General features: G+C 66.9%; 57 protein-coding genes (2 of these 57 running past the window's edge). 31 read left to right on the forward strand and 26 right to left on the reverse strand.

From position 1 onward, the window contains the following. Positions 1–313, reverse strand: partial view of a VOC family protein gene (locus tag QFZ83_RS16520; protein ID WP_307512734.1) — the 5' portion only. It extends 116 nt beyond the left edge of the window; 313 of the gene's 429 nt are visible here — the first part of the coding sequence; its start codon is at positions 311–313; its stop codon lies beyond the left edge, outside the window. 92 nt (positions 314–405) lie between these two features. Between QFZ83_RS16520 and QFZ83_RS16525 the strand changes: the two genes are divergently transcribed. After that, complete coding sequence (locus QFZ83_RS16525; protein ID WP_307508145.1) at positions 406–987, forward strand: TetR/AcrR family transcriptional regulator; 582 nt, start codon at positions 406–408, stop codon at positions 985–987. Positions 988–994: 7 nt separating this feature from the next. Here the strand turns inward: QFZ83_RS16525 and tssF are convergent, their stop codons facing one another. Both tssF and tssE read right to left on the reverse strand, forming a co-directional pair. After that, the gene (gene tssF / locus QFZ83_RS16530; RefSeq protein WP_307508147.1) at positions 995–2875 is read right to left on the reverse strand and encodes a type VI secretion system baseplate subunit TssF; all 1881 of its coding nucleotides are present in this window, start codon (positions 2873–2875) and stop codon (positions 995–997) included. A 58-nt stretch (positions 2876–2933) separates the two neighbouring features. Next, positions 2934–3524 (reverse strand): type VI secretion system baseplate subunit TssE, encoded by a 591-nt coding sequence (gene tssE / locus QFZ83_RS16535; protein ID WP_307508149.1) that lies wholly within the window; start codon positions 3522–3524, stop codon positions 2934–2936. A gap of 440 nt (positions 3525–3964) precedes the next feature. Here tssE and QFZ83_RS16540 point away from each other — a divergent pair, with 440 nt between their 5' ends. The 6 genes from QFZ83_RS16540 (at position 3965) to QFZ83_RS16565 (ending at position 9226) form a co-directional block, all read left to right on the forward strand. Continuing rightward, positions 3965–5362, forward strand: coding sequence for a DUF2868 domain-containing protein (locus tag QFZ83_RS16540; protein ID WP_307508151.1), 1398 nt, complete (start codon positions 3965–3967; stop codon positions 5360–5362). After that, complete coding sequence (locus QFZ83_RS16545; protein WP_307508153.1) at positions 5359–6768, forward strand: GTPase/DUF3482 domain-containing protein; 1410 nt, start codon at positions 5359–5361, stop codon at positions 6766–6768. Before QFZ83_RS16540 ends, QFZ83_RS16545 begins: the two co-directional genes overlap by 4 nt. A 105-nt stretch (positions 6769–6873) precedes the next feature. Then, complete coding sequence (locus tag QFZ83_RS16550) at positions 6874–7233, forward strand: hypothetical protein (RefSeq protein WP_307508154.1); 360 nt, start codon at positions 6874–6876, stop codon at positions 7231–7233. Between the two features lie 169 nt (positions 7234–7402). Beyond that, positions 7403–7834: a VOC family protein gene (locus QFZ83_RS16555; RefSeq protein WP_013540859.1), complete on the forward strand. Its 432-nt coding sequence runs from the start codon at positions 7403–7405 to the stop codon at positions 7832–7834. A gap of 8 nt (positions 7835–7842) precedes the next feature. Continuing rightward, positions 7843–8742: an amino acid ABC transporter substrate-binding protein gene (locus QFZ83_RS16560; protein ID WP_307508156.1), complete on the forward strand. Its 900-nt coding sequence runs from the start codon at positions 7843–7845 to the stop codon at positions 8740–8742. 100 nt (positions 8743–8842) lie between these two features. Continuing rightward, positions 8843–9226 (forward strand): nuclear transport factor 2 family protein, encoded by a 384-nt coding sequence (locus QFZ83_RS16565; protein WP_013540857.1) that lies wholly within the window; start codon positions 8843–8845, stop codon positions 9224–9226. Between the two features lie 164 nt (positions 9227–9390). Here QFZ83_RS16565 and QFZ83_RS16570 read toward each other — a convergent pair whose 3' ends face one another. Continuing rightward, positions 9391–10392 (reverse strand): sialic acid TRAP transporter substrate-binding protein SiaP, encoded by a 1002-nt coding sequence (locus tag QFZ83_RS16570; protein WP_307508159.1) that lies wholly within the window; start codon positions 10390–10392, stop codon positions 9391–9393. Positions 10393–10650: 258 nt separating this feature from the next. Here QFZ83_RS16570 and QFZ83_RS16575 point away from each other — a divergent pair, with 258 nt between their 5' ends. Then, a complete protein-coding gene (locus tag QFZ83_RS16575; protein WP_307508161.1) occupies positions 10651–12405 on the forward strand; it encodes an IlvD/Edd family dehydratase in 1755 nt (584 codons plus the stop codon). On the opposite strand, the gene QFZ83_RS16580 is transcribed toward QFZ83_RS16575, so the two are convergent. Then, a complete protein-coding gene (locus QFZ83_RS16580; RefSeq protein ID WP_307508162.1) occupies positions 12402–13016 on the reverse strand; it encodes a DJ-1/PfpI family protein in 615 nt (204 codons plus the stop codon). The genes QFZ83_RS16575 and QFZ83_RS16580 overlap by 4 nt on opposite strands. A gap of 61 nt (positions 13017–13077) precedes the next feature. Here QFZ83_RS16580 and QFZ83_RS16585 point away from each other — a divergent pair, with 61 nt between their 5' ends. From QFZ83_RS16585 to QFZ83_RS16595, 3 genes are all read left to right on the forward strand, one after another. Next, a complete protein-coding gene (locus QFZ83_RS16585; RefSeq protein WP_307508164.1) occupies positions 13078–14412 on the forward strand; it encodes a PLP-dependent aminotransferase family protein in 1335 nt (444 codons plus the stop codon). Between the two features lie 89 nt (positions 14413–14501). Beyond that, entirely contained in the window at positions 14502–15941 is a 1440-nt protein-coding gene (locus QFZ83_RS16590; RefSeq protein ID WP_307508166.1) for a glycerophosphodiester phosphodiesterase family protein, read from the forward strand. A 26-nt stretch (positions 15942–15967) separates the two neighbouring features. Further along, positions 15968–16600: a hemolysin III family protein gene (locus QFZ83_RS16595; protein ID WP_307508168.1), complete on the forward strand. Its 633-nt coding sequence runs from the start codon at positions 15968–15970 to the stop codon at positions 16598–16600. Between the two features lie 12 nt (positions 16601–16612). On the opposite strand, the gene bla is transcribed toward QFZ83_RS16595, so the two are convergent. Continuing rightward, the gene (gene bla, locus QFZ83_RS16600; protein ID WP_307508170.1) at positions 16613–17497 is read right to left on the reverse strand and encodes a class A beta-lactamase; all 885 of its coding nucleotides are present in this window, start codon (positions 17495–17497) and stop codon (positions 16613–16615) included. Positions 17498–17679: 182 nt separating this feature from the next. On the opposite strand from bla, the gene QFZ83_RS16605 reads away from it, so the two are divergent. Both QFZ83_RS16605 and QFZ83_RS16610 read left to right on the forward strand, forming a co-directional pair. Further along, a complete protein-coding gene (locus QFZ83_RS16605; protein ID WP_307508173.1) occupies positions 17680–18018 on the forward strand; it encodes a helix-turn-helix transcriptional regulator in 339 nt (112 codons plus the stop codon). A gap of 33 nt (positions 18019–18051) precedes the next feature. Then, positions 18052–18588 carry an SRPBCC family protein gene (locus QFZ83_RS16610; RefSeq protein ID WP_307508175.1) on the forward strand — a complete coding sequence of 179 codons (537 nt, stop codon included), beginning with the start codon at positions 18052–18054 and terminating at the stop codon, positions 18586–18588. A 14-nt stretch (positions 18589–18602) separates the two neighbouring features. Here the strand turns inward: QFZ83_RS16610 and QFZ83_RS16615 are convergent, their stop codons facing one another. Further along, a complete protein-coding gene (locus tag QFZ83_RS16615; protein WP_307508176.1) occupies positions 18603–18836 on the reverse strand; it encodes a DUF3606 domain-containing protein in 234 nt (77 codons plus the stop codon). Positions 18837–18998: 162 nt separating this feature from the next. Between QFZ83_RS16615 and QFZ83_RS16620 the strand changes: the two genes are divergently transcribed. From QFZ83_RS16620 to QFZ83_RS16655, 8 genes are all read left to right on the forward strand, one after another. Further along, on the forward strand, positions 18999–19739 hold the full coding sequence (locus tag QFZ83_RS16620; RefSeq protein WP_307508178.1) for a glutamine amidotransferase: 741 nt from the start codon (positions 18999–19001) through the stop codon (positions 19737–19739). Between the two features lie 199 nt (positions 19740–19938). Beyond that, complete coding sequence (locus QFZ83_RS16625) at positions 19939–20577, forward strand: phosphatidylcholine/phosphatidylserine synthase (protein WP_306877175.1); 639 nt, start codon at positions 19939–19941, stop codon at positions 20575–20577. Between the two features lie 26 nt (positions 20578–20603). Continuing rightward, positions 20604–21185 carry a glutathione S-transferase family protein gene (locus QFZ83_RS16630; protein ID WP_307508180.1) on the forward strand — a complete coding sequence of 194 codons (582 nt, stop codon included), beginning with the start codon at positions 20604–20606 and terminating at the stop codon, positions 21183–21185. Positions 21186–21282: 97 nt separating this feature from the next. Then, positions 21283–23697, forward strand: a complete 2415-nt coding sequence (locus QFZ83_RS16635) for a penicillin acylase family protein (protein ID WP_307508181.1) — start codon at positions 21283–21285, stop codon at positions 23695–23697. A gap of 22 nt (positions 23698–23719) precedes the next feature. After that, a complete protein-coding gene (locus QFZ83_RS16640) occupies positions 23720–24361 on the forward strand; it encodes a histidine phosphatase family protein (protein ID WP_306877181.1) in 642 nt (213 codons plus the stop codon). 44 nt (positions 24362–24405) lie between these two features. Then, on the forward strand, positions 24406–25368 hold the full coding sequence (locus QFZ83_RS16645) for a DnaJ C-terminal domain-containing protein (protein ID WP_307508183.1): 963 nt from the start codon (positions 24406–24408) through the stop codon (positions 25366–25368). Positions 25369–25370: 2 nt separating this feature from the next. Next, positions 25371–25688, forward strand: coding sequence for a chaperone modulator CbpM (locus tag QFZ83_RS16650; RefSeq protein WP_307508185.1), 318 nt, complete (start codon positions 25371–25373; stop codon positions 25686–25688). 118 nt (positions 25689–25806) lie between these two features. Further along, positions 25807–26328 carry a MerR family DNA-binding protein gene (locus tag QFZ83_RS16655; RefSeq protein ID WP_307508187.1) on the forward strand — a complete coding sequence of 174 codons (522 nt, stop codon included), beginning with the start codon at positions 25807–25809 and terminating at the stop codon, positions 26326–26328. Here QFZ83_RS16655 and QFZ83_RS16660 read toward each other — a convergent pair. Both QFZ83_RS16660 and QFZ83_RS16665 read right to left on the reverse strand, forming a co-directional pair. Continuing rightward, positions 26282–28018 (reverse strand): dipeptidase, encoded by a 1737-nt coding sequence (locus QFZ83_RS16660; protein ID WP_307508189.1) that lies wholly within the window; start codon positions 28016–28018, stop codon positions 26282–26284. The two genes, QFZ83_RS16655 and QFZ83_RS16660, sit on opposite strands and share 47 nt — an antisense overlap. Positions 28019–28156: 138 nt before the next feature. Continuing rightward, positions 28157–29905 (reverse strand): dipeptidase, encoded by a 1749-nt coding sequence (locus QFZ83_RS16665; protein ID WP_307508191.1) that lies wholly within the window; start codon positions 29903–29905, stop codon positions 28157–28159. Positions 29906–29965: 60 nt separating this feature from the next. Here QFZ83_RS16665 and QFZ83_RS16670 point away from each other — a divergent pair, with 60 nt between their 5' ends. After that, complete coding sequence (locus tag QFZ83_RS16670; protein ID WP_307508193.1) at positions 29966–30550, forward strand: DNA-3-methyladenine glycosylase I; 585 nt, start codon at positions 29966–29968, stop codon at positions 30548–30550. A gap of 95 nt (positions 30551–30645) precedes the next feature. Here QFZ83_RS16670 and QFZ83_RS16675 read toward each other — a convergent pair whose 3' ends face one another. Further along, on the reverse strand, positions 30646–30996 hold the full coding sequence (locus QFZ83_RS16675) for a hypothetical protein (protein WP_013540837.1): 351 nt from the start codon (positions 30994–30996) through the stop codon (positions 30646–30648). 164 nt (positions 30997–31160) lie between these two features. Continuing rightward, positions 31161–31436 carry a hypothetical protein gene (locus QFZ83_RS32770; protein ID WP_373457506.1) on the reverse strand — a complete coding sequence of 92 codons (276 nt, stop codon included), beginning with the start codon at positions 31434–31436 and terminating at the stop codon, positions 31161–31163. A 179-nt stretch (positions 31437–31615) separates the two neighbouring features. On the opposite strand from QFZ83_RS32770, the gene QFZ83_RS16685 reads away from it, so the two are divergent. Next, positions 31616–33127 (forward strand): short-chain fatty acyl-CoA regulator family protein, encoded by a 1512-nt coding sequence (locus QFZ83_RS16685; protein ID WP_307508196.1) that lies wholly within the window; start codon positions 31616–31618, stop codon positions 33125–33127. Here QFZ83_RS16685 and QFZ83_RS16690 read toward each other — a convergent pair. Beyond that, positions 33069–33920: a hypothetical protein gene (locus QFZ83_RS16690; RefSeq protein WP_307508198.1), complete on the reverse strand. Its 852-nt coding sequence runs from the start codon at positions 33918–33920 to the stop codon at positions 33069–33071. The two genes, QFZ83_RS16685 and QFZ83_RS16690, sit on opposite strands and share 59 nt — an antisense overlap. Positions 33921–33957: 37 nt before the next feature. Further along, entirely contained in the window at positions 33958–36312 is a 2355-nt protein-coding gene (gene metE, locus QFZ83_RS16695) for a 5-methyltetrahydropteroyltriglutamate--homocysteine S-methyltransferase (protein WP_307508200.1), read from the reverse strand. A gap of 102 nt (positions 36313–36414) precedes the next feature. Here metE and QFZ83_RS16700 point away from each other — a divergent pair, with 102 nt between their 5' ends. Beyond that, positions 36415–37341, forward strand: coding sequence for a LysR family transcriptional regulator (locus QFZ83_RS16700; protein WP_013540832.1), 927 nt, complete (start codon positions 36415–36417; stop codon positions 37339–37341). Here QFZ83_RS16700 and gcvA read toward each other — a convergent pair. Next, positions 37310–38257, reverse strand: a complete 948-nt coding sequence (gene gcvA, locus QFZ83_RS16705) for a transcriptional regulator GcvA (RefSeq protein ID WP_307508202.1) — start codon at positions 38255–38257, stop codon at positions 37310–37312. The two genes, QFZ83_RS16700 and gcvA, sit on opposite strands and share 32 nt — an antisense overlap. 97 nt (positions 38258–38354) lie before the next feature. Between gcvA and QFZ83_RS16710 the strand changes: the two genes are divergently transcribed. After that, complete coding sequence (locus QFZ83_RS16710; protein WP_307508203.1) at positions 38355–39794, forward strand: amidase; 1440 nt, start codon at positions 38355–38357, stop codon at positions 39792–39794. 8 nt (positions 39795–39802) lie between these two features. After that, positions 39803–41119 carry an MFS transporter gene (locus QFZ83_RS16715; protein ID WP_307508205.1) on the forward strand — a complete coding sequence of 439 codons (1317 nt, stop codon included), beginning with the start codon at positions 39803–39805 and terminating at the stop codon, positions 41117–41119. 151 nt (positions 41120–41270) lie between these two features. Here QFZ83_RS16715 and mmsB read toward each other — a convergent pair whose 3' ends face one another. Genes mmsB through QFZ83_RS16740 form a run of 5 tightly spaced genes read right to left on the reverse strand, consistent with a single transcriptional unit; the run spans position 41271 to position 46412 of the window. Further along, positions 41271–42167: a 3-hydroxyisobutyrate dehydrogenase gene (mmsB, locus tag QFZ83_RS16720; protein WP_013540827.1), complete on the reverse strand. Its 897-nt coding sequence runs from the start codon at positions 42165–42167 to the stop codon at positions 41271–41273. Between the two features lie 37 nt (positions 42168–42204). Next, entirely contained in the window at positions 42205–43320 is a 1116-nt protein-coding gene (locus tag QFZ83_RS16725) for an enoyl-CoA hydratase/isomerase family protein (protein ID WP_307508208.1), read from the reverse strand. Positions 43321–43348: 28 nt separating this feature from the next. Continuing rightward, the gene (locus tag QFZ83_RS16730; protein WP_307508210.1) at positions 43349–44503 is read right to left on the reverse strand and encodes an acyl-CoA dehydrogenase family protein; all 1155 of its coding nucleotides are present in this window, start codon (positions 44501–44503) and stop codon (positions 43349–43351) included. Beyond that, positions 44500–44856: a lysozyme inhibitor LprI family protein gene (locus tag QFZ83_RS16735; protein ID WP_307508212.1), complete on the reverse strand. Its 357-nt coding sequence runs from the start codon at positions 44854–44856 to the stop codon at positions 44500–44502. The genes QFZ83_RS16730 and QFZ83_RS16735 overlap by 4 nt, the downstream gene beginning before the upstream one ends. A 32-nt stretch (positions 44857–44888) precedes the next feature. Further along, positions 44889–46412, reverse strand: a complete 1524-nt coding sequence (locus QFZ83_RS16740) for a CoA-acylating methylmalonate-semialdehyde dehydrogenase (RefSeq protein WP_307508215.1) — start codon at positions 46410–46412, stop codon at positions 44889–44891. 171 nt (positions 46413–46583) lie between these two features. Between QFZ83_RS16740 and QFZ83_RS16745 the strand changes: the two genes are divergently transcribed. Continuing rightward, positions 46584–47543, forward strand: a complete 960-nt coding sequence (locus QFZ83_RS16745) for a LysR family transcriptional regulator (RefSeq protein ID WP_307508217.1) — start codon at positions 46584–46586, stop codon at positions 47541–47543. 20 nt (positions 47544–47563) lie between these two features. Then, a complete protein-coding gene (locus QFZ83_RS16750; protein ID WP_307508218.1) occupies positions 47564–48730 on the forward strand; it encodes a pyridoxal phosphate-dependent aminotransferase in 1167 nt (388 codons plus the stop codon). A gap of 12 nt (positions 48731–48742) precedes the next feature. Here the strand turns inward: QFZ83_RS16750 and QFZ83_RS16755 are convergent, their stop codons facing one another. The 3 genes from QFZ83_RS16755 to QFZ83_RS16765 all read right to left on the reverse strand — a co-directional run bounded on the left by QFZ83_RS16755 (position 48743) and on the right by QFZ83_RS16765 (position 51324). After that, a complete protein-coding gene (locus QFZ83_RS16755) occupies positions 48743–49798 on the reverse strand; it encodes a DUF4241 domain-containing protein (RefSeq protein WP_307508220.1) in 1056 nt (351 codons plus the stop codon). 73 nt (positions 49799–49871) lie between these two features. Beyond that, positions 49872–50510, reverse strand: coding sequence for a 3-oxoacid CoA-transferase subunit B (locus QFZ83_RS16760; RefSeq protein WP_280808151.1), 639 nt, complete (start codon positions 50508–50510; stop codon positions 49872–49874). Position 50511: 1 nt separating this feature from the next. Next, complete coding sequence (locus tag QFZ83_RS16765; RefSeq protein ID WP_013540816.1) at positions 50512–51324, reverse strand: CoA transferase subunit A; 813 nt, start codon at positions 51322–51324, stop codon at positions 50512–50514. Between the two features lie 104 nt (positions 51325–51428). Between QFZ83_RS16765 and QFZ83_RS16770 the strand changes: the two genes are divergently transcribed. The 3 genes from QFZ83_RS16770 (at position 51429) to QFZ83_RS16780 (ending at position 53209) form a co-directional block, all read left to right on the forward strand. Next, positions 51429–51995 (forward strand): LuxR C-terminal-related transcriptional regulator, encoded by a 567-nt coding sequence (locus tag QFZ83_RS16770; RefSeq protein WP_307508223.1) that lies wholly within the window; start codon positions 51429–51431, stop codon positions 51993–51995. 170 nt (positions 51996–52165) lie between these two features. Then, positions 52166–52939: an alpha/beta fold hydrolase gene (locus tag QFZ83_RS16775; protein WP_307508225.1), complete on the forward strand. Its 774-nt coding sequence runs from the start codon at positions 52166–52168 to the stop codon at positions 52937–52939. 123 nt (positions 52940–53062) lie between these two features. Then, on the forward strand, positions 53063–53209 hold the full coding sequence (locus QFZ83_RS16780) for a hypothetical protein (RefSeq protein WP_176658197.1): 147 nt from the start codon (positions 53063–53065) through the stop codon (positions 53207–53209). 29 nt (positions 53210–53238) lie between these two features. Here the strand turns inward: QFZ83_RS16780 and QFZ83_RS16785 are convergent, their stop codons facing one another. The 4 genes from QFZ83_RS16785 to QFZ83_RS16800 form a co-directional block, all read right to left on the reverse strand. Beyond that, positions 53239–53619 carry a VOC family protein gene (locus tag QFZ83_RS16785; RefSeq protein ID WP_307508227.1) on the reverse strand — a complete coding sequence of 127 codons (381 nt, stop codon included), beginning with the start codon at positions 53617–53619 and terminating at the stop codon, positions 53239–53241. Between the two features lie 115 nt (positions 53620–53734). Next, complete coding sequence (locus QFZ83_RS16790) at positions 53735–54508, reverse strand: hypothetical protein (protein ID WP_307508229.1); 774 nt, start codon at positions 54506–54508, stop codon at positions 53735–53737. Further along, complete coding sequence (locus QFZ83_RS16795) at positions 54508–55206, reverse strand: phospholipase D-like domain-containing protein (protein ID WP_307508231.1); 699 nt, start codon at positions 55204–55206, stop codon at positions 54508–54510. Before QFZ83_RS16795 ends, QFZ83_RS16790 begins: the two co-directional genes overlap by 1 nt. Beyond that, positions 55206–55499: the 3' end of a DNA repair ATPase gene (locus QFZ83_RS16800; RefSeq protein ID WP_307508233.1), read on the reverse strand. It continues 4968 nt past the right edge of the window; only the last 294 of its 5262 coding nucleotides appear in the window; the start codon falls outside the window, past its right edge; it ends in the stop codon at positions 55206–55208. Before QFZ83_RS16800 ends, QFZ83_RS16795 begins: the two co-directional genes overlap by 1 nt.

Consider the following 55499-nt stretch of genomic DNA (forward strand, 5'->3'; position numbering starts at 1 on the left):
CGAAGGCCTCGTCGCGCAGCGGCAGAAGGATCGGCAGACCTGCCGCCTTCAGCCGGTCGTGTACAGCGTCGGGGTCGTCCACCTCGAAGTTCAGCAGCAGCCCGCCCACCACCTGGCCGCGCGCCGGCGCGGGAATGGTCTCGTGGTGGCCGTCGAGCACGGCGAGGTTCACCGAGGGCTCGCCTTCCAGTTGCAAATGAACGTACCAGTCGCTGGTGAAGAGCGGCACGAAACCGAAGTGCGATCGGTAGAAGGCGGCGGTGCCGGCCACGTCCCCGGTCATGACGACGGGGTAGTAGCTCGTGACTTTCATGGGAAGCATGGGACAGGTCCTTTCATAAAACATACAGACTGTACGTACGTTAAATGCTAACCTACAGACAGCCTGTATGTAAATTACCTTCCATGGCCACCAACCGCGAACGCACCGAAAGCACCCAGCTCGCACTGATCGAAGCCGCCCGCGCGCTCTTCGTCAGCAAGGGCTACGGCGACACCTCCACCCCCGAAATCGCATCGGCCGCGGGCATCACGCGCGGCGCGCTGTACCACCACTTCGCGGACAAGCGCGACCTGTTCCGGCAGGTGCTGGCGCGCGAGGCGATGGCGGTCGCCGCCGACATCGAAGCCGCCGCCCCCGAGCAACTGGGCCCGCGCGAGGCGCTGATCCAGGGCAGCGAGGCTTACCTGAACGCCATGACCGTGCCGGGTCGCACACGGCTCTTGCTGGTCGACGGCCCGGCTGTGCTGGGCATGGCCGAGGCCATGGCGATCGACGATGCCAACGCCGCGCAGTCGCTGCGCGAGGGGCTGAAGCGCGCCGGCATGGGGCGCGGCGAGGTCTCGGTCGACGCGCTGTCGCAGTTGCTGTCGGCCGCCTTCGACCGCGCGGCGCTGGAGATCGACGCAGGCGCGGACGCCAAAGAGGTTCGCGCCGCCATGCGCTGGCTGGTCGAGCAGGCGTTGGGGCCTGTCAAGAAACGCTGACCAGCCCTCAGACGATCCCGCGCCCACCCATGCGCACAGGCCACTTGGCCACCGTTCCGCGCTGCATCGACTCGAGCGTCGTCTGCGTGAACACGTTGATGCTCACATGCCGCGCGAGGTAATGCTCCAGCACCAGCCCCAGCAGATACGGGCTCGTGCCTGAGAAGCCTTCTTCATCCACGCTCAGCGTGCACTGCACGCCGCGCCCGTAGATCAACGGCCCCGAGCCCGGCAGGCGCCGCGTCACCGGCTCGATGCGCGAGCCCACGAGGCTGTCGATCTGCCGGCGCAGCACGTCGCTGTCGGCCGACACGAACAGCCGCAGCATGTCGCGCAGCGCCTGCGCGCCTTCGCGGTGCGGCATGTCGGCCAGCGGCAGGTGGTTGAAGCCCAATTGGCGAATCAGCCGCCATGCAATTTCGCGCTGCGCGAAAGGCGACTTCGGAATGCTCGGCGGGCGGATCAGGCCCACCGCAGACACCGGGATCGAATCGGACACCGCGAGATCCGAATGCCCGTTGCGCGGCACCAGGCACGGCAGGTCGCGGTTCGTGAGCATCGCCTTCACCGACAGGTAGCGAAGGCTCTCCGGATACGGCGCCTCGTGCTGGTCGACCAGCGACAGAAACACCTCGGTGCCGATGTAGGGCGTGCGCGTGCCGTACTTGCGCGATGTGTCGGAGGCAAGCCGCTGTTCGCGGCGCACCGAGAAGTAGCGGCCGTGGTTGCCTTCGTCTTCATTGAGCGTCTGGTAGAGCGGGCGGAATTCCAGTTCGGCCGTGGTCTGCGCCTGCTGCCCTGCGATGCGCTGGACCGAATAGACCTCGAAATCGAGCGGCCGCGAGCGGTCGGGCACCAGGTGGAACTCAGGCTGCGCCGCGTTGAGCTCGACGCGGTCGGTGCGCCGCTCGAAGAGGTTGACGACCGGCGTGCTGAAGAGCGCGAACTGCCCGGCGTCGACCAGGGCACCCAGCGGCCCCGGCGGCTTGCTCAGCAGCACGAGAATTTCGACCTCCTTGCCTTGCGCCCGCGCAAGCCCCGGCGCCAGTTGGGTCAGCGTGAAGAAGTAGAAGCGCTCGGGGCACGCGAAGTATTCGTGCAGCAGGTTGTGGCCGTGAAAGGTGTTCCACGCGAGCGGCAGCAGCCCCTGCCCCGGCGCCAGTCCTTCGTGCACCAGCGCCCCTTCGGTCACCACGTGCGGCCGCTCCATCAGCTTGCCCGGTTCGCCGACGAAGGTGGCGACCGCCGAGGTGTGCAGCAGCTCGAACAGATGCGAGGCCACGTGCTCGTTGCCACGCAGGTAAATCGGAAGGCGGTCGAGTCCGACCAGCGCGCCGAAGCCCATCTCGCCCACTGTGCGCAGACGCAAACGCAGCGCGCCCGTCACCTGCACATGCGGCGGCAGGTAGCGCTCCAGCGCGGGGATGTCGGGCGGCGCGCCGGTGAGCTTGGCATCGACGATCTCGATGGGCCACAGCGTCACGTCCTGGCTGGAGCGGAACTCGCACGGCGTTTCCTCGCCCGCCGGCACGCGCGCATGAAAGGCCGTGCCGCGCGGCACCACGAAGCCGCGCGTGAAGTCGCCCTCCTTCACGCTCGGGTGCAGTTGTGCCACCGCCATCGACGGCGTGGGGCTCAGGTAGTTGGGGTACAGCACTTCGAGCAGCCGCTGCGTGAAGCGCGGGAACTCCGCGTCCAGCTTGATCTGCATGCGCGCCGAGAGAAAGCTGAACGACTCGATCAGCCGTTCCACATACGGGTCGGCCACCTCGATGCCGTGCATGCCCAGGCGCTTCGCGATCTTGGGGTGTGAGGCAGCGAACTCGCTAGCGGCCTCGCGCATGTAGACCAGTTCCTTGTTGTAGTAGTCGAGCAGTTGAGGGTCCATGGTGGTGTGATTTCCCTGAATGAAGTTGTTGGTGGTGATGTGGCGTGGTGATGAGGGCTCACCGCGCCGAAGAGATCACGCGCATGCGGTTGGTCTCCAGATCGACCGCGCTCTGCACGGTGAAGGCCAGCGGATAAGGCCGAAGGTGAATCAGCGCCCGAATCTCGAACAGCAGCACGTTGTATTCACCCGCCGCGCCGCCCTCCTTCATGAGCGGCACGACCGTCACCGTCTCGGGAATCAGGCGCGGCTCGTAGTCCTGGATGGCGCGGCGGATGATGCGTTCGATGTCCGCCCACCGGCGCTCCGACAGGTAGCTGCCCGCGAGCGGCGGCACGCCGAAGTTGATGGTCGAGGACGCCGCTTCGGCATGCCGGGTGCGGTCGATCAGGTCTTCGGCGTTGGTGGTGTTGAGCAGATAGGCCAGGTCGCGCTGCACGATGTCGCGCATCTGCGCAGGCGTTACCGCGTACTCGGAAGGCAGCTCGCTCGCGCGGCTCGGGGCCTCGTCGCGCAGGCGGTCGAACAGCGTGGGGAGCAATTGCGCATTGGGGTGCGTTGCCGGGGCATCGGCCGGCCGGAGCGAACGGGCCCCGGGGTGTGCGGGATGAGAGCCGGTGAAGGGAGAAGACTGCTCGGCAGGTCGCATGGCTGGGCCTTTCTGGAAGGGCCAGAGTCTTGCGTGGATGCGGATGGCGCATTGCAAACAATGGTCACATCTGCCCGCACGCGCTGACAAAGCCGCGCAAAGCGGGGATTTGTCGTCAGCGGCGCGCTTTGCGAGTCCTACAGGACAGGCCGCCCCTCGCCGACATCACCCATCGCGCCGAAGTCCCATCCTTGATTCATCCCAATCAACGAGGAGCCCTCGCGTGAATTCCATCATCTACATCGTCGGTCTGGTCGTGGTCGTTGTTGCCGTGCTGTCGTTCTTCGGCTTGCGCTGAGAACGCACCGCGCTTTTTCGACCTGACAACCCGTGGAGAACGGGGCCGCATGCGGCCCCGTTTCTCATGGGCGCTCACAGGGCGGCGGGCATAATTCCCGCGCCCCGGCACTCCGCAGGGCGTGACCAGCAAAGGGCCCCTGTTGACCAACACCGCATTGCGCGAACCTGCCTTTCCTGATGCGGTGATCACCGAGGCGATCCGATGGACCGAAGAGACCGGTCCGCTCGACGACGCGCAGGCCCTGCGCATCGCTGCCTCGCGTGCAAGCGACGGCCACGCCCGCATCACGGAACGCGCCCTGCACCTGGGCGAACGCATCGGACTTCCATCTGAAATGGCACGCGCCCGCCATTGGGCGCCCTGGGTGCTGCTCGGGCTCGTGGCGCTGATCGTCGTCGCGGGGCTGGGCCTCGCGGGCAACGTGGTCGGCGGTGGCGAGCGCCACATCAACGTGATCGTCGCGCTCGTGAGCTTGCTGGGCCTGCATGCGCTCACGCTGCTGATCTGGCTCGTCGGCCTGTGGCTGCCGGCGGGATCGTTCGGCACCGCCTCGCTCGGCTGGCTCTGGCTCTGGCTCTCGCTCACCGCGCGCGTGGCGGGCGGCAAGCGCGGACAAGCGCCGCTGCTGCTGCGCGCCACCACGGGGCTGCTGACTCGCGCCCGGCTGCTGCCGTGGGCCTTCGGGCTCGTGAGCCATGGCATCTGGTCGCTGTCGTTCGCGGTGGTGCTGGCCGCAATGCTGTTCGCGCTGGCCTTTCGCAGCTACACGCTGAGCTGGGAGACGACGATCCTCGATCCGGCCTTCTTCGTCCGCGCGGTACAGATGCTCGGCTGGGCGCCTTCGCAGCTCGGTTTTCCGGTGCCCGATGCGACCACGGTTCTCTCGGCCGAGCCGGGTGCCGCGGGCCAGCGCACCTGGGCGATGTGGCTGACCGGCTGCATCGTGGTCTACGGCTTGCTGCCGCGCCTCGCGCTGGTGCTGCTGAGCGCCGCTGTCTGGCGCAGCCGCCGCAAGGCGTTGCAGCCCGACTGGAGCGAGCCGTACTACCGCAAGCTGCTCGCGCGCTTCGCCGCGCTGGCGCCGGCCGCCATCGTCGATGCCGATCCGGGGCGCACGCGCGGCGCCGCGCCCGCCCGGCTGGCGCCTTCCGAACTACAGAACGCGCTCTTCATCATCGGCTTCGAACTGCCGCCCGACATGCCGTGGCCGCCTACCGCACTGCCCGCTGACGCCGCGCAGGTGCTGCGCATCGATGGCAGCGCCCCCGCCCGCCGCATGCTGCTCGACCAACTCGCGCAAGCCCGGCCGCGCGCCGTGCTGCTGGTGTGCCACGCCGCATCGAGCCCAGACCGCGGCACCGAACGGTTTTTGCGCGAAGTGCTCGCGCATTGCGGCGAATGCCGGCTCTGGCTGGCGGACGCAAACGGCGCAGGTGCGGCCGGCCGTTGGATCGACTGGCTGCGCGACACGGGTCTCGAACGCATCACCGCCAGCGACAGTCTCGACGCCGCCTTGCAAGGACTCAGCGCCCCATGACGCAAGAAGCCATCCGCATCGCCGTCGTCGGCCACACCAACGCGGGCAAGACCTCGCTGCTGCGCACGCTCACGCGGCGCATCAGCTTCGGCGAGGTGTCGCAGCGCCCCGGCACCACGCGCCATGTCGAATCGGTCGACCTCGATGTGAACGGCGAGGCGGCGGTGCGCTTCTTCGACACGCCCGGCCTCGAAGACGCGGTGGCCCTGCGCGAGCACCTCGCGGGCTTCGATGCAGGAGCCACGCCGCCCGAACGCATCCGCCAGTTCCTGCAGGGTCCCGAAGCCCACGGCGTGTTCGAGCAGGAGGCCAAGGTGCTGCGCACCATGCTCGACATCGACGCGGCCTTTCTGGTCATCGACGTGCGCGAGCCGGTGCTGCCGAAGTTCCGCGACGAGATCGAGCTGCTCAATTCCTGCGCGCGGCCCGTGTTGCCGGTGCTGAACTTCGTGCGTGATGCGGCCAGCCGCGAACCGGCGTGGAAAGAACTGCTCTCGGCCTACGGCCTGCATGTGCAGGTGCGTTTCGATGCCGCCGCGCCTTTCGTCGGTGCCGAGCGCGACCTCTACAACGACCTCGCCACGCTGCTGCGCGACCGCCGCGACCAGTTGCGCGGCGTAGCCGATTTCCTCGACACCGAAGCCGCCGAGCGCCGCCGCTCCGCCTGCACGCGCATCGCTGCGCTGCTGGTCGATGCGGCCGCGATCCGTCGCACCGTGTCGGCCACCGAGTTCGCCGACACGGCGCGGCGCGAAGCGCTCGTCGCGGCCCTTCGCAAGACCGTGTTCGACAAGGCCCAGCGCTGCACCGACGACCTGCTCGCGCTCTACGGTTTTCGCCAGGGCGATGCCGACGAAGCGCCGCTGCAGGCCATCGAGGGCCGCTGGACGCTCGACTTCTTCAGCCCCGAAGCGATGAAGGACGCGGGCCTGCGCCTCGGCAAGGGCGCTGTCATCGGCGCCGCCGTGGGCGTGGTGGCCGACCTCGCCGTGGCGGGCCTCTCGCTCGGTGCGGGCGCGGCATTGGGCGGCGCCATCGGCGGCGCCGTGTCGCAAGGCTGGGGCCCGCTCGGCCGCAAGCTCGCCAACAAGTTGCGCGACGTGCACGAGGTCACCGTAGAAGACGGTGTGCTCTTCACCCTGGTCGCCTGGCAGCTCAAGCTCACGCAGGCGCTGGAGCAGCGTGGCCATGCGGCAACGCAACGCATCGCCACCGAGACGCCTGAAGACGGCGATGCACCCACGCGCGCCGCAGCCGCCGCAGTGCGCGGCGCGCAACCCGCGCGCAACCACCCCGAGTGGGAATCGACCGGCATTGCGACGCGCAGCTTCTGGCGCCCTTCGCCGCAGCGCGAAGCGCTGGTTTCCGACCTTTCCCGCGCCCTGCTGCCTGCCTTCGAAGCCTGACGCCGGGCTTCGCTTGCAGCCGGCGTTGGCCGGCTCCTACGCACGGACCACTGCAAACGGCCGAGCTTTCCAACGATGTTCACCGGCACATCGAAAGGAGACCCCATGGCCGTCGAATGCAAGCTCCTGTCCACCCCGCTGATCGGGCGCATCTGGGAGGGCCGCACCCCCATCGCGCGGGCGGACGAATACCTGCGCTACAGCGTCGAGCACGGCATCGCCGAGATCGCGAAGAAGCCCGACTGCCTCGGCGTGCAGTATTTCCGCAAGCTGAACGGCAACGTGGCGGAGTTCCGCACCGTGTCGTTCTGGCGCTCGATCGATGAGATGCAGGCGATGCACGCCACGCGCGGCGATCCGCTGCGCGTAGCGCCCCTGGCGCGCGACCCCGAGTTCCTGCTGGAGCTGCCCGAATTTATCGACATCGTCGAGGTGCACGTCAATTCGTTGGGCGGCAACCGCTGAGGAAGCCCGCCGCTGCGGGCACGAGGTCGTCGTCCCATGAGTTGCGCAGCTCTGAGCTGGCTGTCGAAACATCACGAATGGTGGGGCTCAGCGAAGATATATATCGCTTTCGGTTATGCATCTTCGTTCTTAAAGTTGCGTCATTCCAACTTCAGCCCCACGACGCACCATGATCGAAGCAGCGCAACGCATTCCATTCCATCTCGCTTTCCCGGTGCGGGACATTGCCGAGGCCAGAGCCTTTTACGGCGACCTGCTGGAGTGTCCCGAAGGCCGGAGCGCTCCGGAGTGGGTCGATTTCGATTTCTATGGCCACCAGATCGTTGCGCATCTGGCGCCTGACGAGTGCGGTCACAAAAGCAGCAGTGCCGTCGACGGCCATCAGGTGCCGGTTCGTCATTTCGGCGCAATCGTGCCCATGGACAAATGGCAGGCCATGGCTGACAAGTTGGTCGCACAAAAGACCGCATTCGTGATCGAGCCCTACATCCGGTTCAAGGGCGAGCCTGGAGAGCAGGCCACGATGTTTTTCCTGGACCCCTCGGGCAATGCCATCGAGATGAAGTCCTTCGCGGACCTGAGCTCGCTCTTTGCGAAATAAGGATCCCCATGAAAACTCAAAGTCTGCTCAGCGCGGCGGTAGCCAGTGCCTTGGTACTGTTCAGCGCCTCGGCTGCCGCCGAGACGGATACCTTGAAGAAGCTCAAGGACACCGGTGTGATCACGATGGGTGTGCGCGATGGTTCCGGCGCGATTTCGTTCACCACGGGCCCCGGCAAATACACCGGCTTCCATGTCGAAATCTGCGAACGCGTCATTGCCGACATCAAGAAGTCGGCGCAACTCGACAAGCTGGAAGTGCGATACCAGTTGGTGACTCCGCAGAACCGCATACCGCTTGTCCAGAACGGAACAGTCGATATCGAATGCGGCACGACGACCAACAACGCCACACGGCAAAAAGAAGTTGCCTTCGCGCCGACCCTTTATGTCGAGGGGGTTCGCATTGCGGTCAAAGCCAATTCGCCCATCAAGTCGACGACCCAGCTTGCCGGCAAGACAGTCGCCGCCACGTCCGGAAGCACATCGGTCCAGTTGCTGCGAAAGCTCAAGAGCGACGCGACCGAGTTGATGGCCAAGGACAACAGCGAGGGATTTCTGTTGTTGGAGACCGGCCGGGCCGACGCGTTTGTCGCGGATGGGCAGATCCTCGCGACGCTGATATCCAAGAGCAAAGAACCCGCTCAGTACAGGTTGCTCGACCAGGTCCTGAGCACCGAGCCCATTGCAATCATGTTGCCCAAGGGCGATAGCGCTTTCAAGAAAGCCGTCGATCAAAGCATCGTGGCGATGGCCAGAAGCGGCGAGGTCGCGCGCATCTATGACAAATGGTTCATGAAGCCGATCCCGCCTCAGAACGCCATCGTCGGATTGCCTGCGACGGAAATAACCAAAGCAGCCTGGGCGAATCCGACCGACAAGCCGATGGAAGCGTACGAAGTGCGGTAGTGAGCAGCACCGCTCGCTTCGTGCGTCAGGCGATTCATCCATCCATCCCGGCTTTTTTCAGCTTTTCCAAAAACTCCTTTCAACGACCGGAAGTGACCCCATGAGCAAACCCACCTACGTACCGGAATACCAATCCATTGTCGAAGTGCTGAACAAGTACAACGAAGGCTGCAAGCAGGCCAAGAGCAGCATCATGAAGCCGGCCTTCAGTGACAAGGCGACGATGTTCAGCGTCGATGGCGACGGCAAGCTGGCCGGCGGCGCGATCCAAGCCTTGTTCGACGGCATCGACAGCGGATTTCGCCCATCGCCCGAAGCCCAAGGTGCCATCGTCAGGGTCGACATCGTCGGCACCGCTGCCAGCGCGCGCATCGATACCAACGACGTCTCGGGCTTTTGCTTTACCGACTTCTTTCATCTTCTGAAAGTCGAAGGCAAATGGACGGTGGTCAGCAAGATCTTTCACACCCACGTGGCGCCTTGACCCGTGGCTTGGGCGGGCCCGGCCCGCATGGTTGGTAAGCCGTTCAAACCTTTCCTTAGGGAGTCACCCCTCCAGCAGGTCTTCGAGCATCAGCGGCAGCCGGCGCAGCCGCTTGCCGGTCGCGTGGAACACCCTTGGCGCTCTGCGCCGGCTCTGATGGCCGATCAGTTCGCGCCGCCGCCGAGCGCCTGCAGCTTCGCGTAGTCACCCGGCCGCGCGCCGAACTGCTCGGGCGTCGAGCGCTTCGCGATGCGCTCGAGGAACGCCTGCCGGTTGACCGGCGAGACCGTCATGCCCTTGCCGCGCAGGAACTGCTCGTCTTCGAGCTCGCCGGCGATCACGCCGACGTTGGTCCACTTGGCGGTTTCCACCAACGTCTTCTCGACCATCGCCTGCTGCGCCGGCGTGAGCTTCGCCCACGCGGCCTTGCCGATGACGATGCCCAGGGTGTCGTAAATGTGCCCGGTCAGCTGCACGTATTTCTGCACCTCGTAGAGGCGCTTGTCCTTCACCGTGCCGAGCGGGTTCTCCTGCGCTTCGACCTCGCCCTTCTTCAGCGAGCCGTAGAGGCTCATGAAGGGCAGCGTGATGGGCTTGGCATCGAGCGCGGTGGCAAAGAGCTGGTAGGCCGAAGCGTCGGGCACATACAGGCGCAGGTCGCGAAAGTCCTCGGGCTTCTGCAACGGCTTGCTCGACGTCACCTGCCGCGCGCCGTAGTACACCGGCGCGACCATGTGGTTGCCGCTCTTCTCGTCGTAGCCCTTCATCAGCTCCGCGAGCAGCGGGCTCGCGAGGTACTTGCGCATGTGGGCAAGGTCCTTGAAGGCGAAGGGGTAGCTCCCGAGGCGCAGCGGCGGATAGACATCGGCCAGCGTGGCCTGCCCGACGTAGGCGATCTGCATGGAATCGTTGGCGAGCATCAGGGCGAAGTCGCCCTCCTGCCCCAGCTTGGACGACGGCACCACCTCGATCTTGATCTTGCCCTCGGACTGCTCGCCGATCTTGCGTGCCGCCAGCTCCGCCTGCTGGTGAAAGATGCTGCCGGGCTCGAAGACATGGCCCCATTTCAGTTGCAGCACCTGCGCCTGGGCGGCCGCGCTCGCGACAACGCCACCCAGTGCCATCAGCAGGACGCCCGCCCGGCGCCACGGCAAGAAGCTTTTCATGAACTCTCCCTCGGTTTGAGAAGGTCAACACAGTGCAAATTGCGCGCCAGAGCACCGGTCGGCCGCTAGAACGAGTCCGGCGCACGGATCGTAAGGATTTGAAACAAAGGTGGTAACCGGGGTTTGCCCGACTGCGGGCATACGATGGTGTCCCCACCCACCCGTTTCCAGAAGCCGAGCCATGCCAGCTGCATTGCGCGCCCTGCGCGCCGACATCACCACGCTGCAGGTCGCACCCACAACTCGAGAAAATCCACCATGTCCGATTCCCCTTTCGAGCCCGACGACAGCGCTCCAGACAACAACGCAGGCATGCGCAAGGGCCTGACCAGCTACGGTGATCGCGGCTTCTCGCTCTTCTTGCGCAAGGCCTTCATCAAGGGCGCGGGCTTTACCGATGCGGCGCTCGACCGCCCCGTGGTCGGTATCGCCAACACCGGCAGCGCCTACAACCCGTGCCACGGCAATGCGCCGCAACTCATCGAGGCGGTCAAGCGCGGCGTGATGCTCGCGGGCGGGCTGCCGATGGACTTTCCGACGATCTCGGTGCACGAGAGCTTCGCCGCGCCGACCAGCATGTACCTGCGCAACCTGATGTCGATGGACACCGAGGAGATGGTGCGCGCGCAGCCCATGGATGCCGTGGTGCTCATCGGCGGCTGCGACAAGACCGTGCCCGCGCAGCTCATGGGTGCGGCGTCTGCGGGGCTGCCGTCGATCCAGCTCATCACCGGCTCGATGCTCACCGGCAGCCACCGCGGCGAGCGCGTGGGCGCCTGCACCGACTGCCGCCGCTACTGGGGCAAGTACCGCGCGGGCGAGATCGACATCGAGGAAACCGCCGACGTCAACAACCAGCTCGTGGCCAGCGTGGGCACCTGCTCGGTGATGGGCACGGCCAGCACCATGGCCTGCATCGCCGAGGCGCTGGGCATGACGATGCCGGGCGGCGCATCGCCGCCAGCGGTGACCGCCGACCGCATCCGCATCGCCGAACAGACCGGCGCACAGGCGGTGCAAATGGCACGCGACCGGCTCACCATCGACAAGGTGCTGACGCCCGCCGCCTTCGAGAACGCGATGCGCGTGCTGCTGGCCATCGGCGGCTCGACCAACGGCATCGTGCACCTGGCGGCCATCGCGGGGCGCATGGGCCTGGACATCGACCTGCACGCGCTCGACCGCATGGGCCGCGAGACGCCAGTGCTGCTCGACCTGAAGCCCTCGGGCCAGCACTACATGGAAGACTTCCACGCCGCGGGCGGCATGGCGACGCTGCTGCGCGAGCTGAAGCCGCTGCTGCACCTGGACGCGCTCACGGTCACTGGCCGCACGCTCGGCGAAGAGATCGAGCGCGCGGGCCCGGGCTTCAGGCAGGACGTGGTGCGGCCCGCGAGCCAGCCGATCTATCCGCAGGGCGGCATCGCGGTGCTGTGGGGCAACCTCGCGCCGGGCGGCGCGATCATCAAGCAGTCGGCCGCCGATGCGAAGCTCATGGAACACGAAGGCCGCGCGGTGGTGTTCGAGAATGCCGAGGACCTGGTGACGTGCATCGACAGCGACGACCTCGACGTGACCGCCGACGACATCCTCGTGCTCAAGAACATCGGCCCCAAGGGCGCGCCGGGCATGCCCGAAGCCGGCTACATCCCGATTCCGCGCAAGCTCGCGCGGGCCGGCGTGAAGGACATCGTGCGCATCTCCGACGGTCGCATGAGCGGCACGGCCTTCGGCACCATCGTGCTGCACGTCACGCCCGAGTCGGCCATCGGCGGGCCGCTGGCTTATGTGCGGAGCGGCGACCGCATCCGGCTCAGCGTGGCGAATCGCGAGATTTCGCTGCTGGTGTCCGACGACGAGCTCGCGCGCCGCGCGAAGGAAACGGTGGTGGTCGAGCCGACCGCCGACCGGGGCTACAAGAAGCTCTTCCTGCAGACGGTGACGCAGGCAGACAAGGGCGTGGACTTCGACTTCCTGCGCGCGCCGAACACGGTGGGCAAGGTGCCGCGCTAGGCAGCGGGGGCGGTCTCCAGGAACGGCGTGATGTTGCGCATCGCGCGCTCGACGTAGTCTTCTTTTTCTCCCACGGGCGCAACGTAGTGCATCGCGCTGCGGGCCTCCTCAAGGCTCACCAGCCGGGCGATGACCCAGGCCGCGAGGTACTGCGACGCGAGACAGCCGCCGGCCGTCGCCACATTGCCGTTGGCGACGAAGGCCTGGTTCAGCACGGCGATGCCGGCGGCCTGGACCCACGGCTTGGTCGTCAGGTCCGTGCAGGCCGGAACGCCATCGAGCAGACCGAGCTTTGCCAGCACCAGCGCGCCGGAGCACTGCGCGCCCAGAAGCTGCCGCGACGGGTCGAGCTGCAACTGCGCCATCAAGCCCGCATCGGCAACCACCTCGCGCGTCTGCATGCCGCTGCCGACGATGACCGCATCGGCCTCGCTGGCTTCGCGAAGCGAGGCCTGCGCTTCGAGCACCACGCCGTTCATCGAACGCACGCGCGCGGTCGGGCTCGCGATCGACACGCGCCAGCCCGGCGTCTTGATGCGGTTGAGGATGCCGAGCGCGATGAGCGAGTCGAGCTCGTTGAAGCCTTCGAAGGTGAGGATGGCGATGTGCATGGGCCTCATCGTAGGCAGGTCGATCAATACAATCAAAAAATTGTCATGGATACATTGCCGCATGCCTCAAGCCCGCTACAAGCAGTTGGTCGACGCGCTCGCCGCGCAGATTCGCGACGGCAGCCTGCCACCCGGTACGCGACTGCCGACACTGCGCAAACTCGCGGCGCAAAAAGGTCTGGCGCTCGTCACCGCAAGCCGCGTCTATGCCGAGCTGCAGGCGATGGGCCTCGTCAGCGGCGAGACCGGCCGCGGCACCTTCGTGCGCGAAAGCCTGCTGCCCCGGGGCCTGGGCATCGATCAGCACGCCACGGCCTCGGGCATGGTCGACCTGAACTTCAACTACCCCTCGCTGCCGGGCCAGGCCGAGATGTTGCGCGCAGGCCTGCGCCAGCTCGCCGCTTCGGGTGACCTCGAAGCGCTGCTGCGCTACCAGCCGCACGGCGGGCGTCCGCATGAACGCGCGATCGTCGCCGGGCATCTCGCATCGCGCGGCCTCGCCGTGAACGCGGAGCAGGTGATGCTCGTGAGCGGCGCCCAGCACGGTCTCGCCACCACCGTCATGGCGCTGCTGCAACCGGGCGACGTGGTCGCGACCGATGCGCTCACCTACCCGGGCTTCAAGGTGCTGGCCGAAGCACACCGCCTGGAACTCGCGCCGATTCCCGCAGCCGGCCACGGCCCCGACCTCGATGCATTGGAGCGGCTGTGCAAGAGCCGCCGGGTGCGCGCCATCTACGCGATGCCGACGCTGCACAACCCGCTCGGCTGGGTGATGGGCGCGAGCCGGCGGCGGCAACTGGTGGCGATTGCCCGCCGGCATGGGCTGCTCATCATCGAAGACGCGGCCTACGCCTTTCTCGCCGAAGACGCGCCTGCGCCGCTCGCCGCGCTGGCACCGGAATCGACGGTCTATGTCTCGGGCATTTCCAAGAGCATCGCGACCGGGCTGCGCGTCGGTTTCGTCGCCGCGCCGGCTGGATGGGTGCCTGCACTCGAACGCGCGATTCGCGCCACCACCTGGAACACACCCAGCGTGATGACGGCCATCGCCTGCGGCTGGCTCGAAGACGGCACCGTGACGCGCCTGGAAGCGGAAAAACGCAGCGATGCGATGGCCCGGCAGGCGATTGCCGCCGATGTCTTCGCCGGCATGCGGTGCGTGCGCCACCCGTCGTCCTACTTCGTGTGGTTGCCGCTGGCGGAAGAGGTGCGCGCCGACCAGGTGGCCCAGGCGCTCATGCGCGACGGGATATCGGTGTCGACGGCCGAACCGTTCGCGACCTCCGCGCAGGTGCCGCATGCCATACGCCTCGCGCTGGGATCGGTCGGCCTGGACACGCTGCACGACGCGCTGGCGCAGGTCAGGCGCACGATCGACGCGCACACCATCTGAGGCGCGGGCCTCTGGCGGTCACCGTGCCGTCACGGGCCAAACCTAGCATCCGCGGGCTTTCGTCTCTTCAAAAACACTCGAAAACCAATATGACAAAGAACGTTCCTGCGCCCGCTCCCCGTCCGCTGCGCGCGGCCCTCGTGGCCCTCGGCGGCAGCCTCGCCATTGCAGCCTGCGGCGGCGGTGGCAACGACGGCCCGGTGTTCCCGATCATTCCCCCGGCGCCGGCACCTGCACCCGCTCCGGCGCCCGCGCCCCAGCCTTCGCCGCTGGGCACGCTGGACGGCTCCGTGCCACTGGTCATCGGCCACCGCGGCCTGCCGGGCCTGTTCCCCGAGGAAACGCAGAAGGCGTACGAAGCAGCGGCCGATGCCGGCGCCGACTCGCTCGAAACCGACCTGCACCTCACCAAGGACTGCGTGCTGGTCGCGCGCCACAACCCCTGGCTGAGCGACAACACCAACATCGCCGAGGTCGCCAAGACCAACGCCACCGTGGCAGGCCGCAAGCGCACCGTGCCCGGCGTGCTGGTCGATGTGAAGTACCCGCCCGTGCCAGAGAACGGCCCGCCGCAGTACCTGAGCGACCTGACCGACCCGAAGGATCCGAAGTCCGTGCTCAAGTCGCTCATCGTCGACGGCGAGGACCACACCAACGACTGGTCGATCACCGACTTCACGATGGCCGAGCTCAAACAGTGGCTTGGCGGCACCACCTACGACGCCGCCGACCAGCGCCCCACCGAGCTCAACGGCAAGCTGCCGATCCTGAGCTTCCAGGAAGTGATCGACATTGCCAAGGCGAAGTCGAAGTCCACCGGCCGCGCACTCACCGTGTACCCGGAAACCAAGAACCCGATCTGGAACAACGCGCAGGCCATCGCCAACGGCTGCGGCCCCGCCGGAAGCCACCCGCTCGAAGACGCACTGCTCAAGGCGATGAACTTCAACGGCCTCAACAGCAAGGACGCGCCGATCTTCGTGCAGAGCTTCGAGCCCGAGAGCCTGAAGTACCTGCGCTCGGCCGGCCTGAAGGCCCGCGCAGTGCAACTGGTCGACGGCAACGACGTCAACTACCAGACCGGTGAAATGATCTACGTCACCAACGACGTCTACACCTTCGTCGATGGCCGGCCCTACAGCTGGACGCTGGCCGGCAACCCGAAATGGTTCGGCGAGATGCTCACGCCCGCAGGCCTTGCCGAGGTGAAGACCTACGCCGATGGCATCGGCCCGTGGAAGCCGCAAGTCATGGCGCACACCATCGTGCCTTTCGTCGCAGGCAAGGGCCTGGCCGACGTGAACACCATCAAGCCTACGGCGCTGATCGCCGACGCCCACAAGGCCGGCCTGTTCGTTCACAGCTACACCTTCCGCAACGAAGCCAAGTACCTCGCAGGCGTCTACAAGGGCGACCCGGTGGCCGAGTACCTCGCTTACTTCCGCGCGGGCATCGACGGCGTGTTCTCGGACTTCGCGAACACCGCCTTCGCGGCGCGCCAGGCCTATCTGAAGGAAACCGGCCGCTGAGGCCGGCCGGACGGCAGGCGGCACGCATGTATCACGGCGAACGACTCAACGGATACAGCCACCTGCTGGGCCTGGTGCTCGCACTGCCCGCGGCCGCGCTGCTGCTGGCCAAGACCGTACCGACCGGCGACCCCGCGCGCATCGTGGGGGCGCTGGTCTTTTCGCTTTCGGCCGTGGCGCTGTATGCGGCCTCGACGCTGTTCCACAGCACGCGCGGGCGCTTGAAGCGCGTGTGGGAGCGGGCCGATCACTGCGCCATCTACCTGCTGATCGCCGGCACGTACACGCCCTTCGCGCTCGTCACGCTGCAGGGCTTCTGGGGCTGGCTGCTGCTTGCGACGATTTGGGGCGCTGCGTTCTACGGCATCTGGCGCGAGCTGCGACCACCCAAACGCAGCGATGCCGATGCGCCGCAGAAACCGCCGCTTGCGTTGTATATCGGCATGGGCTGGCTCGGCGTGCTCGCGGCCGTGCCGCTCGCGGCACGCCTCGAAGGCGGCGGACTCGCGTGGCTGCTGATCGGCGGCGTGCTGTACACCGCCGGCACCGTGTTCTATCGCAACAGCTTCGGGCTGCGGCATGCACACGGCGCGTGGCACCTGTTCGTGCTGGCGGGGACGGCGAGCCACTATGTGGCTGTGGGATGGTTCGTGCTGTAGCGGCTGCGCGGATCAGGCCAACGCACCCACCGCAATGCGCGTCGCCGATGCCACGACATCGTTGCGCCCTTTCGCATCCTTGTCCGGAAACGTCAGGTACACCGCCAGCACCAGCGGCGCACCGGCCGGCGGCCACAGCACGCCGACGTCGTTCGTCGTGCCGTAGGAGCCCGAGCCGGTCTTGTCGCCCACTTTCCAGCCCGCCGGCACGCCGGCCAGGAAGCGTTCGGTGCTGGTGGTGTTGCCCAGCAGCCAGGTCTTGAGTTGCTCGCGCTGCGCCGCGCCGAGTGCGTTGCCCAGCACCAGCCGCTCGACGCTGGCCGCCATGGCTGCGGGTGTGGTCGTGTCGCGCAGGTCGCCGGGAATGGCGGTGTTGAGTTCGGTCTCCCAGCGCTCGAGGCTGAAGACATCGTCACCGGCAGAACGCGCGAAGGTCGTTACCGCAGCCGGACCGCCCAGCATCTTCATCAGCAGGTTGGCTGCGCCGTTGTCGCTGTACTGAACCGTGGCGGCACACAGCTCGGCCACCGTCATGCCCGTTGCGACGTTCTTCTCGGTGATGGGCGAGTAGGTGACCAGGTCGCCCTTGGTGTAGTTGACGCGGCGCGCGAGAAAGCCGTTCTCCTTCGCGCTGCGCCCGAGAACCGCAGCGGCCAGCACGAGCTTGAAGGTGCTGCAGAGCGGAAAGCGCTCGTCCGCGCGGTGCTGCACGCGCGCGCCGGTGGCGGTGTTGAAGCCGATGACGCCGAGCCGGCCGCCCGATGCGCGTTCGAGCGCGGCAAGTTGCGCGAACGCATCCTGCTGCGCTCCCTTGGCGGACCACGCGGTGCAGGCGCTCGCAAGCGGGAGGACGGAAGCGGCGAGCAGGAGGGTGCGGCGATGTACGAGAGGATTCATGGGTTGCTTGACTGATGAATGAATGAATAAATGGAAACGAGACCTCATCGTAGGAGCGCGATCGTGCAGACCCAAGCACGCCACCTCTCATTCGCGTCTCGCGTGTATCGGGTGTAACGGATCGGCAAGTTAATTCAACTCAGTGGTTGAATGATCTTTGAAATCCATCTATATTCAACTTTATGGTTGAACTAGAGGACGAACGGCTCGACGCCGTATTCCACGCCCTGGCCGACGGTACGCGCCGCACCATGCTGCAACTGCTGGCCCAGGGCGACTGCAGCGTGGGCGAACTCGGCGCGCCGTTCCACATGTCTTTCGCGGGCGCGTCAAAGCACGTGAAGACACTGGAGCGCGCGGGCCTGGTCTCGCGCACCGTGCTCGGCCGGGCGCATGTCTGCCGGCTCGAACCGGCGGCGCTGGCGACGGCCGACGCGTGGCTGCGCCACTACGAAGGCTTCTGGAACACCCATCTCGACGCGCTGGCGGAGGAGCTGCGGCGCGACACATCCGGCAAGTAGCAAGCGAACGAACCCTCAAGGCGCACACATCCCATGACTCTCAAGCACAGCCTCGGTACACAGACAGCACCCGCCACCCTGCGCGTGGAGCGCATCCTGCCCGCGCCCGTCGAGCGCGTGTGGGCCTACCTCGTCGACCCCGAGAAGCGCAGGACCTGGCTGGCCGGCGGCTCCATGGCCGCAGCGCCGGGCGGTGTCTTCGAACTGCGCTTTCAGCACACCGAACTCTCGGGCGAAGAAGCGCCCGAGCACTACGCGGCTTATCGCAAGACGCACATCCAGAAATCGCGCGTGGTGCGCATCGAGCCGCCCAAACTCCTGACGATCACTTGGGGCAGCGAGAGCGACACCGCCTCCGAAGTTACCTTCGAACTCTCACCGAAGGGCGACGGCACGCGGCTCGTGCTCACGCACCGCCGCCTGCCGGACCGCAAGGAAACGGTGAGCGTCGCGAGCGGCTGGCATGCGCACCTGGAGGTGCTCGACGACGTGCTGCACCAGCGCAAGCCGCAGGGGTTCTGGACGAACCTCTCCGAACTGGAGGCGGCCTACGAAGCGCACGTGCGCTGAAGCCGGGCGCCGCGTCAGCTCGCGTCGTCGACCTTGTCCGCGTTCGTGGCGCTTCGGCTGCCCTTGAGGTAGAGCTCCACGTCGGCGGCCTTGTCGCCGACGGCTTCGATCGCTTCGGCCAGTTGTGCTTCGGTCACGTCGAATTCGCGGGTCCAGCGGGCGACCTGGCTCGTGTCGCCGCGGTCGATACGGAGCGTCGCTGCAGACGCGTCGTTGCCTTGGGTGCTCGTGGTCGGGTTGTTTGCCATGGGTCTCCTTGGTTGAACTTGAATGAAACAGGCTGAGCCCAGTTTTTTGGCCAACCGCGGCGCGTACGCGCGGGCACAGCGCGCATCGGCGGGTCGGACAAGGTCCAATCCATCGTTGCAGGCCGTAGCGCTCGCGGCCCGGGCTGCGGCATCATCCCGGCCATGGACAACCACCGCCCTCACCCGCTCGTCATCGTCAAGCTCGGCGACACCCATGCAAGGCTGCGCGAACGCCGCGGCGACTTCGAGCACTGGATCGCCGATGGCCTCGATTCGCAGACCCTTCCCCTCCTCGTGATCGACCCGCGCCGCGGCGACACGCTGCCTGAACCCGACGCAGTGTCTGGCGTGGTGATCACCGGCTCGCATGCCATGGTGTCGCACCGCGAGCCCTGGAGCGAGCGCACCGCCGAATGGCTCGCGCAGCTTGTGGCGCACGGCACGCCCGTGCTCGGCATCTGCTACGGCCACCAATTGCTCGCGCACGCGCTCGGCGGCGAGGCGGGCGACCATCCAGAAGGCATCGAGATCGGCACTGTGACCGTCACGCTCGACGAAGCTGCCGCCACCGATCCGCTGCTGCAGGGCTTGCCGGCCGAATTCCCCGCGCACGTGGTGCACCTGCAAAGTGCGCTGCGCCTCCCCGAAGGCGCCGTACGGCTGGCCGGGAACGCGCACGAGCCGGTGCAGGCGTTCCGCGTCGGCACGAATGCCTGGGGCGTGCAGTTCCACCCCGAGTTCGACGCCGAGACGATGCGCGGCTACGTCGACATGCTGGCCGACGACCTGAAGGCCCGCGGCACCGACGCCGCCGCGCTGCGCGACCGCGTGGCCGAAACCCCCACGGCCGCCGCGCTGCTCGGACGCTTCGCGCGCATCGCCGAAGCGCATCGCCATGCCTGACAGCTCCGCCGTGCCCTTCGCGCAGTTCGCCTCGGGCAGACGGCCGGGACGCTTGCGCACTTTTTTCTCAACGCCTGCGCGACGCCATCCGCCTAGGCTTTCAGACGGGACACGGCGTCGGAGCGCGACTACAAAAAGCGCCGCGCGCTTCGGTTAAGGTGCGGCTCACCCGTCCTCCGGCGTTCTTTCCTGCCTCTCCATGACCACACCTTCTCCCGCCCCGGCCCGCAAGCATTTCTCGATGATCCGCGGCTTTCATCTGGCCGACGTGTTCACGCTCGGCAATGCGGCCTGCGGCGTCGGCGGGGTGTTCCTGGCGATGGCCTACATGGCGAGCCAGTCGCTCGCGCAGTTCTACTGGGCGGCCGCGCTTGCACCGGCGGCGTTCATCTTCGACGTGTTCGACGGCCGCATCGCGCGCTGGCGCCAGACGCACTCCGCGCTCGGCCGCGAACTCGACTCGCTGGCCGACGTAATCTCGTTCGGCGTCGCGCCCGCTGCCCTCGGCTTCGCGGCGGGCCTGAACGGCGGGTGGGACTGCATCCTCCTCATCTATTTCGTGTGCTGCGGCGTGAGCCGGCTCGCGCGCTACAACGTCACGGCCGAGGCGCTGTCCGAAGGCGCTGACAAGGTGAAGTATTTCGAGGGCACGCCGATCCCGACCAGCGTGGTGCTGGTGGGCGTGCTGGCGTATGTGGCGTCGCAGGGCCACATCGGCAGTGCGGTCTGGGGCGGCGCCTGGGCCATCGGCCCGTGGCTGCTGCATCCGCTCGCGCTGCTGTTCGGGCTCTCGGGCACGCTGATGATCAGCAAGACGCTGCGCATTCCCAAGTTCTGATTTCCTCAAGCCGAAGGAGAACGTCCATGACCATGCAGCTGTATTTCGACCCGCAAAGCCGTTCGCAAGTCGCCAAGTGGATGCTCGACGAGGCCGGGGTCGACTACGAGATCGTGACCGCGCTCATCAAGGACAAGGCGCACAAGCGCCCCGAGTACCTGAAGATCAACCCGTCCGGCAAGCTGCCCGCGCTGGTCGACGGCCGCACGCGCATCTTCGAGAACGCGGCCATCTGCATGTACATCGCCGAGAAGTTTCCCGGCAAGCGGCTCGCGCCCTCCATCGGCACGCCCGAGCGCGGCCGCTACCTCTCGCTGATGGTCTATTCGACCGCGCAGTTCGAACCCGCCATGGGCGACAGCCTGATGAAAATCCGCAGCAACAACAGCGCGCGCGGCTGGACGAATTTCGAAGAAGCCAAGAATGCGGTCGAGCGCGAACTCGGCGATGGCCCGTATCTCTTCGGCGCGCAGTTCACCGCGGCGGACGTGATGATCGGTTCGTGCCTCATCTGGCATCGCGCCTTCGGCGGCAAGCTGAACCGCCCGAAGCTGGACGCCTACATCGACCGCCTGCAGGCGCGCCCCAAGGGCATGAAGTTCGGCTGAAGCATGCGCGGCGTGCCGCGCCCGTGACAGCGCGCGGCGGAGGCTCGCCCTCTAATCGGTTCCGGTTTCCATGCCTTTTCAAAACCACGCCAGCACCATGACTTCGAACACCCCGATCTTTCGGTTCCCGCCGACGGCCTTCCGTCTGAGCGTTCTGGGCCTCGCCGCCCTGCTCGGCGCCTGCGCCAGCGCGCCGCCCTCCAGCGGACGCAGCGTGACCATCGAGCGCACTACCTACGGCATCGCGCACATCACGGCGCCCGACTACGAAGGCCTGGCCTACGGCACCGCCTACGCGCACGCGCAGGACAACGTCTGCCAGACCGCCGAACACCTGCTCACGCTGCGCGGCGAGCGCTCGCAGTTCCTCGGCGCGCAGAACACCGGCGAGATCGGGCTGGGCCGGGCGCCCAATGCGCAGATCGACCTGTTCATCCGCTATCACATGGACGACGAGGCGCTCGCGCGCGCCGGGGCCACCACCAGCCTGGATGTGAAGGCCGCGTTGCGCGGCTACGTGGCGGGCTACAACCGCTACCTGCAGGATGCGGGCCCCAATGGTTTGCCCGCCGCCTGCCGTGGCAAGCCCTGGGTGCGGCCGATGACCATGGCCGACCTGTCGCGCGCCACCGAGATGTCGATGATCCAGGGCGGGCTGGGCGCGCTGGCCGGTGCGGTGCTGGCGGCTGTCCCGCCCGCACCCGTTGCGGCCGGAGTGAAGACCGGCGCAGCGCCCGTCGATCTGAAGGAAGCCGTGGCCGAAATCGGCCGCCACAGCTTCAACGCGAATCCCGAAGGTGGCGAGTTGGGCTCCAACGGCTGGGCGTTCGGGCGCAACGCCACGCCCGACGGGCGCGGCCTGCTGCTGGGCAATCCGCACTTTCCGTGGAACGGCACCAACCGCTTCTGGCAGATGCACCTCACCATCCCCGGCCAGCTCGACGTGATGGGTGCCTCCGGTGGCCTGAGCCCGGTGGTGGCGATCGGCTTCAACAAGGACGTGGCGTGGACCCACACCGTGTCGACCGGCAAGCGCTTCACGCTCTATGAACTGAAGCTCGACCCCAACGACCCGACCGTGTACCTGATCGACGGCCAGCCGAAGAAGATGGTCGCGCGCACCGTGGTGCTGCCGGCCACGGCCACGGGCGGCGGCGCGCCGGTGCAGCACACCTTCTATGCGACCGATTGGGGCCCCGTCATCTCGCTGCCGCGCGCCGGCCTCGGCTGGACCGCGCAGAAGGCCTATGCGATCCGCGACGCCAACACACTCAACGTGCGCTCGGCCGAGAGCTGGATGCGCATGGCGCGCGCCCGCAACGTGACCGAGCTGCGCGCCGCCATGGGCAACCAGGGCATGCCGTGGATCAACACCATCGCGGCCGACCGCGACGGCAACGCGATGTATGCCGACCTCTCGGTGGTGCCCGATGTGTCGGCCGACATGCTCCAGGCCTGCTCGCCCTCGCCCGCCGCCGCGGCGTTGCTCGGCGCGGCGGGCCTGCCGGTGCTCGACGGCTCGCGCAGCGCCTGCGCCTGGAACCGCGACATCACGGCCGCCGCGCCCGGCGTGATCGCACCGGCACGCATGCCGGTCGTCGTCACGCCGGACTACGTGCAGAACAGCAACGACAGCTTCTGGCTCAGCAACCCGCGCATCGCGCCGATGGCGGGCGTGTCGCCGCTGGTCGGCCCCATCGGCGTGCCGCAGCGGCTGCGCACGCGCAGCGGCATCCTGGAGATCGAAGGCCGCCTCGCGGGCACCGACGGCCTGCCCGGCAACCGCATGGGTGCGGCCGAGCTGCGCAACGTGATCTTCCGCGACAAGAACCTCGCCGGCATGCTCGTGATGGACGATCTGCAGGCAGCCTGCGCCGCCGGCGGCGCGGCGCTGAACGCCGACCAGGTGCTCGGTTGCCGCGTGCTCTCTGCGTGGGACCGCACCAGCAATGCCGATTCGAAGGGCGCCGCGCTGTTTCGCGAGTTCTGGCGCAAGGCCAAGGACCTGCCGAAGGTGTGGCGCGTGCCTTTCGACCCGGCACAGCCGGTGGCGACACCGGCCGGCCTCGACATGGCCACGCCCGCCACGCGCGAGGCGGTGTTCAAGGCGCTGGGCGACGCGGTCGGCATCGTGCGCACGGCGGGCTTTGCGGCCGACGTGCCGCTGGGCGTGCCGCAGTCGCGCGAGGTGCGCGGCCAGAAAATCGCGCTGCATGGCGGCGACGAGTTCGAGGGCGTGTTGAACAAGCTCGAATCGCAGGGCCAGTCGCTCATCGACCCGAAGGGCTACAACGTCAACTACGGCAGCAGCTACATGCAGGTCGTGACCTTCGACGAACGCGGCCCGGTCGCGCAGGGCCTGCTCACCTACGGCCAGAGCAGCGATCTCGCCTCGCCGCGCGCCTACGACCAGCTGCCGCTGTTCGCGGCGAAGCAATGGCATGCGCTGCCCTTCCATCCGGCGGACGTGCAGGCGCAGCGCGAAGGCCAGCCGATTCAACTGGCCTACTGAGCCATCGACGGATACCCGACCCATGTCACAGAAAACGCCCACCCACACGCCCGCCGGGGGCCTCGACCAGCTGGTCGAGATCGCCGCCACGCAGCCGCTCTCGCCGGCCTGCGACCACTTCTACTTTCTGCGCCATGGCCAGACCGGGCGCAACGCGCTGCGCATCTTCCAGGCGGTCGACGAACCATTGAGCGAGCTCGGGCTGCAACAGGCGGCGCATGCGGCCGAGCTGCTCGCGGGCGAGCCGATCCGCACCATCGTCTGCAGCGACGCGCGCCGCGCCTTCGACACCGCCCACACGGTGGCGGCAACGCTGCGGCTCACGCCCACAGCGCAGGCCGAGCTGCGCGAGCGCAACTTCGGCGCCCTGATCGGCACCTCGTCCGCCAACATCGACTGGGCCTGCGAGCCCGAAGGCGGCGAGACCCTCACGCAGTTCGTCGCTCGCAAGCGCGCGGCGCTCGATGCGGCCCTGAAGCAACCCGCACCCGTGCTGGTGGTGGCGCACGGCGGCACGCTGTACGCGCTGGCCGCGCTGCTGGGCGTGCCCATCGACGTCACCGTGCTTGGCAACGCGCAGCCATTGCGTTTTTCGCGCAGCGGCCCTACATGGGCCATAACGCCGCTGCTGCGGCATGTCGATGGCGCCTCCGCGCTGGCCTAGCCAGGCCGCCCGGTCCGCCGTCCATTGAAACGACCATCACCACCATGGAATTCAAGGACTACTACAGCGCACTGGGCATCGAGCGCACCGCGTCCGACGACGAGGTGCGCAAGGCCTATCGCAAGCTCGCCCGCAAGTACCACCCCGACGTCAGCAAGGAGCCCGACGCCGAGAAGCGCATGCGCGAGATCAACGAGGCCAAGGACGTGCTGGGCGACAAGGAAAAGCGCGCCGCCTACGACGCGCTGGCCGACCGCGTCGCGCGCGGCGGCAGCCCCGAGGGCGACTTCCAGCCGCCGCCGGGCTGGGACTCGGGCTTCGAGTTCCACCGCGGCCCGCGCCAGGGCCCGGCGGACCATGCGGACTTCAGCGAGTTCTTCTCGTCGATGTTCGGCGAGGCCGAGCGCCGCGGTGCCGCGCGACAGAACTACCGCGCACGCGGCGAGGACCACCACGCAGCCATCGAGATCGCGCTGGAAGACGCGCTCAACGGCGCCGAGCGCGAGATCACCCTGCGCGCGCAGACTATCGACGCGCAAGGCCACCCTCAGTGGGAGAACCGCACGCTCAGCGTGAAGATCCCGCCGGGCGTGCACCCCGGCCAGTTCATCCGCCTCGCCGGGCAAGGCATGCCCGGCCATGGCGGCGAAGCGGCCGGCGACCTCTACCTCGAAGTGCGCATCGCGCCGCACAAGCTCTACCGCGTGGAGGAGCGCGACATCTACATGACGCTGCCCGTCACGCCCACCGAGGCCGCGCTCGGCGCGCAGGTCGAGGTGCCGACACCGGGCGGCGGCGTGGTCGAGGTCACGGTGCCGCGCAATGCGCGCGGCGGCATGAAGCTGCGCCTGAAGGGCCGCGGCTTGAAGGGCAAGACGCCCGGCGACCTGTACCTGCTGATCGAGATCGCGCTGCCGCCCGCCGACAGCGACGCCGCGCGCGCAGCCTACGAGCAGCTTGCACAGGCGGCCTCTTCGTTCAACCCGCGCCAGCACCTGGGAGTCTGAGCATGGCGACTGTTTCCATCACAACCGCAACCGCCATCAGCGCCTCGCAGCCGCTCGCGCTGAACGAGCTGGCCCACGCCGTCGGCGCCGATGCCGCCTGGGTGGTGCAACTGGTCGAGGTCGGCATCGTGCAGGTCACCACCGCCGAAGCGCCACCCGAGCGCTGGCAGTTCTCCAGCACCGACCTGCAATGCGCACTCGAGGCGCGCCGGCTGGAGCGCGACTTCGGCGTGGGCCTCGATGCGGCCGCGCTGATCCTCGATCTGCAGCACGAGGTGCGGCGGCTCAAGGCCGCGCTGCAGGCGCACGGGCTGCGATAGGCCGACAGGCCGCCCTGCCGGCGCATGGCCCTCCCGCCTCCAAGGGAAAACAGCCCGCAGGCTTGACCTTGACACCATGCCAAGCCGAAGACTTCGGGCCTCTTCAACAGGAGGCTGCATGAACCCTTGCGACAACACGCCGGAAGCCGACCGGCATTTCGACATCGAAGCGGCGCTGGCCCACGCCGGCGTCTCGGAACGGCTGCTGCATCAATGCGAAGCGCGCGGCCTGATCGATGGCGCAGCCCACACCGGCGCAACCCCTCTCCGGTACACGTCAGAGCACATCAGCGTGCTGCGCTTCGCGCGCCGGGCGCTCGCACTGGGCTTCGGCATGAACGAAATCGCCGCGCTGCTGACCCTCTGGCGAAACGAACACCGCACGAGCGCCGAGGTCAAGCATGTGGCGCTGAGCCAGGCCGAGGCGCTGGCATCGCGCATCGAGGAGCTCCAGGAGATGAAGCGCGTGCTCGAACGCCTCGCGAACCTGTGCCGGGGCGATCACCAGCCGGCCTGCCCCATCCTTGACGAGCTGCTGGAGCTCAAGGGCTTCGCCTCGCAGTGGCACGGCGAGGCGAAGAAGCCGCCGCGGGTTACTGCATCTGCTGCAGGTTGCCGATGCGCACCAGCATCTCGGTGAACATCTGCAGGTCGGCGTCGAGGTCGGGCACTTCCTTGTATTCCTTGGCGTTGTGTCCCGTGTACTTCTTGCCGGGCATGCCGGGGCCGAAGCTGATCGCGTTGGGCATCTGCTTGGCCGTGGTGGCGCCGGCGGCCGACACAGGCTTGGCTTCGAGGCCGGTGGTGTCGCCGTAGATGTCGAGCAGCGTGGCGAGCCAGCGGCCCGACGGGTCGCGCGCCATCCAGTTGCCTTGGTCGTACTTGATCTCGACCTTGGCCTTGTTCGCCGCGGCCCACTCGTTGATCCTGGCTTCCACCTGCGCCTTCAGCTCCTCGGGTGTGCGGCCGCGCGGCATGCGCGTGTTGACCGCCATGACCACGCGGCCATCGGCACCGGTGCGGATCAGGTTGGGCGAGAACGTCAGCGGGCCCATGAAGTCGTCCTTGTAGCCCACGCCCATCTTCTCGCCGAGGTAGCCGGTGCCGTAGAGATCGTCGATGTACTTGATCGCCTTCAGGAACTGGTTGTCGGCCAGCGCGACACCCGACTCCTGCAGGAACAGGCCCAGGCGCGGCAGCGGGTTCACGCCGTTCTGGGGCTCCGAGCCATGGGCCGAAACGCCGGTGACCTTGATGTCCACGTTGTCGGCACCCCGCGTGATCGCGATCGCGAACTTGCCTTGCGGTTCGTACTTCTGCAGGAAGGCCGCCTTCGCTGCTTCGAGCTTGGCCTGAACGGCCGCAAGATCGCCGCCCTTGAGCGTGGCGCTGGCAGTCTGCGAGATCGCGTTGACCGCGGCTGCCGCGCCCATGTCGGTGATCGCGGTGACGGTGCCATCGGTTTTTTCAGCGGGGAAGAACACGCTCAGCGAGCCCGCACCCTTCTCGGCCACGACGGCCGGGTAGCCGCTGTCGAGCACGATGTTGTATTCGGGCAGCTTGGTCTTGCCGCGGTAGTACTCCATCGCATCGCCGCCGGTTTCCTCGGTGGTCTCGATCATGAGCCGCATGGTGCGCTGGATCGGGATGCCGCTTTCCTTCACCGTCTTCATGGCGTAGAGCACGGCCGCGATGGAGCCTTTGTCGTCGATGGTGCCGCGGCCGTAGAGGCGGTCGCCCACGCGCTGCATCGTGAAGGGATCGAGCTTGGTGCCGTCGTCGAGCACCCACTCGGAGAGCACCGCGGGCACCACGTCCGAATGCGTGAGGATGCCGAACTCTTCGGTGCCCTTGCCCTTCAGGCTGACTTCGAAGATGCGGTTGTCGACGTTGCGATATGCGAGCCCGAAGCTCTTTGCGGTCTTCTCGACCAGCTTGCCGAAATCGATGATGGCGGGGTTCTCGTGCGGCGGAATCTGGACATTGCGCGCGGTCGGCAGCGCCACCATGGCGCCTAGGCTCGCGATCACCGCCTTCTGGTTGTGCAGGCGGTTGTAGAGACCGAGCAGGCGCCCGATGTTGGTGAGGTCGTCGCCTGTCAGCGTCGCCTTCTTGCGGTAGGCGGCCACGGCGGGTTTCAACGCGGGGTTGGCCTTCTCGGCCTGGGTGAGGAAGGCGTTGAAACTGGATGCGGTCTTGCCGCCTTGCCAGGCCGTTGCCAGCTCATCGAGCGCGGGTTTCTTGAGCGTTTCTGCAAAGGCCGGTGCGGTGAGGCCTGCTGCCATCAAGCCCATGGTGAGGACCGACAACGAGACGCGAAATTGCTGCATGAAGGTGACTCCCTGTTCACGAAAAATGGAGCCTTCGACGATAACCCGCGCCATGCTTTCGGCATGCCGCATCGCGCTACGAAGAAACGTAGCGGATGCGGCGCAAGGTGCAGCTTTAGGTTTGCAGACTGTGCGCTATCACTGCATCTGCTGCAGGTTGCCGATGCGCACCAGCATCTCGGTGAACATCTGCATGTCGGCATCGAGGTCCGGCACTTCCTTGTATTCCTTGGCGTTGTGCGCGGTGTATTTCTTGCCGGGCATCGCGGGGCCGAAGTTGATCGCGTTGGGCATCAGCTTGGCGGTCGTGCTGCCGGCCGTGGGCACCGGCTTGGCTTCGAGACCGGTGGTGCTGCCGTAGATGTCGAGCAGCGTCGAGAGCCATGCACCCTTGGGGTCGCGGGCCATCCAGTTGCCCTGGTCGTAGTTGACGTCGAGCTTCACCTGGTTCGCTGCGGCCCACGCGTTGACCTTGGCAGCCACCTGCGACTTCAGTTCGTCGGGCGTGCGGCCGCGTGGCATGCGCACGTTGGTCGTCATCTCGAGCCTGCCGTCGTTGCCCATGCGGATGAGGTTCGGCGAGAAGGTCAGCGAGCCCATGAAGTCGTCCTTGTAGCCGAGGCCCATCTTCTCGCCGAGGTAGCCGGTGCCGTAGAGCGCGTCGATGTACTTCGCGGCCTTCACGTAGTGGTTGGCGGCAAGCGGCGCACCCGATTCCTGCAGGAAGAGCGCGAGGCGTGGCAGCGGGTTCACGCCCTCTTCGGGACGCGAGCCGTGGGCCGACGTGCCGGTGACCTTGATGTCGATGCTGTCGCCGTTATCGCTCTTGCGCGCGATATCGATGGCGAACTTGCCGCCCTGCGGTTCGTACTTCTGGAGGAAAGCGGCCTTGGCCGCTTCGAGCTTCGCGGCCACTGCGGCGAGATCGCCGCCCTTCAACGTGGCGGTCGCGGTCTGCGAGATCGCATTGGCGGATGCGGCACCGCTCATCGCGGTGATCGCGGTCGATGCGGCGTCCGTTGTCTCCGCGGGGAAGAACACCTTGAGCGCGCCCGAGCCCTTCTCAGCGACGACCGCGGGGTACTTGCTGTCGAGCACGATGTTGTAGGCCGGCAGCTGCGTCTTGCTGCGGTAGTACACCATCGCATCGCCGCCCGTTTCCTCGGTGGTCTCGATCATCAGACGGATGCTGCGGTCGATGGGCAGGCCGCTGTCCTTCACGGCTTTCATCGCATAGAGCACGGCGGCGATGGAGCCCTTGTCGTCGATGGTGCCGCGGCCGTAGAGGAAGTCGCCCACGCGGGTCATCGTGAAGGGGTCGAGCTTCGTGCCGTCGTCGAGCACCCATTCGGAGAGCACCGCGGGCACCACGTCGGCATGCGTGAGGATGCCGAACTCCTCGCTGCCCCTGCCCTTGAGGCTGACCTCGAAAATGCGGTTGTCGACGTTGCGGAAGGCAAGGCCGAAGTCCTTCGCCATCTTCTCCACCAGCTTGCCGAACTCGATGATCTGCGGGCTTTCGTGCGGCGGCACCTGCACGTTGCGCACCGTGGGAATCGCCACCATCGTGCCGATGCTCGCGATCACGGCCTCCTGGTTCTGCAGGCGGTTGTAGAGGCCGAGCAGGCGCGCGGTGTTGGTGAGGTCGTCGCCGGCCAGCATCGACTTCTTGCGGTATGCGGCCACGGCGGGCTTCAACTCGGGATTGACCTTCTCGGCCTGGGTGAGGAAGGCATTGAAATCGGCGGGCGGCTTGCCGCTGCTTTTCCACGCCGCGGCCAGTTGGTCGAGCGCCGGTTTCTGGAGCGTGTCGGCAAAGGCCGGTGCACCGAGACCGAGCGCGATGCCCAATGAAAGGGCCGACAATGAAAATCGAAATTGCTGCATCAGGGTGACCCCCTCATTCTGAAAACATCTCCCGACGATAGCCGAGCGACACATCGAACAATGAACAGCACCACCACCACTGCCGCCACCAAGATCCGTTGCGCCTGGGCCCAGACCGACCCGCTCTTGGGCGACTACCACGACGCCGAATGGGGCGTGCCCGAATACGACAGCCGCGCGCTGTGGGAAAAGCTGATGCTCGACGGCTTTCAGGCCGGACTCGCGTGGATCACGATCCTGCGCAAGCGCGATGCGTTCCGCAAAGCCTTCGAGGGCTTCGTGCCCGAGAAGGTCGCCAAGTTCACCGCCGACGATGTCGCGCGGCTGATGCAGGACGCGGGCATCGTGCGCGCGCGGGCCAAGATCGAAGCCACCATCGGTAACGCACGCGCCTACCTCGCGATGCAGGCTGCGGGCGAGGATTTCTCGGCGTTCATCTGGGGCATGGCCGGCGGCAAGCCGATCGTCAACAAGACCGGCGAGGTGCCGACGCAGACGCCGCTGTCGGAAGAGATTTCGAAGGCGCTCAAGAAGCGCGGCTTCAAGTTCGTCGGGCCGGTGATCGTCTATGCGTGGATGCAGGCGACCGGCATCGTGGACGACCATGCGCCGGACTGCCACCGGCACGGGTCGAAGAAGAAATAAACAAACAGACGCCCAATGAAAAAACCGGACCGCGCTTTCGCACGGTCCGGTTTTCTTTTTGGCTTGTGACCTGAAGCGGCTTGCGCCGCGACGGATTACAGGCCGGCTTGACGCGTGAAGGTCAGGCCCTTCGCTTGCGCGGGAATCACGCTGCCAGCGAAGGTTTCGGGACGCAGGTTCTGGCCCGGTGCGTGCGCCGCGGCAACAGCTTGGGCGCGAACGGTGGCGCGGTCGGTGGTCGAAGCGGTCAGCGTCGGAGCGGCGGTGGACGAAGCAGCATCGCTGTATTCGTTGCCGGCGCGGGCGGCAGCAGCAGCTTGGGGCGCCACATCGGCGCGGCTGTAGCCGGAGGTCAGGGGTTGCACGCCTTCGTATGTTTCTGCATGGGCGCCAGCGGCGGCGAGCAGGGAGAGAGCGGCGGCGGCGAGGATGTTCGAGGTCTTCATTTCAATTTCCTTCTTGATTGGGCTTTGGATGCCCTGAAGTTTGCACCACGATTCCAAGGGAAAACCCTACTCAATCGAATCGCAGTGTTCATGAAACTGAAACAATGACCGGGAACTTTGTGACGAGGCTAAGTCAACTGCCCGTTCCGCCGCTGAAATCCCGGCTAGTTTGCGTACTTTTCCTCTAGTTCGTCAAGCAAGGGCTTGCCAACGAGGCGCTGCGCCGTACAAGTCAACGCACGTTGCATGCCAGCCACCGCCCAGCGTGGCCAGTCTTCCTTCATGCCCGTCGCCTTCACCACGCCGCCGAGACGCGCCCGCTCCTCGTCGACGAACTTGGTGAACGACGCGCGCGTGCCGCCGATGGGCTCGGTGCCCATGCCCTTCAAGTGTTCGGCCGTGGACGGCGTCTTCATGGCGGCATCGATGACGGCGGCCATCTTGTCGACGGATCGCATCGGGCGCGCCAAGCCCCTCTTTTCGAGACGCGCCGACAGATTCGCAATCTACGCAATATCGTGCCCATAATGAGCTAACCATTGGCGAATGATTGCGAACGCAGCACGCCAGATTTGCGAATCTTGCGAATCAGAACAGACCTCGAAGAACGGATCGAACGATGAAGAAGACCTTCATGGGCGTGCGGCTGCGCAGCCTCCGCGAAGAGCGCGGCCTGAGCCAGCTCGCGCTTGCGCAGCAACTCGGCCTGTCGCCCAGCTACCTCAACCAGATCGAGCAGAACCAGCGCCCCCTCACCGTGCCGGTGCTGCTGCGCCTGCATGCCACGCTGGGCGTCGACATCCAGGCCTTCTCGGAAGACGAGGAAGCGCGCCTGGTTGCGAGCCTGCGCGAGGCGCTGGCCGACAACCCGGGCGGCGATGCGGTCGCGCTCGCCGAGCTGCGCGAAGTCGCCACGCAGATGCCCGCGGTCGGCCGTGCGCTGGTCGCACTGCACCAGCGGCACCGCGATGCGATGGAACGCCTCGAAGCACTGGCCGGCGAACTCGGCGATGGCCGCGGCGATCTCGCGCGCATGCCGCAGGCGCGACCGATGCCCTTCGAGGAAGTGCGCGACTTCTTCTTCGCGCACCAGAACTACATCGCCCCGCTCGACAACGCTGCCGAGACCTTCTCCGTGCAGTGGCGACTGCGCGAGGGCAACCCCGGCGACCGGCTCGCGCAGCGTCTGCTCGAAACACGCGGCGTGCAGGTGATCCCGGCCGAAGACGACGAAGGCGGCGCGCAACGCCGCTTCGATCCGGCCACGCGCGTGCTCCGGCTCTCGCGCTACCTGGAGCCGGGCCAGCACGCCTTCCAGCTCGCGACGCAACTCGCCTTTCTCGAAGTCGGCGACTTGATCGACAAGCTGGTCACCGAAGCGCCACTGTCCAGCGACACCGCGCGTTCGCTCGCCCGCATCGGCCTCGCGAACTACTTCGCCGCCGCATTGCTGCTGCCCTACGGCGTGTTCCTCGAAGCGGCCGAGCAACTGCGCTACGACATCGACCAGCTCGCGCGCCGCTTCGGCGTCGGCTTCGAAACGATCTGCCACCGCCTGAGTTCGCTGCAGCGGCCCGAGGCGCGTGGCGTGCCCTTCTTCCTCATTCGCGTCGACCGCGCCGGCAACATCTCCAAGCGCCAGTCGGCCACGCACTTCCATTTCTCGAAGACCGGCGGCACCTGCCCGCTATGGAACGTGTACGAGGCTTTCGCCCAACCGGGCCGCGTGTTGACGCAGCTCGCGCGCATGCCCGATGGCCGCGCCTACCTCTGGATCGCGCGCACCGTGTCACACGGCTTTCGCGGCTACGGCTCGCCCAACAAGACCTTTTCGATTGGCCTGGGCTGCGACATCAGCCACGCCACCCGGCTCGTTTACTCCAAGGGCATGGATCTGCGCGACCCCGAGGTGCCGACGCCCATCGGCGCGGGTTGCAAGGTGTGCGAGCGCGAGACCTGCCCGCAGCGCGCGTTTCCGTTCGTCGGCCGGCCGCTCGATGTGGACGAGAACCAGAGCCGCTTCATGCCCTACGCCGCGGCGCCCGACAAGTACGGCGCCGCGCGCACTGCACTCAAGAGCGGGGCCAGCCGCGCACCAGCGTCCGGATCGCCACGGCGCCGCTCCCCTTGACCTCGGCGCGGTAGCTGCCCACCAGTGCCTCGCGCTCGGCCGCGGCCTGCGGATCGTTGCGCCAGGCGAGCAAGGCTGCCACGTCCGCATCGGGCAATGCCGCGAGCAACGCCTGCGTGACCTGCTTCTCGAACTCCCGCGCCACCGTCAGCAGATTGCGCGGACGCGGCGAGGTGATGCCACGCGACCACAGCGTGTCGACGGCCATGTCGAGCGTGCGATCGGGCAGCGAGGTGAACTGGCCGGCATTGCCGCGTGCCAACTGCTTCACGACAGAACTCAGCAGCAGCTGGCTGGAGAAATCGACTTCGCGCGTGTCGGCCACGGCCATACGCTCGAGCAGCTCGGTGCGCACCGGGTCGGCCGGCTTCGCGCGCTCGCGGTTGAAGAACTCGACCTTGGCCGTGTCGTCCATTGCGGCGTAGTCGGCGCGCAGCTTCGCGAGTCGAGCCACCGCCTCCAGCACCTGCGGGCTCGGCGCGGCACCGCCCTTGCCCGCAGCAGCCACCTCCTGCTGGATCGCGGCCACGGAAGCCTTGACATCGAACGACCGCGATGCGGCCGTGTCCAGCGCCGCGAGCGCCTTGTGGGCGATGGCCTGGTCCGGCGGGTCCAGCAACTGGCGCGCATCGCGCGACACGGCGCCGGGCGCATACGCGGCCTGGTAGCGCGCCTGCACACCTTCGAACTGCAGCAGTGCCTGCGCACGGTCTTGCGCCCAGGCCATGGCTGGCGCGAGCAGCAGCGAAAGAATGAGGGTAAAGCGTTTGGCTACGAGGGAAGAGACAGTCATGACGCCATTATTGGCGCGCGTCACGACCTTCCCTGCTTCAGGCCGCCGCCAGTTCCTTGCGCAGCAGCTTCGCAGCCGTGACCATGTTCGACAACGCCGCTTCCGTCTCCGGCCAGCCGCGGGTCTTCAGGCCGCAGTCGGGGTTGATCCAGAGGTTCTCGTGCGGCACCACGACCGCGGCCTTGCGCATGAGGCGCACGATCTCGTCCACCGAAGGCACGCGCGGCGAGTGGATGTCGTACACGCCCGGGCCGATCTCGTTCGGGTAGCGAAAGCCCCCGGAATTGTTCTCGCCACCGAACCCGCGCAGCAGCTCCATGTCGGAGCGGCTGGTCTCGATGGTGATGACGTCCGCGTCCATCGCCGCGATCTCCGGCAGGATGTCGTTGAATTCCGAGTAGCACATGTGCGTGTGGATCTGCGTTTCGTCGCGCACGCCCGAGGCGCTGATGCGGAAGGCGCGTGTCGCCGACTTCAGGTACGCGGGCCAGCCGGCGCGGCGCAGCGGCAGGCCTTCGCGGATCGCGGGCTCGTCGATCTGGATGATGCCGATGCCCGCGCCTTCGAGGTCCACCACCTCGTCGCGGATCGCCCAGGCGATCTGCTCGCAGGTGGTCGCGCGCGGCTGGTCGTCGCGCACAAAGGACCACTGCAGGATCGTGACCGGGCCGGTCAGCATGCCTTTCATCGGCAACTTGGTGAGGCTCTGCGCATAGGCGGTCCACTCGACCGTCATAGGAGCCGGGCGCGCCACGTCGCCGAAGATCACCGGTGGCTTCACGCAACGCGAACCGTACGACTGCACCCAGCCGTTGGCGGTGAAGACGAAGCCGTCGAGTTGCTCTCCGAAGTACTCGACCATGTCGTTGCGCTCGGCCTCGCCATGCACCAGCACGTCGATGCCCAACTCCTCCTGCTTGCGAACGGCCAACGCGATCTCGGCGCGCATCTTCTCGCGATAGCCGGCCGCATCGAGTTCGCCGCGTTTGAATGAGGCGCGCGCGGCGCGGATGTCGGAGGTCTGCGGGAACGAACCGATGGTGGTGGTCGGCAGCGCGGGCAAGGCGAAGCGCGTGCGCTGCACCGACTGGCGTTGCGGAAAGACCGAACTGCGGGCGTCGTCGCCGGCCACGCTGCGCGCCAGGCGCAGCGCCACGTCGGCGCGGTGCACGCGCGGGCTGCTGCGGCGGGCGGCGACGGCGGCGCGGGCGGTCTTGAGTTCGTTCTCGACCGATGCTTCACCGCCATCGAGCACGGCACGCAGCATGCGCAGCTCATCGAGCTTCTCGACGGCGAAGGCGAGCCACGACTTGAGTTCGGCATCGAGCTTGGTCTCCGCCGCGAGGCTGAACGGCACATGCAGCAGCGAGCACGACGGCGCGATCCACAGCTCGCCGCGGTTCTTGTCGACCACCGGGCGCAGCGTGGCAAGCGCGGCATCGGGATCGGTGCGCCAGATGTTGCGGCCATCGACGATGCCGACCGACAGCACCTTGTGCGCCGCAAGCCAGTCGGCCACGCCGGTCAGCTCCTGTGGCGAACGCACCGCGTCCACATGCAGCCCGGCGACCGGCAGCTGGCAGGCCAGGCGCAGGTTGTCGGAGAGCGGTGAGAAGTACGTGGCCAGCAGCAGCTTGGGCGCGCTGCGCGCGAGCTGCCAGTAGGCGCGCTCGAAGGCGTTGCGCCAGGCATCGGGCAGGTCCAGGCCGAGGATGGGTTCGTCGATCTGCACCCACTCCACGCCCTGCTGCTTCAGGCGCGTGAGCACCTGTTCGTACACGGGCAGCAGCGCATCGAGCAGCGAGAAGCGGTCGAAGCCGGCCTCTTTCTCCTTGCCCAGGTACAGGAAGCTCAGCGGTCCGAGCAGCACGGCCTTGACCGCATGCCCGGCCTGCTGCGCCTGCGCCACTTCGTCGAAGAGCCGCGTCGAGGCCAGCTTGAACTGCGTGGCCGCGTTGAACTCGGGCACGAGGTAGTGGTAGTTGGTGTCGAACCACTTGGTCATCTCCAGCGCGAAGGTGCCTTCGGTGCCGTGCTTGCAGCTTTCGTCGTGCACATGCCCCGCGTCGGGAATTTCTTCCTCCACGCCGCGCGCCATCTTGAAGTAGCGCGACAGCTCGGGCTCGTCGCCGAAGAAGTTGAAGCGCGCCGGCTCGCAGCCGAGCAGCTGGATGTGGTTGGCCACCTGGTCGTAGTAGGCGAAGTCGCCGACCGTCACGAAATCGAGCCCTGCATCGCGCTGGGCCTGCCAGTGGCACGCACGCAGTTCCTCGCCGACAGCCTCGAGCGCGGTGCGGTCGATCTCGCCGCGCCAGTGCTTTTCGAGTGCGAACTTCAGTTCGCGGTTGGCGCCCATGCGCGGAAAGCCGAGGGTGTGGGTACGAGTGGTCATTGCAGGTAATCCGGTCGCTTGAATCTTGAGAATCCGCAATGGTCGGCGTTTGGCGTCTATGATTCAAACGAAACCTTTTGCCCATTCACTTGAATCTCATTCATGTTGCAATCGATCCTGGAAATACGCCACCTGCGCACGCTCATCGCGTTGCGCGACACCGGCAGCCTGGTGCGCGCGGCGCAGTTGCTCAACCTCACGCAGTCGGCGTTGTCGCACCAGATCAAGCTGCTCGAAGACCGCTACGGCGCGCAGCTCTTCGAGCGCAAGTCGGTGCCGCCGCAGTTCAGCACCACGGGCCTGCGGCTGCTGCAGTTGGCAGACACTGCATTGCCGCTGATCGAAGAAGCCGAGCGCGATGTGGCGCGCCTCGCGCTCGGACGCAGCGGTCAGTTGCGCATCGTGGTCGAGTGCCACACCTGCTTCGACTGGCTGATGCCCGCAATGGACGCCTTCCGCCAGCGCTGGCCCGAGATCGAACTCGACATCGTCTCGGGCTTCCACCCCGACCCGATCGCGCTGGTGATGCAGAACCGAGCCGAGGTGGCCATCGTTTCCGAGGAAGACCCCGCCGAAACGGTCGACTACCACGCGCTCTTCCGCTTCGAGATCGTCGCGCTGCTCGCCAACGACCATGCGCTCACGGCCAAGACGCACCTCACGGCCAGGCATTTCGCCGACCAGACGCTCATCACCTACCCCGTGCCCGACGAGATGCTCGACATCGTTCGGCAGGTGCTCGCGCCCGCCGGCGTGGAGCCCGCGCACCGGCGCACGACCGAGCTCACCGTGGCGATGCTGCAGCTGGTGGCGAGCGGCCGCGGCGTCGCGACCCTGCCGCTGTGGGCAGTGCAGAACTACCTGGACCGCGGCTACGTCACGGCGCGCCGCGTCGGCAGCAAGGGGCTGACGGGGCGGCTCTACATGGCTTGCACGCAGGGCACGTCCGACCAGCCGTGGCTCGCCGATTTCGTGCGCATCACGCGCGAGAGTTGTTTCAAGAGCCTGCCCGGGATCGAGCTGCTTTGACGGGTGCCTTCTTGCGCGGGCGGGTGACCTTCTTGCTGGCCTCGCCCAGGATCCATCCGCGAAAGGCCGCGACCTTCGGGCGGTCGTGGCTGTTTTCCGGGTACACGAGGTAGTAGGCGAAGTCTTCAAGCCAAGTCACGTCCGACAGCTGCACGAGTCGGCCTTGCGCCAGGTCGTCGGCCACTACTGCGGCGGGCAGCAATGCCGCGCCCTGCCCTGCGAGCACGGCCTTCAGGAGCAAACCCGAGTCGTCGAAAGACGGCCCGCGCGCGGCCCCCGTGTTCTCGATCCCCTGCGCCCCGAACCACAGCGCCCACGCCTTGCGTTCGGCATCGTTCACACGCGGCCAGCGCACGAGGCCGGCCGGCGTCTCGGGCATGCCGAGTCGCTTGACCAATGCAGGCGCAGCGACGGGAACGATCTCCACCGTCAACACGCGCTGGCTGCTCAAACCGTGGTAGCGCCCGAGCCCGTGGCGGATCGCGACATCCACGCCATCGCGCGAGAAGTCGGCCAGCGCACTACTGCTCACCACCTGAAGGTCGATATCCGGATGCGCATCCTGGAAGCCCTTGAGCCGCGGCACCAGCCAGGCGGAAGCGAAGAACGGCGTGGCACTCACGGTGAGGATGCCCGTGTCATCTGGCACCGCGACACGGCGCGTGGCGTCGCTGATCTGCCGGAACGCGTTGCGCACCGGCGGCAGATAGGCCTGGCCGGCGTCCGTGAGGAAGATGCCGCGGTTCACACGGCGAAAGAGCGGAACGCCCAGATGCACCTCCAGCGTCTTGATCAATTGGCTTACCGCGCCGGGCGTCACGCACAACTCATCCGCCGCATTCTTGACGGAGAGATGGCGGGCCGAGGCCTCGAAGGCACGCAGCGCGTTGAGCGGTGGGAGTCGATGCTCTGTCATTTAGTTAATCTGATTCGAAAGCCTCAGAAAATCTGGTTTGCGAGGCGATGTTTCAAGGAGGAATATTCGCACAACGAAACTCAAAAGAGAAACCGTCTTGTTGCATTCCTCCGATCTCCCGAGCCTTAGATATTCTGATCACTCGGGCGCACTCCACTACCTGGAACTCACCGAACTGGCCGCGCGCATCCGCACGCGCCAAGTCTCTCCGGTCACGGTGCTTCGCGCCCAACTCCACCGCATCTCCGCACTGGACGGAGCGCTCCACAGCTACGCGCTGGTGATGCCCGACGCCGCGATGGCGCAGGCCGAAGCGGCGCAGGCGGAGATCGCCGCGGGCCGGTACCGCGGACCGCTGCACGGCGTGCCCATCGCGGTGAAGGACCTGTGCTTCACCGCAGGCTTCGCCACCGCGGGCGGCATGGCGATCCACAAGCACCACATTCCCTTCGAAGATGCGACCGTGGTGCGTCGCCTGAAGGAAGCCGGCGCGGTGCTGCTCGGCAAGCTGCAGCTCACCGAGGGTGCGTACTCCGACCACCACCCGTCCATCACGCCGCCGCGCAATCCGTGGCATGCGGACCATTGGCCCGGCATGTCGTCCAGCGGCTCGGGCGTGGCGACGGCGGCGGGCCTCTGCTACGGCTCGCTGGGTTCCGACACGGGCGGATCGATCCGCTTTCCCTGCGCGGCCAACGGCCTCACCGGCATCAAGCCGAGTTGGGGCCGCGTGAGCCGGTACGGCGTGTTCGAACTTGCCGCCTCGCTGGACCACATCGGCCCGATGGCACGCAGCGCGCTCGATGCCGGCGTGCTGCTCGGTGTGATCGCGGGCAGCGACGAGAACGATCCGACCGCAGCCCTCGACCCAGTGCCCGACTATCTCGCGACGGCGGACCACGGGGTGCGAGGCCTCCGCATCGGCATCGACGCCGCATGGAACAACGACGGCGTGGACCCCGCGACGCAGGCCATGCTGAAAGACGCCGCCGAGACCTTGCGCGCACTCGGCGCCCGCCCTGTCGACCTGCGTTTTCCCGACGTGACGGAGGCGGTGGCGGACTGGTTTCCGCTCTGCGCGGTGGAAGCGGCCGTGGCGCACGAAGCGACCTACCCGTCGCGCAAGGATGCATATGGCCCTGTCCTCGCTTCGGTCATCGAGGACGGCATGTCGGTGAACGGAACAGCGCTTCAGAGAATCCGTCTGCGAAGCATGGCCTTGCGCGGCCGCGTCTCGGCGCTGTTCGCCGACATCGACCTGCTGCTGATCCCGGTGCACCCTTTCGCGTCGCCAACCGTCGCGGCGATGCAGACACTGGGCGAAACGCCGGCACTGGTGTCCGCTCTGCTGCGCTATACCGCGCCCTTCGACATGACCGGCCATCCCACGATCACACTGCCCGGCGGCTTCACCGAAGCCGGCATGCCGCTCGCATTCCAACTCGTCGCGGCGCACATGGACGAAGCCACGCTGGTCCGCGCCGGTGCCGCGTTCCAGGCCGTGACCACATGGCATCGGCGCCATCCGCTGGACTGAAGAAGAACATGGAGACCTCTCCCTTGACCCATGCATCCCCCTCGCCGCGCGCGCGCCTCTTCCGCGGCTGGCTCGTGGTCGCGGGCGCCTTCGCCGTGACCCTCGTGGGCTTCGGCAGCGCCTACACCTTCAGCGCCTTTCTCGAATCGCTGCAGCGCGACTTCGGCGCCTCGCGCGGCTCGGTGTCGCTGGTGTTCTCGCTCGCGGGCTTTCTCTACTTCGGGCTGGGCGTCATCAGCGGACCGCTTGCCGATCGATGGGGTTCGCGGCGGCTCGCGGTCGCGGGCATGGTGCTGGTCGGGCTGGGCCTCGCCCTCGCGGGGCAGGCGCAGAGCCTGACGCAGATCTACCTTGCGTACGGGCTCGGCGTGGGCCTGGGCGTCGGCGCGTCGTATGTGCCGGTGCTCGGCGCGGTACAGCGCTGGTTCGTCAAGCGGCGCGGATTCGCGTCGGGCATTACGGTCAGCGGCATCGGCGTGGGCACGCTGGTGATGCCGCCGCTGGCGTCGTTCCTCATCGAAGGCATCGGATGGCGCCACGCCTATCTGGCGCTCGGCGTGCTCGCCGTGGTGGTGGGCGTGGGCATGGCGCTCTTCATCGAGAACGACCCGCGCGACCGCGGGCTCGGGCCCGACGGCGATCCGCCGCAACCGCAAACGTCATCGACCAAGCCCGCAGGCGCGACGGTGCGGGAAGCGGTCACATCGCGACGCTTCGCCGGCCTCTTCGCGGCTTGCCTCATCAGTTCGTTCGGCCTGTTCGTGCCCTTCGTCCACCTCGTGCCGTACGCGCTCGACCATGGTGTGCCGTCGACTTCCGCAGTGCTGCTGCTCGGCGCCATCGGCGTCGGCAGCACGGCGGGCCGGTTCTTCCTCGGCGGGCTGGCCGACCGCATCGGCCGCCAGCTCGCGCTGCCGCTGATGTCGGCGGGCATGGCGCTGTCACTCGTGGTCTGGGCGGTGTCCGGTGGGTTCTGGGGGCTGGCCGTGTTCGCGTTCGCCTACGGCGTGTTCTACGGCGGCTTCGTCGCGCTGCTGCCGGCGCTGGTGATGGACTACTTCGGCGGGCGCAACATCAGCGCGATCATCGGCGTGCTCTACACCAGCGTGGCCGTGGGCACGCTGGTCGGGCCGAGCGCGGCGGGTTTTGCGTTCGACATCAGCCGCAGCTACCTGCTGCCGATCGTCGCCAGCATCGGCGCGAACCTCGTCGCGGCCGGCATCCTGCTGGCGATGGCCCGGCGCGATGCTTCGGTAAAACCGGCCGCGGCCGGCGCAGCGCGGGGTACAGTCGGGAATGAACCCACAACCGCCCGCCGCCCCTAGCCCCGCTCCCGCGGCTGCCCCCGAAGTCGTGACCGAAGCCCAGGCGTTCACGCGTGCCTGGATGGTCTTTGTCGTATTGGTCGCGGTGGTGCTCGGCGTGCTGTGGGCCGTGAAGGTCCATTTCGGCTGAGCGCCGGAAAACAGGCAGCCTTCAGGAAGCCTTCTGCACCAGCTTCAGCACGCTGGAGAAATCCAGCGCGCCATGGCCCGCGAGGCTGTGCGCCGCATACAGGCTGCGTGCGAGGCCACCGAGCGGCGTGGCGGCGCGAACCGCCGCCGCGTTCTCCTGCGCCAGGCCCAGGTCCTTGAGCATCAGGTCGGTGCCGAAGCCGCCCGCGTAGTTCTTCGAAGCCGGCGACGTCTCCATCACGCCCGGCATCGGGTTGTACTTTTCGAGCGCCCAGTTGCCGCCCGAGCTGCGGCGCATGATTTCGGAGAGCACCTTCGGATCGAGCCCGTTCGCCACGCCGAGCGCCAGCGCCTCGGAGGTGCCGATCATCAGGATACCGAGCAGCATGTTGTTGCAGATCTTCGCGGTCTGCCCCGCACCCGCTGCGCCGGCGTGGAAGATGTTGGCGCCCATCTTCTCCAGCACCGGTCGCGCGCGCTCCAGGTCCTTGGTTTCGCCGCCGACCATGAAGGTCAGCGTTCCGGCGATCGCACCGCCGGTGCCGCCCGACACAGGCGCATCGATCATCGCCACGCCCTTGGCAGCCGCAGCTTCGGCCACCTTGCGCGACGTGGCGGCGGCGATGGTGCTGCTGTCGATCACGAGCGTGCCGGCCTCGATGCTTTCCAGCAGGCCAGGCTTGCCCGCGCCGCCGAGGAACAGGCCCTCGACGTGCGCGCTGGCGGGCAGCATGCTGATGACGACTTCGGCATCGGCCACGGTTTCGGCAGCCGACTTAGCGATGGGCAAGCCCTCGGCACCGAACTTCTTGCAGGCCTCGGCCGAAAGGTCGAATGCGCTGAGCGTGTGGCCGGCCTTGAGCAGGTTCAGGGCCATCGGGCCGCCCATGTTGCCGAGGCCGATGAATGCGATCTTCATGATGTGTTTGTCTCCGTTGTCTTTTATGAATGAGGCGTCAGACCAATGAGGCGAGCTCCGCGGGCATTTCGCCGCGCGGCCGCAGGTGGTCTTCGATGAAGGCGGGCGTGATCTCTTCGATGGTGGCGGGCGACCACTTGGGATTGCGGTCCTTGTCGATCAGCACTGCGCGGATGCCTTCGGCGAAATCCTTGTGCGCACAGAAGCCGAGCGACGCCCAGTATTCGAGCCGGAACACCTCGGCCAGCGACATGCGGTGCACACGCTGCCAGAGCTCGAAGCTCAGTGCGGCCGAGCTCGGAGCGCCCTTCACGAAGGTCTTGGAGGCGGACTGCAGCCACGGGTCTTCGCTTTGCAGGTTGCGCAGGCGGTTGGCGATGTCGAGCAGGTCGTCTCCGGCCATCAGCGCGTTGATGGTGTCGTAGTGCTCGCGCACCTTCGAAGCCGGCAGCTCGGCGCCTTCACCGGCCTTCGCGAGGATGCGCGAGAGCGTGGCGCGGTCGGCCTTGCCCTCGCCCGCCCATGCCGCGGAGGCGATGGCGTCGAGCACCTCGCTCTTGCGCTCCTGCGGCACCAGAACATCGGCCAGCCCACAGAAGATCGCATCGGACGCGTTGAGATTCGCGGCTGTCAGCGCCAGGAACAGTCCTGTGCGGCCCGGCGTGCGGCGCAGGAACCAGCTCCCGCCCACATCGGGGTACAGGCCGATGGCGATCTCGGGCATCGCGATGCGGCTCTGCGACGTCACCACGCGGTGCGAGCAGCCCGTCATCAGGCCCACGCCGCCGCCCATCACGATGCCATGGCCCCAGCACAGGAACGGCTTGGGAAAGGTGTGGATCAGGTAGTCGAGCTCGTACTCTTCGCGGAAGAAGTCTTCGGCATAGGTGTTGCGCGCGGGGCCGCATTCCAGCAGCGTCTGATAGAGCTGGCGCAGGTCGCCGCCCGCGCAGAAGGCCTTCTCGCCGGCGGCCTGCAGCAGCACGCCGACGATGCCGTCGTCTTTCGCCCATTCGCGCAGCTTGGGCGTGAGCAGGCGCACCATGTCCACGGAGAGCGCGTTGAGCGAGGCCGGTGCGTTGAGCGTGGCAGTAGCGAAGCGCTTGCCGCCGGCGGTCTTGATTTCGTCGAAGAGAACTACGGAGTCGGTCATTGTCTTGAGGGGTTCTGGATGCGGGGCGTCAGCGGATATCGCTGTCCCCTTCCAGCAATTTTCGCGCAACGATCACGCGCATGATTTCGTTGGTGCCTTCCAGGATCTGGTGCACGCGGGTGTCGCGCACCAGGCGCTCCAGCGGAAACTCGCTGAGGTAGCCGTAGCCGCCGTGCAACTGCAGCGCGTCGTTGCAGACGTTGAAGCCCGCATCGGTCGCGAAACGCTTGGCCATCGCGCAGTAGGTGCTGGCGTCGGCATGGCCCGCGTCGAGCTTCGACGCGGCAAGCCGCACCATCTGGCGCGCCGCGACCAGTTCGGTCGCCATGTCGGCCAGCTTGAACTGCAGCGCCTGGAAGCTCGCGATCGGCTTGCCGAACTGCTGGCGTTCATGCAGGTAGCGGCGCGCCGCATCGAGCGCGCCCTGCGCCGCGCCCACCGAGCAGGTCGCGATGTTGATGCGCCCGCCGTCGAGCCCCTTCATCGCGATGCGAAAGCCCTCGCCTTCCTTGCCCAGCAGGTTTTCGGCCGGGATGCGCACGTTGTCGAAGTTGATGGTGCGCGTGGGCTGGCTGTTCCAGCCCATCTTGTGTTCCTTCTTGCCGTAGCTCACGCCAGGTGCATCGGCCGGCACCGCAAAGGCCGAGATGCCGCTCGCACCCGCACCGCCGGTACGCGCCATCAGCACCAGCACGTCAGTGGAACCGGCGCCCGAAATAAAGGCCTTGCCGCCGTTGATGACGTACTCGGCGCCCTGCAACTCAGCGCGCGTCTTCAGCGAGCCCGCATCCGACCCGGCACCCGGCTCGGTGAGGCAGTACGAAGCCAGCTTGCGCCCGCTCGTCAGGTCCTCGCCCCACTGCTGAGCCACCGCATCGGTCGCCCAGGTGCCGAGCATCCAGGTCGCCATGTTGTGGATCGTGATGAAGGCCGTGGTCGACGGATCGACCGCGGCCATCTCCTCGAACACCAGCGCCGAATCGAGCCGCGGCAGGCCAAGGCCGCCGACGCGCTCGGGCGCATAGAGCCCGCAGAAGCCCAGCTCACCGGCCTTGGCGATGGCCTCCTTCGGGAAGATCGCTTCCGCATCCCACTGCGCCGCATGCGGCGCGAATTCAGCCTGCGCGAAGTCGCGCGCGGTCTGCGCAAAGGCGTCCTGTTCTTCGGACAGTTCGAAGTTCATTGTTCGCGGCCCTTCCAGCGATCGAGTTCGGCGGTCCGTTTCCGGGTCGATTTCTCCAGGCATGTGCTGAACACCAGCGGCCAGATGGAGCCACCTTCGTTCGCTTTCGAAGCCCGCTTGCACGCGGGGTCGCGGCCCTTGAGCCATGCGCGCTGCTCGTTGCGCAGCGCGACGCGCATCTGCGGCGAAAGCGTCTTCATCACATCACCGTATCGGATGTTGAGCTCGGCATCGGCTGCACGAAAATCGCGTGCCGCGCAGGCGTTCATCTGCTGCTGGTTGCCATTGGGATCGCAGTCGTCCGCGTCGGCGGCCGCCTGCGCGCTGCCGGCAAGCAAAGCGAGCGCCGCCACCACGCCCCAGGCCGCGACGCGAAGCGTTTTCCTCACTTGAGGCTGATGGTCGTGTTGACGCCGTGCGAGACGGTGCTGTCGTCGAACCAGCGTGCCGTCACGGTCTTGGTCTGCGTGTAGAACATGATGACCTGCTTGCCGTACGGGCCGAGGTCACCGAGCTTGGAGGCACGCGAACCGGTGAACGAGAACATCGGCACCGGCACCGGGATCGGCACGTTGATGCCGACCTGGCCCACGTCGATGTCTTCCTGGAAGCGGCGGGCCGCGGCGCCCGACTGCGTGAAGATCGCCGTGCCGTTGCCGTTCGGGTTGCTGTTGATCAGTTCGATGGCTTCGTCGATGGTCTCGGCATCGGCAATGCACAGCACCGGGCCGAACACTTCCTGGTCATAGATCGTCATGCCGGGCTTCACGCCGGTGAAGATCGTCGGGCCGACGAAGTTGCCCTTCTCGTAACCGGGCACGGTGGGCTTGCGGCCATCGAGCACCAGCTCGGCGCCATCGGCCAGGCCGCGTTCGATGAGGTGATTGACGCGGTCGTACGCAGCGCATGAAACCAGCGGTCCCACGTCCACGCCCTTCTCGGTGCCGGCGCCGATCTTCAGCGTCTTGGCCTTGGCGATCAGCTCGGGCACCCAGTTGCGGGCTTCGCCCACCAGCACCGCCACCGATACCGCCATGCAGCGCTGGCCCGCCGCACCGAAGCTCGCACCGGCCAATGCATTGAGCGTCTGCTCCTTGTTCGCGTCGGGCATCACGATCGCGTGGTTCTTCGCGCCCATCATGCATTGCGCGCGCTTGCCTGCCAGCGTGGCGCGGTTGTAGACATGCGTGCCGACCTTGGTCGAGCCGACGAAGCTGATCGCCTTGATGTCCTTGTGGTCGCAGATGCCGTTGACGATGGCCTCGCCGCCATGCACCACGTTCAGCACGCCGGGCGGAATGCCGGCTTCGAGCGCCAGTTCGCACAGACGCATGGTGACCATCGGGTCTTGTTCGGAAGGCTTCAGCACGAAGGTGTTGCCCGTGACGATGGCCATCGGGAACATCCACAGCGGAATCATCGCGGGGAAGTTGAACGGCGTGATGCCGGCGCACACGCCCAGCGGCTGCAGCAGCGTGTAGGTATCGACGCCATTGGCCACGTTGTTGGCCAATTCGCCCAGTTGCAGGTTGCCGATGTTCGATGCGTGCTCCACCACTTCGAGGCCGCGGAACACGTCGCCTTCGGCATCAGGCAGGGTCTTGCCCTGTTCCGCCGTGAGGATGGCGGCCAGCTCGCCCATGTTCTCGCGAATGAGCTGCTGCAGCTTCAGGAAGATGCGTGCGCGCGCGCCGATGGGGGTCTTGCGCCAGGTCTTGAAGGCTTCCTTGGCGGAAGCCACGGCGGCATCGAGTTCGGCCTGCGTTGCGAAGGGCACGCGGGCCAGCACCTGCTGGGTGGCCGGGTTGACGATGTCGCGCCATTCGGTGGTCTTGGATTCGACGAGCTTGCCGCCGATCAAGAGCTTGACGGTGGCGATCTGGGTCGAGGGCGTGGTGGTGGCGTCCATTGGGTTTTGTCTCCTGTGAATCTCTGCGAAAACTGAAAAGGCGATGCCGGTCGGTGCCGGTGCAGCCCGCATCGTAGCTTTGCAGATTTGCTATGACAATAGACAAATATGCGCCACGGCTTTGCAAAAATGCAGAGGCCAACACAGGCGAACACAAGGACACGCACGCACATGGACTGGGACAACCTGCGCTACTTCCTGGAACTGGCCCGCTCCGGCACGCTGATGAGCGCCGCGCGCCGGCTCGAGGTGGATCACACCACGGTCGCGCGGCGCATCCAGTCGCTCGAAAAGGAAGTCGGCGCGCCGCTCTTCTCGCGCGAAGCGGGCGGCCACAGGCTCACCGAAGCGGGCCGCCGGCTGCAGCCGCAGGTCGAGGCGATGGAGAGCGCCTTCCAGGCCGTGGAGAGCACCGCGCCGGCCTCGCAGGAAGGCCTGTCGGGGCTGGTGCGCATCGGCGCGACCGAGGGCTTCGGCACGGTGGTGCTGGCGCCGCAGCTCGCGCTCTTCGCGCTGCAGCACCCCAAGCTCACCATCGACCTGCTCGCGATGCCGCGCCTCGTGCACCTGTCGCGGCGCGAGGCCGACATCGTGATCTCGCTCGAACGCCCGGCGCGCGGGCCGGTGGTGGTGACCAAGCTCACCGACTACACGCTGCGGCTCTATGCGTCCAAGCAATACCTCGCGGCGCACAAGCCGATCAAGACGCGCGAGGATTTGCGCGGCCACACCTTCATCAGTTATGTGGACGACCTGCTGTTCAGCAAGGAGCTGCAGTACCTCGATGAATTGCATCGTCCCGATGCGTTTGCGCTTCGCAGCACGAGCGTGCTGGCGCAGCACAGCGCGGTGGTGGCGGGAGCGGGGATTGCGGTATTGCCGGCCTTCATCGCAGAGAAAGACAGCGCGCTGAAGCCGGTGCTGCGGGGGCAAGCGAACTTCACGCGCACGTTCTGGATGTCGATGCCGGCGGAGACCAAGCATCTCGTGCGCATGCAAGCCGTATGGAACTTCCTGCGCGAGGCGGCAGAGGCGCAGCAATCGTTGCTGCTGCCGCAGAATGCGGAAAAATCGGAAGACCCGGCAGGCGCGCCGCAACGGCCGCCGCGTCCGCGCAAGCCGGCCCTGTAGCTACCACCCAGGAGACACGCATGCCCCGTCATCGCCCCGCTCGGCTCGAACACATCGCAGGCATCGGCGTCGATCGCATGGGCGCCATCGCCGACGATGCGGACGGCCCGCCTTTTCTCAGGCTCGAAAACCTCGACGTCGACATTCCGCCCGACCCCGAAGCCGTTGCACGAACCGTGCGCGCGGCTTCGGAAGATTCGGACAACAGCTACCTGCCCTTCGTCGGTCAATCGCGATTGCGCGAGGTCGCGGCGCGGCATGTGTCGGCGCTCTCGGGCGTTGACTACAAGGCACGCAATTGCGTGATCTCCGCAGGCGGGCTCTCGGGCATCCTCAATGCGCTGCTCGCGACGGTCGAGGTGGGCGACGAGGTGCTGGTGACCGATCCGACCTATGCGGGCCTGCTCAATCGCATCCGGCTGGCGGGTGGAACGCCGAAGTACGTGCCCTTCATCTTCACGCCGGGCGGCGAATGGAAGCTCGATCGCGCGGCGCTGCAGGCGGCCATCGGCCCTCGTGTGCGCGTGATGCTGCTGATGTCGCCGTCGATGCCGTCCGGCGGCTACTTCGACAACGACGACTGGCGCGCCATCGCCGCGCTGTGCGTGCAGCACGATCTGACCCTGATCCTCGACACGGCCATGGAGCGCCTGCTCTACGACAGCCGCAAGGTGATTCACCCGGCCGGCCTCCCCGGCATGGCCGAGCGCACGATCACCGTGGGCTCGTCGGCCAAGGAGCTGCGCATGATCGGCTGGCGCGTAGGCTGGACCGTCGCGCCCGAGAGCTACATGCCCGATCTCGTGGCCGTGTCGCTCGCGAACGTCGTGGTGCCGGTGGGCATCGCTCAGGATGCGGTGGCGACAGCGCTGGAACAGTCGGCGCACACGCTCGCGTCCTATGTGGCGGAGCTCGAGCGCAGGCGCGACACGGTGCTGAATGAACTCAAGGGGCTGCCCGTCGGCATTCCGGCCGGCGGTTGGTCACTGCTCCTGCGCACGAGCGATTTCGGGATCGATGGGCAGACGCTGTCAGAACGCCTGTTGAAAGCACGCGTCTGCGCGACGGCGATGCGCGGCTGGGGCGAAACACATGGCGCGCAGTACCTGCGCTTTGTGTTCTCCAACGAACCGGTCGAGCGCCTGCGCGGCCTCGGCGACAAGGTGCGAGCCGCGCTGGGCGCCTGAACGCTTGATCGCTCAGGAGAAAAGGCGCTTCAGGAACCCCGGCTTGGGCACCGGCGCCGCGGCTTTTTCCAGCAGGTCGATCAGCCCTTTGACGCGCGGCTTCTTGAGCATCCGCGCGTAGTCGATGTAGCTTTCTTCCTTGTCCATGCGGTAGAACTGCGGCGGCATCGGCAGGCCTTGCACGCCCGTGAGCAGCACGCGCAGCGCGTCGATCTGGTTCATACGGATCGCGCTCGTGATCGCGGTTTCGCCGAACGAAGGAATGATCTCGTTGGGCTTCGCGAGCCCGGCGTCCAGCAGCGTCTTGATCGCCGCGGCATCGCCTTCGACCGCCGCCGCACCCAGCGCTTCGAGCGCCGCGAGCTTTTCCGGCGAAAGGCTGGCCTGATAAGCATCGCTGCGCTTGTCGTCTTCGTCGCGCGCGTCGCCGCCGGTCATCGTCATGAAGTCGGTCACGAGCGCCACGGGTTCGCCGGATGCGTCCAGAGCCCAGAAGCTCGGGTAGCTGCCGTCGCCCCAGCCGGAGCGAAAGATCACCATGTTGCTCGCCGAACCCGGCCCGAGCGGATAGTGGTCGATGACGTCGGCATCGCCCATCTCGCCGGCGAGCACATCGTCGTAGTAGTTGCTGTAGTCGGGATCGGCGGCTTCGCGCTTGTCGCGCTCGGCCATGGCTACGGCGGCGTCGGGGTCCATGAAACAGCCGAGGCCGGCGTCGACCGGGTAACCGTAGAACTCGTCGTCGCCCAGCGTGTCGAGCGACTCCCCTTCCATCAACGCCATCTGCCAGGTCAGGTCGGCGATGCGCAGGCTGCCGCGGTCACGCAGCCACAGCACGGCCAGCGCATGCTGACCCTTGTCGTGCAGCACCTCGACGGGAAACGCGCCGCGCGCCTGCAGTTCGCGCGCGAAGGGCTGGCGCTCGGGCTGCACCAGCGGATCGCAGGCCACGATGCGGCCGCTCGTGATGTTCACGGCGCCGCAAGGCTGACGCTGCAGATGCACGGCGCGCAGTGCCTCGTCGTCGAGAAAGATGGTGCGGAGGTTGTCGATGTCGAGGTAGGCCATGCGCGCAGTTTCTCATCCCGCCATGACGAAGGGCCGCGAAAGCGGCCCTTGTCGGTGTCGGATGCGAGCGCCTTTACTGGATCAGCTTGGCACCCGTCTTCGCCTGCAGCGCATCGAAGCTCACGCCGGGCGCGAGCTCGACCACCTTCAGGCCTTCGGGCACCACGTCCATCACCGCGAGGTCGGTGATGATGCGGTCGACCACGGCCACGCCGGTCAGCGGCAGGGTGCATTTCTCGAGGATCTTGAAGTCCTCGGTGCCGTCCTTCTTCTTGGCCACGTGCTCCATCAGCACGATCACGCGCTTGACGCCCGCCACGAGGTCCATCGCGCCGCCCATGCCCTTGACCATCTTGCCGGGGATCATCCAGTTGGCGAGGTCGCCTTCGGTGCTCACCTGCATCGCGCCGAGGATCGACAGGTTGATCTTGCCGCCGCGGATCATCGCGAAGCTGTCGTGGCTGCCGAAGATGGCCGAGCCGGGGATGGTGGTCACGGTCTGCTTGCCGGCATTGATGAGGTCGGCGTCGACGTTGTCTTCAGTGGGGAAGGCGCCGATGCCCAGCATGCCGTTCTCGCTCTGCAGCCAGACTTCCTTGGTGCCGGTGTGGTTCGCCACCAGCGTCGGGATGCCGATGCCGAGGTTCACGTAGAAGCCGTCTTCGAGTTCTTGCGCGGCACGGGCCGCCATCTGGTCTTGGGTCCAGGGCATCTCAGGCTCCTTCTTTCTTGTTGACGGGCACGGTGGGCACGGGCTGTTCGCTGCCGGCCGCGGCCTGCGCGATCGCGGCCTGCGCCTCGACCTTCGCGGCGGCGGCATCGACCGGCGCCGCGGCGCTCACGGTGCGCTTCTCGATGCGCTTCTCGGGATTGCTGTTGAGCACGATGCGGTGCACATAGATGCCCGGCAGGTGGATGTCGTCGGGGGCCAGCTCGCCCACTTCGACGATCTTCTCGACCTCGACGATGCAGATCTTGCCGGCCATCGCGGCGGCCGGGTTGAAGTTGCGCGCCGTGAGACGGAAGCGCAGGTTGCCCGACTTGTCGGCCACGTCGGCCTTCACGAGCGCCACATCGGGCACCAGCGAGCGTTCCATGACGTAGGTCTCGCCGTCGAACTCGCGCAGTTCCTTGCCTTCGGCCACTTGCGTGCCCACGCCGGTCTTGGTGAAGAAGGCCGGAATGCCGGCGCCGCCCGCGCGCAGCTTCTCGGCCAGCGTGCCCTGCGGCGTGAATTCGAGGGCCAGTTCGCCTGCGAGGTACTGGCGCTCGAACTCCTTGTTCTCGCCCACGTACGACGCGATCATCTTCTTGATCTGGCGCGTCTCGAGCAGCTTGCCGAGACCGAAGCCGTCGACGCCCGCGTTGTTCGAGATGACGGTGAGGTTCTGCGCGCCGGAGTCCTTCAGCGCCTCGATCAGCGCTTCGGGAATGCCGCACAGGCCGAAGCCGCCGACCGCGAGCATCTGCCCGTCGGCCACGACCCCCTTGAGTGCCGCGTCTGCGGAGGGATAAATCTTGTTCACTCGGGCTCCTTGATGGAATGGTGAGAGTGGGTGGGTGATTGGGTGGGAAGCCGTCAACGATACTACGTACCCGCATACGTAGTATTTCGTAATGGTGACCCCCGATGCCCGAGATCGATTACCGGCTGGCTTTTGAACATGCACCCGTCGGCATGGTGGTTTCGAGCAACCGCACCATCGTGGCCTGCAACCTGCGCGTGTGCGAGATCTTCGGCGCAACGCCCTCCGCACTGGTGGGGCATTCGTTCAGCATCCTGTACCCGAGCGTGGTGGAGTTCGAGCGCATCGGCAAGCGCATGGAGCCGTTCCTCAACGCCAACGGCAACTACGCCGACAACCGCATGATGAAGCGGCTGGGCGGCCTGCACGGCGCCATCGCCGGCGAGACCTTCTGGTGCCACGTCACCGGCCACGCGATGAACCGCGCGGCGCCGCACGAAGCCGGCATATGGACCTTCGAGGACCTGGGCTCGCGCCGCGCCGTGAAGGCCGAGCTCACGCCGCGCGAGCGCGAGGTGGCGGCGCAGGTGATGCAGGGGCTGACCTCCAAGGAAATCGGCAAGGCGCTGGGCATCAGCCACCGCACGGTCGAGCTGCACAGGGCGCGGCTGATGCGCAAGTACGCGGCGGCGACCACCGCGGAGCTGGTTCAGAAGCTCATCGCGGGCTGACTCTGCGCAGCAAGCCGACCCCGCGGGGCCGGCCTCATGTTTCGTCTGTAATCCGCGCCCGCTTCATCTGCATCGAAGTGCGGGCGGACGCAATTCGCGCGGAACGTTGGGCTCCGAAAGTACGGAACATCAGTTCCCCTACCCCACTCCCTGCACAAGGACCCAGCCCCATGAACCGTCGCTCTTTCTCCGCCGCCATCGTCGCAGGCGTTGCCGCATCCACCCTCTCTACGCGGGGCCTCGCGCAGACGCTGGCACCGGGCGTGCGCAACGTGGTGCTGGTGCATGGCGCCTACGCCGACGGCTCGTGCTGGTCCGACGTGATCGGGCGGCTGCAGCAAGCGGGCCTGAAGGCCACCGCGGTGCAGAACCCGCTGACCTCGCTGGCTGACGACGTGGAGGCCACGCGGCGCATCCTGGCCTTGCAGGACGGCCCGACGGTGCTGGTCGGCCACTCGTGGGCTGGCACGGTGATCAGCGAGGCCGGCGTCGACCCCAAGGTGTCGGCGCTGGTCTACGTGGCCGCGCGTGCCCCCGATGCCGGCGAAGACTACGGCGCGCTCGCCGCGAAGTTCCCCACGCCGCCCGCCACCGCCGGCCTGGTCAAGGCGAACGGCTTTGCGCAACTGGGCGAAGAGGCGTTCCTGCGCGACTTCGCGGGCGATCTCGACCCGGCCAAGGCACGTGTGCTGTACGCCGTGCAGGGCCGCATCTCCGACACGCTGTTCGCCTCACGCACCACGCAGGCTGCATGGCGCACCAAGCCCTCGTGGTACGCCGTGTCGACCCAGGACCGCACCACCTCGCCCGAGCTGGAGCGCTTTCTCGCCAAGCGGATGAAGGCGAAGACGATCGAGATCGAATCCAGCCATCTCTCGCTGATTTCGCACCCGGACCGGATCGCCAACCTGATCCTGGAGGCAGCGGGAAGTTCCAGGCCGTGACCCGCGGATCGTTGCGAAAACGGAAACGCCGCATCGACAAAAGCCCCGTGCCGCGCCCCATTCGGAGGTCTATCTTTGAACCCATGCGAACAAGCTGTTCGCAGCCACTCAGGAGTATTTGATATGTCCACAGCACTTCATTCCGAAAAGAACCTCCTTCAGCAAACGAAGCTGTCGGTCGCCCAGGTCCATGCCATTGCCACGCACCGCCTGCCGGTGACCCTGACGTTGGCCGCGATCATCCTGTCGGTGCTCGGCGTCAAGGCGTAGCCGAGGCACGCTTTCATCGCTTGCTGATTTCAGGGCGCGAGCTCTGAAATCTCGATGAGGTTCAGGTCGGGGTCGCGCACGTAGACCGAGCGGATGCGCGACGTCGCGCCCGTGCGCATGACCGGGCCTTCGATGATCGCCACGCCCTTCTCGCCCAGGCGCTCGATGACCGCTTCGAGCGGCACGCTGGCGATGAAGCACAGGTCCAGTGAGCCGGGCGTGGGCACATCGGCCTTCGGCTCGAACTCGTGCCCCTTCACATGCAGGTTGATCTTCTGGTTGCCGAAGCGAAAGGCCTTGCGGCCGGCACCGAAAGTCTCCAGCGTCATGCCCAACACGTCGACGTAGAAGCGCACGCAGGCTTCTTCGTTGGCGGTCGTGAGCACCAGGTGATCCAGGTGGTCGATCATGGAAGTCTTTCTGCTTGTGCGAAAGCAGGCGACTTTAGAAGCAGATCGCGATGAAGAGAAGTGCCCATTCGGCAGCGGGACCTCGCGAATCACGAAGGCCCGCCCTCTGTTCGCCCTATTTCTTCTTCAGCGTGGATGCCGGCTTTGCAACGACCGGCGGCGCCGCTGGCGCCTTGACCCAGCCGCGCAGCATCACGCCCAGGCAGATGCCGGCCGCGAAGATCACCCAGTACACCCAAGCCGGCAGGTTCTCCGCGCCGCTGTGCAGGTTCATGCCGAAGGCGGCGCCGATCGCCATCAGCGGAAAGGTCAGCGCGGCGATGGTGTTGAGCTTGTGCTGCGCGCGGCTCACCTCGATACCCGCACGCGCCTGTTCTTCGGCCGCGTGCGCGAGGCGGTAGTCCAGCGACATGCGGGTGTCCGCCAGGAGCAACTCCATGCCGCGCGTGATCTCGACCGCCATGTCGCGCAGGTCGATGAGCATCAGGTCGTCCTTGGCCGCTTCGCGGGCCGCCTGCAGCGTGGCCTGCATGTTCATCGCGGCGCGCGTGAGCGGAATCAGCGGGCCGAGGATCTGGAACAGCTCCTCCGCCGTTTCCGCCGACTGGTGCCGGATCTCGAAGGTGCTGAACGCCGCGCGGTAGCTCTCCAGCAGCTTGGCGAGCGCCCGTTCGCCGGGGTTGTTGCCCTTGTGCAGCCACGCCCCATCGGGCTTGCGCAGGAACACCGCGGGCTTGCGCTCGGTGCCGGAGCCGGTGGGCGGCTCGTGCAGGATCACCATCAGGTGGCCCTGCTCGTGGATGACGCGCTGCGCGCCGTAGGTGGTTCCGCCCAGGCGCTGCTGCATCTCGGGAGGCAGCTCCCAGTCGTAGTCGATTCGTCTCGCCATCAGTCGGCCCGCAGTTCTTTCCACAAGGTGTCGAATTCGTCCGCGAAGCGGCGAACGAGCGAAGGGTCGTTGCTGAGGATCACGTTCTCCTCGTTGTAGTCGCTGGCGCTGCGCGTCCAGTTGTAGCTGCCGTTGACGAGTCGCGCACCGTCGAAGATCGCGAACTTGTGGTGCATGTGCGCCTCGGTGCGGTCCACCGCGACCGGAACGCCGGCCGCGCGCAGCTGGCCGACGTCGCTGCCGCGATCGAACTCCTTGTCGTTGTCGGTGATGAATCGCACCGCCACCCCGCGCCGCTGCGCGGCCAGCACCTCGGCTGTGATGCGGTCGTCCGACAGCGTGAAGACGCACAGGTCGATCGAGCGCTTCGCTTCCCTCAGCTGCTGGTTGATCGCCTGCAGGCAGGCCGTGCCCGGGCTGAAGAAGGCCTGCGAGCGCACCGCCACCGCATCCGGCGAACGGCCGGTGTCGATCGCGCGGACCACGCCTTCGAGCCACTTGAGCAACGACAGCTGCTCCGGATCGGTAGTGCGTGCACGCACCAGGTCGAAGGCACGGTTGCGCAGTTGGCGCAGGCCGTCTTCGGGTGGCGAGGCTTCGCGCAGGGTATGGACCAGCACGCGGCGCTCGTCGTCGCTCAGGCGGGCATCGGCCATGGTGGCGTCGAGCTGGGCGAGCAGTTCGGGCAGTGCGGACATCAGTGATCCTTGTCGGGTTTGGGCGCAGGCGTGCGCTTCGGTGCCGCGCGGGTTGCCTGCACCTCTGCCGCGAGGCGCTCCATGTCCTGCTTGATCGACCGGTCGAGCTCCAGCCGGCGCTCGGTGGCGGTCACCAGCGGCAGGATCAGCTCGCGGTAGGTGACCGCGATCTGCAGCATGGCGTCGGCCAGGCGTTGGCTTTCGCTCGGCCCTTCGGCCACCGGTTTTGGCTCGGGCTTGAGCGCATCGACCGCGCGCGCCACGTCGAGCATGCTGCTCGCGATGCGCTGGCT

This window comes from Variovorax sp. W1I1 (genome assembly GCF_030815625.1).
Classification (GTDB): Bacteria; Pseudomonadota; Gammaproteobacteria; order Burkholderiales; family Burkholderiaceae_C; genus Variovorax; species Variovorax paradoxus_C.

Coding starts and splice junctions, on each gene's coding strand:
- bla (WP_307508170.1), bottom strand. CDS start 17,497: ATGAATCCTCTCGTACATCGCCGCACCCTCCTGCTCGCCGCTTCCGTC.
- QFZ83_RS16760 (WP_280808151.1), bottom strand. CDS start 50,510: ATGCCCTGGACCCAAGACCAGATGGCGGCCCGTGCCGCGCAAGAACTC.
- QFZ83_RS16615 (WP_307508176.1), bottom strand. CDS start 18,836: ATGGCAAACAACCCGACCACGAGCACCCAAGGCAACGACGCGTCTGCA.
- QFZ83_RS16590 (WP_307508166.1), top strand. CDS start 14,502: ATGACAAAGAACGTTCCTGCGCCCGCTCCCCGTCCGCTGCGCGCGGCC.
- QFZ83_RS16790 (WP_307508229.1), bottom strand. CDS start 54,508: ATGGCGAGACGAATCGACTACGACTGGGAGCTGCCTCCCGAGATGCAG.
- QFZ83_RS16745 (WP_307508217.1), top strand. CDS start 46,584: ATGGACTGGGACAACCTGCGCTACTTCCTGGAACTGGCCCGCTCCGGC.
- QFZ83_RS16630 (WP_307508180.1), top strand. CDS start 20,604: ATGACCATGCAGCTGTATTTCGACCCGCAAAGCCGTTCGCAAGTCGCC.
- QFZ83_RS16640 (WP_306877181.1), top strand. CDS start 23,720: ATGTCACAGAAAACGCCCACCCACACGCCCGCCGGGGGCCTCGACCAG.
- QFZ83_RS16770 (WP_307508223.1), top strand. CDS start 51,429: ATGCCCGAGATCGATTACCGGCTGGCTTTTGAACATGCACCCGTCGGC.
- QFZ83_RS16660 (WP_307508189.1), bottom strand. CDS start 28,018: ATGCAGCAATTTCGCGTCTCGTTGTCGGTCCTCACCATGGGCTTGATG.
- QFZ83_RS16545 (WP_307508153.1), top strand. CDS start 5,359: ATGACGCAAGAAGCCATCCGCATCGCCGTCGTCGGCCACACCAACGCG.
- QFZ83_RS32770 (WP_373457506.1), bottom strand. CDS start 31,436: ATGGCCGCCGTCATCGATGCCGCCATGAAGACGCCGTCCACGGCCGAA.
- gcvA (WP_307508202.1), bottom strand. CDS start 38,257: ATGACAGAGCATCGACTCCCACCGCTCAACGCGCTGCGTGCCTTCGAG.
- QFZ83_RS16580 (WP_307508162.1), bottom strand. CDS start 13,016: ATGCACATCGCCATCCTCACCTTCGAAGGCTTCAACGAGCTCGACTCG.
- QFZ83_RS16750 (WP_307508218.1), top strand. CDS start 47,564: ATGCCCCGTCATCGCCCCGCTCGGCTCGAACACATCGCAGGCATCGGC.
- QFZ83_RS16570 (WP_307508159.1), bottom strand. CDS start 10,392: ATGAAAAGCTTCTTGCCGTGGCGCCGGGCGGGCGTCCTGCTGATGGCA.
- QFZ83_RS16595 (WP_307508168.1), top strand. CDS start 15,968: ATGTATCACGGCGAACGACTCAACGGATACAGCCACCTGCTGGGCCTG.
- QFZ83_RS16675 (WP_013540837.1), bottom strand. CDS start 30,996: ATGAAGACCTCGAACATCCTCGCCGCCGCCGCTCTCTCCCTGCTCGCC.
- QFZ83_RS16690 (WP_307508198.1), bottom strand. CDS start 33,920: ATGACTGTCTCTTCCCTCGTAGCCAAACGCTTTACCCTCATTCTTTCG.
- QFZ83_RS16780 (WP_176658197.1), top strand. CDS start 53,063: ATGTCCACAGCACTTCATTCCGAAAAGAACCTCCTTCAGCAAACGAAG.
- QFZ83_RS16645 (WP_307508183.1), top strand. CDS start 24,406: ATGGAATTCAAGGACTACTACAGCGCACTGGGCATCGAGCGCACCGCG.
- tssE (WP_307508149.1), bottom strand. CDS start 3,524: ATGCGACCTGCCGAGCAGTCTTCTCCCTTCACCGGCTCTCATCCCGCA.
- QFZ83_RS16685 (WP_307508196.1), top strand. CDS start 31,616: ATGAAGAAGACCTTCATGGGCGTGCGGCTGCGCAGCCTCCGCGAAGAG.
- QFZ83_RS16610 (WP_307508175.1), top strand. CDS start 18,052: ATGACTCTCAAGCACAGCCTCGGTACACAGACAGCACCCGCCACCCTG.
- QFZ83_RS16650 (WP_307508185.1), top strand. CDS start 25,371: ATGGCGACTGTTTCCATCACAACCGCAACCGCCATCAGCGCCTCGCAG.
- QFZ83_RS16775 (WP_307508225.1), top strand. CDS start 52,166: ATGAACCGTCGCTCTTTCTCCGCCGCCATCGTCGCAGGCGTTGCCGCA.
- QFZ83_RS16655 (WP_307508187.1), top strand. CDS start 25,807: ATGAACCCTTGCGACAACACGCCGGAAGCCGACCGGCATTTCGACATC.
- QFZ83_RS16635 (WP_307508181.1), top strand. CDS start 21,283: ATGACTTCGAACACCCCGATCTTTCGGTTCCCGCCGACGGCCTTCCGT.
- QFZ83_RS16670 (WP_307508193.1), top strand. CDS start 29,966: ATGAACAGCACCACCACCACTGCCGCCACCAAGATCCGTTGCGCCTGG.
- QFZ83_RS16555 (WP_013540859.1), top strand. CDS start 7,403: ATGATCGAAGCAGCGCAACGCATTCCATTCCATCTCGCTTTCCCGGTG.
- QFZ83_RS16550 (WP_307508154.1), top strand. CDS start 6,874: ATGGCCGTCGAATGCAAGCTCCTGTCCACCCCGCTGATCGGGCGCATC.
- QFZ83_RS16785 (WP_307508227.1), bottom strand. CDS start 53,619: ATGATCGACCACCTGGATCACCTGGTGCTCACGACCGCCAACGAAGAA.
- QFZ83_RS16625 (WP_306877175.1), top strand. CDS start 19,939: ATGACCACACCTTCTCCCGCCCCGGCCCGCAAGCATTTCTCGATGATC.
- QFZ83_RS16715 (WP_307508205.1), top strand. CDS start 39,803: ATGGAGACCTCTCCCTTGACCCATGCATCCCCCTCGCCGCGCGCGCGC.
- tssF (WP_307508147.1), bottom strand. CDS start 2,875: ATGGACCCTCAACTGCTCGACTACTACAACAAGGAACTGGTCTACATG.
- QFZ83_RS16605 (WP_307508173.1), top strand. CDS start 17,680: ATGGTTGAACTAGAGGACGAACGGCTCGACGCCGTATTCCACGCCCTG.
- mmsB (WP_013540827.1), bottom strand. CDS start 42,167: ATGAAGATCGCATTCATCGGCCTCGGCAACATGGGCGGCCCGATGGCC.
- QFZ83_RS16620 (WP_307508178.1), top strand. CDS start 18,999: ATGGACAACCACCGCCCTCACCCGCTCGTCATCGTCAAGCTCGGCGAC.
- QFZ83_RS16575 (WP_307508161.1), top strand. CDS start 10,651: ATGTCCGATTCCCCTTTCGAGCCCGACGACAGCGCTCCAGACAACAAC.
- QFZ83_RS16560 (WP_307508156.1), top strand. CDS start 7,843: ATGAAAACTCAAAGTCTGCTCAGCGCGGCGGTAGCCAGTGCCTTGGTA.
- QFZ83_RS16525 (WP_307508145.1), top strand. CDS start 406: ATGGCCACCAACCGCGAACGCACCGAAAGCACCCAGCTCGCACTGATC.
- metE (WP_307508200.1), bottom strand. CDS start 36,312: ATGACCACTCGTACCCACACCCTCGGCTTTCCGCGCATGGGCGCCAAC.
- QFZ83_RS16795 (WP_307508231.1), bottom strand. CDS start 55,206: ATGTCCGCACTGCCCGAACTGCTCGCCCAGCTCGACGCCACCATGGCC.
- QFZ83_RS16665 (WP_307508191.1), bottom strand. CDS start 29,905: ATGCAGCAATTTCGATTTTCATTGTCGGCCCTTTCATTGGGCATCGCG.
- QFZ83_RS16740 (WP_307508215.1), bottom strand. CDS start 46,412: ATGGACGCCACCACCACGCCCTCGACCCAGATCGCCACCGTCAAGCTC.
- QFZ83_RS16565 (WP_013540857.1), top strand. CDS start 8,843: ATGAGCAAACCCACCTACGTACCGGAATACCAATCCATTGTCGAAGTG.
- QFZ83_RS16700 (WP_013540832.1), top strand. CDS start 36,415: ATGTTGCAATCGATCCTGGAAATACGCCACCTGCGCACGCTCATCGCG.
- QFZ83_RS16585 (WP_307508164.1), top strand. CDS start 13,078: ATGCCTCAAGCCCGCTACAAGCAGTTGGTCGACGCGCTCGCCGCGCAG.
- QFZ83_RS16755 (WP_307508220.1), bottom strand. CDS start 49,798: ATGGCCTACCTCGACATCGACAACCTCCGCACCATCTTTCTCGACGAC.
- QFZ83_RS16730 (WP_307508210.1), bottom strand. CDS start 44,503: ATGAACTTCGAACTGTCCGAAGAACAGGACGCCTTTGCGCAGACCGCG.
- QFZ83_RS16725 (WP_307508208.1), bottom strand. CDS start 43,320: ATGACCGACTCCGTAGTTCTCTTCGACGAAATCAAGACCGCCGGCGGC.